This window comes from Pseudonocardia sp. NPDC049154 (assembly GCF_040648315.1).
Taxonomy (GTDB): domain Bacteria; phylum Actinomycetota; class Actinomycetes; order Mycobacteriales; family Pseudonocardiaceae; genus Pseudonocardia.
The window spans coordinates 1-55,934 of record NZ_JBEZDN010000018.1 but is presented as its reverse complement, the minus strand read 5'-3'; the positions used below and the strand labels follow the sequence as shown (position 1 = coordinate 55,934).

Genomic DNA, 55,934 nt, shown 5'->3' with positions numbered 1-55,934 from the left:
CGGCCTCGACCTCCACCACGACCTCGCCCGGCCCCGCGACCGGGTCGGGCACATCCACCGGCCGCAGTACCTCGGGCCCGCCGAACTCGTCCACCCTGATGACCAGCACGTCTCCTCCTCGGGTCGTCGCCGACCCACCCTCGGAGGTGAAGTGCGGTTGAGGTCAAGGGGTCAGACCGCGGTCGCCTTCTCCCGGTCCAGGACCTCGACCGTCGTCTCCTCCGGCGCGAGGTTGGTGAACAGCCCGTAGTGCATCGCGGGGTTGGCGAGCACCGCCTCGTGGATCGGGACCGCGGTGCGCGGGGTCATGGCGCGCAGGTAGTCCACGGCGTCGCCGGCCTTGAGCCAGGGCGCGCCCGTCGGCAGCAGCAGGGTGGCGACGGGGTCGCGGCCCTCGGGCAGCCGGACGTAGGCGTCGCCGGGGTGCAGGAGGGTGTCGTCGACCAGGTAGCCGTTGTTCCGGATGATCGGGATGTCCCGGTGGATCTCCGCGTGGTCGCCGTTCCCGACCACCTCGATCCGAGCACCGGCGACCTCGAGCACCGCGCCCGGGGCGGTGGTCTCGTACTCCGGGCCGTCGAGCTGCTCGGCGGTGCCGTCGTCGACGATCAGCCGGGCGTCCGGGTTGGCGCGCAGGAGCACGGTGAGCCGGTCGGCGTCGAGGTGGTCGAAGTGCTGGTGGGTCACCAGGACGGCGTCGAGGCCGGTCAGGGCCTCGAAGCCGGTCGAGAAGGCGCCCGGGTCGAACAGCAGGCGGGCGGAACCGGTGTCGACGAGCACGCAGGCGTGGCCGTAGTGCGTGAGCTGCATGCCCCCACCCTGCTCCGGTGCGCGGCGCCCGGCACGTGGGGGCCGCGTGTCACCAGCCTCACCCGGGCGGGGCGCCGTCGTCGTCGCAGTTCACCGTACGCTTGACGGCGTGGCGAGAGTGGTCGTGGACGTGATGCCCAAGCCCGAGATCCTGGACGTGCAGGGCCAGGCGGTCTCCCGCGCGCTCACCCGGATCGGCGTGTCCGGCATCGAGGTGCGGCAGGGCAAGCACTTCGAGCTCGAGGTCGACGACTCGGTCGACGACGAGACCCTGCACCGCATCGCCGGCGACCTGCTGGCCAACCCGGTGATCGAGGACTGGACGGTGACGCGGGTATGAGCACGCGCATCGGGGTCATCACCTTCCCCGGCACGCTCGACGACGTCGACGCCTCGCGCGCGGTCCGCTACGCGGGCGCCGAGCCCGTCGCCCTCTGGCACGGCGACCACGACCTGCAGGAGGTCGACGCGGTCGTCGTCCCCGGCGGCTTCTCCTACGGCGACTACCTTCGTGCCGGCGCCATCGCGAGCCTCGCGCCGATCATGCGCGAGGTCGTCGAGGGCGCGGCGAAGGGCCTGCCGGTCCTCGGCATCTGCAACGGCTTCCAGATCCTCTGCGAGGCCGGGCTGCTGCCGGGCGCGCTGACCCGCAACGAGAAGCTGCACTTCGTCTGCCGGGACCAGAAGCTCCGCGTCGAGAACGCCGACACCGCCTGGACCAGCGGTTTCACCCACGGCGAGGAGATCCTCGTCCCGGTGAAGAACGCCGAGGGCCGCTTCGTGGCCGCGCCGGACACACTGAAGGCCCTGGAGGCCGAGGGCCGCGTCGTCTTCCGCTACGTCGGCGGCAACCCCAACGGCTCCGCGGCGGAGATCGCGGGCGTGACCTCCGAGAACGGCCGGGTCGTGGGTCTCATGCCGCACCCGGAGCACGCGATCGACCTGCTCACCGGGCCCTCCGAGCAGGGCCTGGGTCTGTTCACCTCGGTCCTGGGCACGCTCGCGGGTGCTCCCGCAGCCTGAGATCGACTGCGTCCCATTAGGCTGGCGGTCCGCTCCACCGACCGAGAGGCCGTTCGTGACCCGACCCCTGCCCGGTGCGGCCAGCCACCGGGTCCTGCTGGTCGAGGACGACCCGGGCGACGTCTTCCTCGTGCAGGAGCTGCTCGCCGAGGTCGACCCGTCCGTGCGGGTCACCGTCGCCGAGTCGGTGCGCGCGGTCGTCGAGCGGAACCTGCTGCCGGCCACGGACTGCGTGCTCCTGGACCTGAACCTGCCCGGCGTCAGCGGGCTCGACGGGCTGCGCGAGGTGCTGCAGGCAGACCCGTCCGCGGCCGTCTGCGTGCTCACCGGGCTCGACGACGAGCACCTCGGCATCGCCGCGGTCGGGGTCGGCGCCCAGGACTACCTGGTCAAGAACAAGGCCGACGGGGCCGTGCTGATCCGCGCGATCCGCTACGCCGTCGAGCGCCGGCGGGCCGAGGCCAGCATGGTCCGGCTCCGCGAGGAGCAGCTCGTGGCCGCGGAGTCGGTGCGGCTCGAGCGCGGCCTGCTGCCGTCGCTGCTGCTCGACGGCAGCTCCGTGCACGGCCGCTCCTTCTACCGTTCCGGCCGCACCCGCGCGGTGATCGGCGGGGATTTCTTCGACGCCGTCCGCGGGCCGTCGGGCACGGTGCACGCGATCATCGGGGACGTGTCCGGCCACGGTCCGGACGAGGCCGCGCTCGGCGCCCTGCTCCGGGTGTCCTGGCGGGCCCTGGTACTGGCCGGGGTCGACGAGCCGCAGGTCCTGCCCAAGCTGCAGGAGGTGCTGGTCAGCGAGCGGCACGAGCGCACGCTGTTCACCACGGTCTGCACCCTCACGGTCGACCCGGCCCCCGAGGGCGGCGACCGCGTGCTGCTCCGCTCGGCCGGCCATCCGCCGCCCGTGTCCCTGCGCCCCGGCCCGGTCTCGCTGCGGCCGCGCGTCGGCGTGCCGCTCGGCGTGCTGCGGGACGCGAAGTGGGAGCCCGAGATCCTCGAGCTGTCCCCGGGGTGGGCGTTGCTGCTGTTCACGGACGGGCTGATCGAGGGCCGCGGCGCGCGCCCCGACGAGCTGCTCTGGGAGGAGGGCCTGATCGACGTGCTCGGGAAGGAGCGGGACACCCCGATGTCCGAGCTCCCGGGCAGGCTCGTCGAGCACGTCGAGCGGATCAACGGCGGCCCGCTCGCCGACGACGTCGCCATGCTGCTGCTCACGGATCTCGCGGAGGACGAGTGACCGCTCCCGCCGCCCCCCGCCGCCGCGGCCCGGTCCGGTTGCGCCTCGATCCCGCCACGATGGAGGACGCGCAGCAGCGCTGGACGCTGCGCCGGTGGTTCACCGTCGGCGCCACGGTCCTCGGCGTGCTCTCGGTGCTCGCCGTCGTGCTCGGGGCCTGGTCCGTCGTCCGGATCGCCGACGCACGCACCGCGCTCTACGACGAGGTCGCCCCGGCCGTCACGGCGAGCCAGAACCTGTCGTCGGCGGTGCTCGACCAGGAGACCGGGGTGCGCGGGTTCACCATCCTCGCCAGCGACGTGTTCCTCGCGCCGTACGTGAACGGCCGGCAGGCCGAGGCGGCCGCCGTCGCCGCGCTGCAGCCACTGGACCGGTCCTTTCCGGGCGCGCGCCTCGCGGCGAACCTGCAGGAGCTCGAGGCCGCCGCGGACACGTGGCGCCGCGACTACGCCGAGCCCACCGTCGCGGCCGCCCGGGCCGGCACGCCGACGCCGGACGCCGAGGAGGGCCGGTTGCTCTTCGATCGCGTCCGCACGGCCTCGGCCACGCTGATCGACGACCTGCAGACCGAGCGGCTCGCGGCCCGCCAGCGGCTGGACTCGGCGATCACCTTCCTCGCCGTCGTCGGGATCACGATCACAGTGGTGGCCGCGGTCTTCCTGGTGCTCGCCTCGATCGGGCTGCGCGAGGTCATCCTGAGCCCGATCCGCCGGCTCGCGGCGCAGACCCGCCAGGTCGTCGAGGGCTCCGTCGGGACCCGGGTGCTCGGCAGCGGCCCCCGCGAGCTCGTGGAGCTCGGGGCGGACGTCGAGGCGATGCGCTCCCACATCCAGCGCGAGGTCGACGAGCTGCAGGAGGCCAACGCCCAGCTCGACGACCGCACCCGCGACCTCGAGCGCTCCAACCGGGACCTGGAGCAGTTCGCCTACGTCGCCAGCCACGACCTGCAGGAACCGCTGCGCAAGGTCTCGAGCTTCTGCCAGCTGCTGCAGCGGCGCTACGGCGGCAAGCTCGACGAGCGGGCCGACCAGTACATCGAGTTCGCCGTCGACGGTGCGCAGCGCATGCAGCGGCTGATCAACGACCTGCTCGCCTTCTCCCGGGTCGGCCGCACCACCACCGGCTTCGAACCCGTCGACCTGGCCAAGGCCGCCGATGCCGCCGTGGCGCAGCTGGCCTCGGCCGTGGAGGAGACCGGCGGCGAGGTGGTGATCCCCGAGGGGCTGCCGACCGTGCCCGGCGACCCCGGGCTCGTCCAGCAGCTGCTCATGAACCTGATCGGCAACGGGCTCAAGTTCCACCGCGAGAACGTGCCGCCGGTCGTCCGCCTCGGTGCCGTGCGGCGCGGCGAGGAGTGGGAGATCTCGGTGTCGGACAACGGCATCGGCATCGAGCCCGAGTTCGCCGACAAGATCTTCGTGATCTTCCAGCGGCTGCACGGCCGGGACGTCTACGCCGGCACCGGCATCGGGCTGGCCCTCGCCAAGAAGATCGTCGAGTTCCACGGCGGCCGCATCTGGGTCGACCACGGCGAGTCCGACGAGCCCGGCACGACCATCCGCCTGACGCTGCCGGTGTCCCCGGCCACCCCGCCCCCCGCCGACCCGGCCCTCGCCGGCGCGATCCCGAGCAAGGAGTCCTCGTCGTGACCGAAGCCCTCACCGATCCCGCCCGCATCGTCAACGTCCTGCTGGTGGAGGACGACCCGGGCGACGTCCTCATGACCCGCGAGGCGTTCGAGGAGCACCTGCACAACCGGCTCGACGTCGTCACCGACGGCGCCGCAGCGTTGGCCTACCTGCGCAACGAGGCGCCCTACGAGGACAGCCCGCGGCCGGACCTGATCCTGCTCGACCTCAACCTGCCGCGGCGCGACGGGCGGGAGGTGCTCGCCGAGGTCAAGGCGGACGAGCAGCTGCGCTCGATCCCGGTCATCGTGCTCACCACGTCGCAGGCGGAGGAGGACGTGCTGCGCAGCTACCAGCTGCACGCCAACGCCTACGTGACCAAGCCGGTGGACTTCGACGGGTTCATCGAGGCCATCAAGCAGATCGACCACTTCTTCGTCAGCGTGGTCAAGCTGCCGGGCAGCTGACGAAGCCGGTCAGAGCATCGCGTCGATCTCGGCGCGGTGGTACTTGAGCGGCGTGGTCGGGAAGCCGAACTCGTCCTTGTGCAGCGACGCCGAGCCGCACCAGCCGCAGCGGCCTGCGGCGTCGATCACCGCGCGCCCCTCGAGCTCCGCGCGCCGGTCGGTCGCCCCGCTGCTCCGCCCGAGCGTGACCGGCGCGCCGGCGGCCAGCGCCGGCGGCTGCCTGCGGGCCTTCACCTGCTTGTAGATCCAGTACGCCCCCACCGGGATCGCGACGATCAGGGCGATCCCCAGAATCCACTGCACCAGCCCGACGGCCACGCTGATCGCGATCCCCGCCAGCACCAGCACCCCGACGATCTGCGCGACCCGCAGCACGACCTTGGACACGACCGGCCTCCTCCCGCACCCGCCCCCCGTGACCGACGTTACCGGGATCCGGCCGCGGGGGACTGGGCCGAACGGCCGGTGCCCCGGGCCCGGGCTCACCGCGCGAGGGCGGCGGCCCTTGCCTGCTACTCCGCGACCGGACGACGCGCGTTACGGCCGCGGGTGACGGACGGCTCGCGGAAGTGGTCTCCCGCGGCGTTTACGCTGGTACCCGTGACCGAGCTCGACGCCCGTACCGTCACCGACACCGTTTCCCACGCCGCCGACACGCCGGACCAGCCGCAGCCGTGGCGCGAGCTCGGGCTCAAGGAGGACGAGTACGCCCGCATCCGGGAGATCCTGGGCCGCCGGCCCACGGACGCCGAGCTGGCGATGTACTCGGTGATGTGGAGCGAGCACTGCTCCTACAAGTCCTCGAAGGTCCACCTGCGCTACTTCGGCGAGACCACGACGGCCGCCATGAAGGAGAAGATGCTCGCCGGCATCGGCGAGAACGCCGGCGTGGTGGACATCGGGGACGGCTGGGCCGTCACCTTCAAGGTCGAGTCGCACAACCACCCGTCGTACGTCGAGCCCTACCAGGGCGCGGCGACCGGCGTGGGCGGGATCGTCCGGGACATCATGGCGATGGGCGCGCGGCCGATCGCGGTCGGCGACCCGCTGCGCTTCGGCCCGGCCGACGCCCCGGACACCGCGCGGGTGCTGCCCGGTGTGGTCGCCGGCGTCGGCGGCTACGGCAACTGCCTGGGCCTGCCCAACGTCGGCGGCGAGGTCGTCTTCGACGCCAGCTACGCCGGCAACCCGCTGGTCAACGCCCTGTGCGTCGGCGCGATGCGCACCGAGGACCTGCACCTGGCCTTCGCCTCCGGCACCGGCAACAAGATCATCCTGTTCGGGGCGCGGACCGGGCTCGACGGCATCGGCGGCGTCTCGGTGCTGGCCAGCGAGACCTTCGGCGAGGGCACCGGCCGCAAGAAGCTGCCGAGCGTCCAGGTGGGCGACCCGTTCACCGAGAAGGTCCTCATCGAGTGCTGCCTGGAGCTGTTCCACGCCGGCCTGGTCGTGGGCATCCAGGACCTCGGCGGCGCCGGCCTCTCCTGCGCCACCTCCGAGCTGGCCAGCGCGGGCGACGGCGGCATGCACATCGACCTCGACGCCGTCCCGCTGCGCGCCACCGGCATGACCCCCGCCGAGATCCTCTCCAGCGAGTCGCAGGAGCGGATGTGCGCGGTCGTGGCGCCGGAGAACGTCGAGGCGTTCATGGCCGTCTGCCGCAAGTGGGACACGATCGCCACCGTGATCGGCGAGGTCACCGACGGGGACCGGCTGGTCATCGACTTCCACGGCGAGACCGTCGTCGACGTGCCGCCGCGCACCGTCGCGCACGACGGCCCCGTCTACGAGCGGCCGGTCCTGCGGGGCAAGGGCCAGGACGAGCTGGTCGCGAACTCGCCGGCGGCGCTGCCCCGGCCGAGCGCGCCGTCCGAGCTGCGCGCCGAGATCCTGCGCCTGGCCGCGTCGCCGAACCTGTGCAGCCGTGCGTGGGTCACCGACCAGTACGACCGGTACGTCCGCGGCAACACCGCCGCCGCGCAGCCCGCCGACGCCGGTGTGGTCCGGGTCGACGAGTCCACCGGCCGCGGGATCGCGGTCGCCACCGACTGCAACGCCCGGTTCGCGGCCCTGGACCCCTACGCCGGGGCGCAGCTCGCGCTGGCCGAGGCCTACCGGAACGTCGCGACCTCCGGCTCCGTGCCGCTCGCCGTGACCAACTGCCTGAACTTCGGCTCGCCCGAGGACCCGCACGTCATGTGGCAGTTCTCCGAGGCCGTCCGCGGCCTGGCGGACGGGTGCGCGCAGCTCGGCATCCCCGTGACCGGCGGGAACGTGAGCTTCTACAACCAGACCGGCACGCAGGCGATCCTGCCCACCCCGGTCGTCGGCGTGCTCGGCGTGATCGACGACGTGGCCGCCCGCATCCCGTCCGGCTTCCGCCGTGAGGGCGACGTCGTCGTCCTGCTCGGGTCGACGGCGGACGAGCTGGGCGGCAGCGAGTGGGCACACGTGGTGCACGGGCACCTGGGCGGCGAGCCCCCGGCCGTCGACCTCGCGCACGAGCAGCGGCTCGCGCAGCTGCTGGTCGCGCAGGCCGGCGTGCTGACCGGCAGCCACGACCTGTCCGACGGCGGTCTGGCCCAGGCCCTGCTCGAGGCCGCCCTCGTCGGCGGGCACGGCGCGGCCGTCACGCTGCCGGCGGCGCTCGCGGTCGACCCGTTCGTGGCGCTGTTCTCCGAGAGCACCGGGCGGGTGCTGGTCACGGTCGCCCCCGAGGCGGCCGACGCGTTCCTCGCCGCGGCGGCAGAGGCGGGTGTCCCGGCCGAGCGGGTCGGCACGGTCGGCGCGGCCGAGTCGTCGGGGGCCGAGCTCGCGATCGACGGCGTCGCCGCCCTGCCGCTCGCCGAGCTGCGCGCGGCGTGGGAGGGCACCCTGCCGGCGCTGTTCGAGGCCGACTTCGAGGCCCGGGCGGGCGCCGAGACGCTGTGAGCGAGCCGGATCTCCTCGACGCGTGGCTGGCCGGCGGGGCCACCCCGCCACGGAGCGTGATCAAGGAGGCCGTCAAGGAGTCCCTGGCGGCCCTGGCCGAGCGCGCGCCCGGGCGCAGTGTCGAGGTGCGGATCCCGCCCTACGCGGCGGTCCAGTGCATCGAGGGGCCGCGGCACACCCGCGGCACCCCGCCGAACATCGTCGAGACGGACGCCCGGACCTGGCTCGCGCTCGCCACGGGCCGTCTGAACTGGACGGATGCGGTGGGATCGGGCACGGTGAGCGCCTCGGGGTCACGTGCCCCGGAGGTCGGGGCGCTGCTCCCGCTGCGCTGAGGACCACCGTCCGGGGCTCTCGTCGGGTCCCCGGAATGGGCGACGCCTGCACCGTACTGGTGGCGAAACGGCGTCCCGAGGTCGAAGATTGCCCCGATCGGCACACGGACGGACCCGACGGGCGACGGGAGGTGGCTGCGTGGTGGCAGCGAGTAGCCTCCCGGGCCCCGACGATCTGCCGGCCGGACTGTTGCGGACGGCCGCGGCCGGGGCGATCGGCGGGCTCGGCGGGATCCTCGGCGAGCAGCCGGGGCCCGAGGTCCGCTCGCTCGCGGAGCGCTGGGCCGAGCTGTTGCCGAACGCCGGGATCGAGGACGCCGGCGTGCTCGCGTCGTTGCTCACCCGGTTGGGGGCCGCCCTGCGGGCCGAGCCCTTCTGGCCGCTGGCCGTGCGCGGGATCGGGTCGGACCTGGCCGCGTCGGGCTTCTGCGGGGACCGCGCCGGCCTGGTCGGCGCCGCACCGGAGGACGTCCTGCCCGGCACGATCCGGCTGTTGCGCGAGGCCGTGCCGGGCGCGCTGGGCCTGACCTCGCCGGGGGACCGGCAACGGCTGTCCCTGGCGCTCGACGAGCTGGCCGCCGGGTTCGCCGGGGCCCTGCGGTTCCGCGCCCACCAGGCCCAGGAGGACCTGATGCGGGCCACCCTGCGGGCCCGCCGCAACGTCGAGAAGGCGCTCGCGGAGAGCGAGGCGCACTACCGCACGATCTACACCCAGGGCCCGGTCGGCATCGCCATCGCGACCCTCGACGGTGAGGTCGTCGACCTCAACCCGGCCGCCTGCCGGATGATGGGCATGCTGGAGCGCCCCACCCTGCCGCGCCCGGTCTCCGACTTCATCCACCCGGACGACTACGAGGCCTTCGACGCGGCCTACCGCCGCCTGGTGTCCGGCACGCCGGACACGGTGAGCATCGACGTCCGGTTCGCCGGGCCGACCCGGACGTACGTCTGGGGGCACGTCACCGGCTCGCTGATCCGCGACGACACGGGCCGGCCGAGCCACCTCATCGGCGTGATCGAGGACGTCTCCGAGCGGTACCGGCTGCGCACCCGGCTCGTCGAGGCGTCGTCGCGGGACCGGCTCACCCGGCTGCCGAACCGGGACATCACCGAGGAGGCCGTGCGGCAGGCGTTCGCGGGCTCGGCGGCCCGGGTGGGCCTGTGCGCGATCGACGTCGACGACTTCCGCCGGGTCAACGAGATCCACGGGCACGCCGCGGGGGACGAGCTGCTGGCCGCGCTGGCGGCCCGGCTGCGCACCGCCGCGGGCCCGCACCTGGTCACCCGCACCGGCGGCGACGAGTTCGCCGTGCTGCTCACCGACCCCGAGGGCGTCGGCGAGGTGTGCGCGGTCGCCGACCGGCTGCTCGCGGCCCTCGCCGCGCCGTTCCACGTCGCGGGCCGGTGGATCGGGGTCACGGCGAGCATCGGGATCGCCGAGGGCGGCACGCAGTCCGAGTGCCCGGCCGAGCTGCAGCGCGCGGCGGGTGTGGCGCTGTCCTGGGCGAAGGGTCAGGGCGGCGGCACCCGGGCGGTGTTCGACCCCGAGCGCGACGCCGGCGAGGCCGCCCGGTTCGCGCTGGTCGCGGCCCTGCGCGGCGCCGTCGAGCGGGACCAGTTCCGGCTGGCCTACCAGCCGCTCGTGCGGCTCACGGACCGATCCGTGCGCGGCGTCGAGGCGCTGGTCCGCTGGGAGCACCCGGAACAGGGGCTGCTCGGGCCCGGCCGGTTCATCGAGCTCGCCGAACGCAGCGGGGCGATCGTGCCGCTCGGCCGGTGGGTGCTGGGGGAGGCCTGCCGGGAGGCGGCGTCCTGGCAGGAGGAGCTGGGCGTCGACGCGCCGTACGTGAGCGTCAACGTCTCGCCGGTGCAGCTGCCGGAACCGGGGTTCGTCGAGGAGGTCGTCACCCTGCTGACCGAGACCGGGCTCGCCCCGGACCGGCTGCAGCTCGAGATCACCGAGCAGGCGGTGCTGGGGGACGAGCCCGCCACCATGGACGCGCTGTCCGCGCTGCGGGCCGCGGGCGTGCGGCTCGCGCTCGACGACTTCGGCACCGGCTACTCCAGCCTCGCCTGGCTGCGCCGGCTGCCGGTGCACGCGCTGAAGATCGACGGCTCGTTCATCGACGGCCTCCGGCACGAGAGCCCCGACCCCGTGGACGAGAGCATCGTGGGCTCGCTGGTCGCGATGGCCCACGCGCTGGGCCTCGAGGTCACCGCCGAATGGGTGGAGACGGACGTGCAGGCGGAGCGGCTGCGGCGGCTCGGCTGCGACCTCGGGCAGGGCCGGTGGTTCGGTGACGCCGGTCCCGCCGGATGGGTTCCGGGCCTGCGGCGGCGTACCATCGAGTAGTCGCCACCCCGAGTTCCCCGAGGAGCGAGTGCGTTGAGTTCCAGCCGGAACGAGACCCCCGTCCACGCCGACACCCCCTCCGACACCGCGGACCCCGCGGTCGACGACTCCCCCAAGGAGGAGTGCGGCGTCTTCGGCGTCTGGGCTCCCGGGGAGGACGTCGCCAAGCTGACCTACTACGGCCTCTACGCCCTGCAGCACCGCGGGCAGGAGGCCGCCGGCATCGCCGTCTCGGACGGTCGTCGGATGGTCGTCTTCAAGGACCTGGGGCTGGTCAGCCAGGTCTTCGACGAGCAGACGCTCTCGTCGCTGCGCGGGCACCTGGCCGTCGGCCACTGCCGCTACTCCACCACCGGGTCCACGACCTGGGAGAACGCGCAGCCGGTCTTCCGCACCACCGCCACCGGGAGCGGCCTGGCCCTCGGGCACAACGGCAACCTGGTGAACACCGCGGAGCTGCGCGAGGAGGTCGGCAAGCTCCAGGACAAGGGCCGCGACTCCGGGGTGCAGGCCACCACGGACTCGGACCTGGTCGCCGAGCTGCTCGCCGCCACCGCCGCCGACACCGGCGTCGAGGAGGCCGCGATGCGGCTGCTCCCGCGCGTGCGCGGCGCCTTCTCCTTCGTCTTCGCCGACGAGAACACCCTCTACGCCGCCCGCGACCCGCACGGTGTCCGCCCGCTGGTCCTCGGCCGGCTCGAGCGGGGCTGGGTCGTCGCGAGCGAGACGGCCGCGCTGGACATCGTCGGCGCCTCGATGGTCCGCGAGGTCGAGCCGGGCGAGCTGCTCGCGATCGACGCGGACGGCATGCGGAGCTCGCGCTTCGCCGCGCCGGAGCCCAAGGGCTGCGTCTTCGAGTACGTCTACCTGGCCCGCCCGGACACCTCGATCTCCGGGCGTTCGGTGCACGCCGCGCGCGTCGAGATCGGCCGCCGGCTGGCCCTGGAGGCCCCGGTCGAGGCCGACCTGGTGATCCCGGTCCCCGAGTCCGGCACCCCGGCCGCCATCGGCTACGCCCAGGGCTCGGGCATCCCCTACGGCCAGGGCCTGGTCAAGAACGCCTACGTGGGCCGGACCTTCATCCAGCCGTCGCAGACCATCCGCCAGCTCGGCATCCGGCTCAAGCTCAACCCGCTCCGGGACGTCATCCGCGGAAAGCGCCTGGTCGTGGTGGACGACTCGATCGTCCGCGGCAACACCCAGCGCGCGCTCGTCCGGATGCTGCGCGAGGCCGGGGCGCTCGAGGTGCACGTCCGGATCGCCTCGCCGCCCGTGCGCTGGCCCTGCTTCTACGGCATCGACTTCGCCAGCCGTGCGGAGCTCGTCGCGAGCGGGCTGGACACCGAGGGCGTGCGGCGCTCCATCGGGGCGGACACGCTCGCGTACGTGTCGGTGGACAACATGGTGGCCGCCAGCGAGCAGCCCCGCAGCCGGCTGTGCTGCGCCTGCTTCGACGGCGAGTACCCGATCCCGCTGCCCGAGGAGGCCCGGCTGGGCAAGCACCTCCTCGAGGCCCCGGCGCTCGACGCCGCGGGCGCGGCCTCCGGCGACCCCGGACCGCTGCGGGAGAACGCCCGGGACACCCCGGCACCGCTGTCCGTCGGCTACGGTGCTGCGGAAGCCCTGAACAGGCCCTGAGGCCTGTGCGGCCCGGCCCGCCACCGCGGGCCGGGCGGCCGGGGCGGCGCACACCCGCCGACCCGGCGGACGCGGGTGCCCCCGTGTCCGAGACCTCCCTCCAGGAACGAGAGCCCGACCCATGCCGACCTCCCCGTCGACCCCCGAGCAGGACCCGCACGCCAGCTACGCCGCCGCGGGCGTGGACATCGAGGCGGGTGAGGAGGCCGTCGAGCAGCTCCGGCCGTACGCCGAGAAGGCCACGCGACCGGAGGTGCTGGGCGGGATCGGCGGGTTCGCCGGGCTGTTCGCGCCGAAGCTCGGCAAGTACACCGAGCCGGTGCTGGCCGCGTCCACGGACGGCGTGGGGACCAAGGTCGCGATCGCGCAGGCCATGGACAAGCACGACACCATCGGCCTCGACCTGGTCGCGATGGTGGTCGACGACCTGGTGGTCTGCGGTGCGGAACCGCTGTTCCTGCAGGACTACATCGCCGTCGGCAAGCTGGTGCCCACGCAGGTGGCGACGATCGTCAAGGGCATCGCGGAGGGCTGCCAGCAGGCCGGGTGCGCGCTGCTCGGCGGCGAGACGGCCGAGCACCCGGGCCTGATGGAGGCCGGCGGGTACGACCTGTCGGCCACGGGCGTCGGGATCGTCGAGGCCGAGGCCATGCTGCGGCCCGAGCGGGTCCGCCCCGGGGACGTGCTGGTCGCGATGGAGTCCTCCGGCCTGCACTCCAACGGCTACTCGCTGGCCCGGCACGTGCTGCTCGACATCGCGCGGATGCCGCTCGACGGGCACGTCGAGGAGTTCGGTCACACGCTCGGCGAGGAGCTGCTGATCCCCACCCGCATCTACGCCCGGGACTGCCTGGCGCTGGCCGCGGAGACCGGGGTGCGGACGTTCGCGCACATCACCGGCGGCGGGCTGGCCCGCAACCTCGAGCGCGTGCTGCCCGACGGCCTGGCGGCCGTCGCCGACCGCGGGTCCTGGACGCCGGACCAGGTGTTCAAGCTCATCCAGGGCCGCGGCCGGGTCGAGCGCGGCGAGATGGAGAAGACCTTCAACATGGGCGTCGGCATGGTGGCGGTCCTGCCGCCGGACGACGTCGACCGCGCCCTCGCCGTCCTCACCGCCCGGCACGTGCCGGCCTGGGTGCTCGGCGACGTCCGGCGCGCCGAGGGCGGGGCCTCCGGCGAGGTCGGGTCCCGGGTGCAGCTGGTGGGCGAGCACCCCCGCTTCTGACCCGTGCGCACGAACTGCCGCTCTCGCGGCAGTGCGCGCGGACGGCCCCCACTGAGCCGCTGGTTCAGATGGTCGCGTGGGCCAGGGCGACGGGCTCCCGCAGCATCGGCGGGTGCAGCGCGGTGGCCGGGCCGCGGCGGAAGAGCTGCGGCGGCCGGCCGCGGCCCCCGGTGACCCGGGTGGCCGTCGGGATGAGGAAACCGGGCGTGGAGGTCACCTTGCGCTGGAAGTTGCGCGGGTCGATCTCGGTGCGCCACACGGCCTCGTAGACCCGGCGCAGATCGGTCACCGTGAACTCCGCCGGGCAGAAGGCCGCGGCCAGGGTCGTGTACTCCAGCTTCGCCCGCGCGCGCTCCACCCCGTCGGCGAGGATCGTGTCGTGGTCGAAGGCCAGCCCGTAGACGTCCTCGACGGGCAGGAACGCCGCCGTCGGCCCGCCGGCGGGCTCGGGGTCCGGCACGTCCGGCAGCAACGCCAGGTAGCCCATGCTGAGCACCCGTCCGCGCGGGTCCCGGTCCGGTGCCGCGTACCCGCCCAGCTGCTCGAGGTGCCCCTGCACCGCGCCCTGGGTGGCCGCCCCGGTCTGCGCGACCAGCTCCCGGGCGGCGGTGTCACCGAGATCCTCGTCCGCCCGGACGAACCCGCCGGGCAGCGCCCAGTGGCTCTCGTAGGGCCGCTCCCCACGCCGGACGAGCAGCACGTTGAGCTGGTCGTGGCGCACGGTCAGCACCACCAGGTCGACCGCCACCGCGAACAGGTTCCCGCGCATCACTCACCGCCTTCTCGTCGGCGTGAGGCTATCGGGTGAAGATCGGTCGCCGCAGGGCGGGCGGTACGCCCGGTTCCCCGTCGTCGAGCATCTCCGCAGGTGCGCTGACCTGCACCGGAGCCCGACGACGGCGCAGCGTGGCAGACGCCCGGGCGTGTCCACCGCTCGGGAACGGCGGGACGACCGTGGGAAGGCTCACGTCCCCGAAGGGGCGTACGAGAGACGCCGCCGGCTCTGACGGACGCCTCCCACCCGTCCGGAGGCGGGTGGGAGGGAATGCGTCGGTGACGTCCGGTGGTGCCGAACAGCCCGCCCCGGCGGTGGGCGGGAGGACCGCCTAGCGGCGCTCGTCGTCCTCGTCGTCGGCGTACGACCCGTAGCGCTCGGCGTACTCGTCGTACGACTCGTCGTCGTCGGTTACCGCCGTCCCACTGCCGATCTCCCGCTGCAATGCATCGAGATCCATCGTGGGGGAGCTGTACTTGAGCGCTCGGGCCACCTTCGTCTGCTTGGCCTTGGCTCGTCCGCGCCCCATGGCTGGTCCCCCTTACAACAGGGAAGGGGCGGCCGGATGTCTCGGCGGCCCCGTCTGTGTCATCACTGTCCTGGGCTCCACAGTACCGTGCGATACCGCGAGCGTGCGACGTGGCATCGACGGTGTGACCGAACTCGGTACGTGGTCCCGTGCACACTCCGCGGACGGATCACCCGGAGGGCATGTCCGGCGGCCGGGCGGGTGCGGAAGGATCTCGGACCGTGCCGTCGCCGTTCCTCTCCTACCTGCGGGTCTACGAGCCGCTGCGCGCGTTCGACGGCGCGTCGGGCGCCGCGGTGCGGGCGGGGCTCGCGCGCGGGGCCGTGCGGCCGGACCGGGCGGGCCGCCGGGAGCGCGAGCTGTGCCTGCGGGCGATGCTGCACGGGCGGCTCCTGCCGGGCGACGCCGGCGGCGGGGCGGGCGCCCCGGTCGACGTCCTGGTCCTCGGCGGCGAGGGCGGCGAACCGTTCGTCTGCCCGCTCGACACCCGCCCGCGCGCCGGGGCGGCCGTGCTGGGCTTCCTGGCCGAGGAGGACCCGGTGCTGCGGTCGTCGGCCCTCGTGGTGCCCGAGCCCGCGGCCCGGCGCCGGGCGGAGCGTGCGGTGGCCGAGCTCGGCGACTCCGCGGCCCACGTCGTGACGGCGGCGTGGACCGTCCCGCTGCCCTGGTTCGCCCTGGTCGACCCCGAGGAACGGCAGGTCAGGCTGGATGCGCAGCGCCGCGTCTGGTGGCGGGTGCCGATCGCCAAGGCGCTCGGCCGGGCCGGGCAGGCCGAGCGGGTCGTGCGCGGCGCCCTCGGCGACGACGGGCCCGCGGAGGTGCTCGCGGAGACCCGTGGCTGGCTGGAGCGGTTCGACCGGACGTCCATCGTCGAGCTCGACTACGGCGGCCTGGTCGACCTCCTCGACGACGCCGCCCTGCGCGCCGACGACTCGGCCGGCGAGGTCCGCCGCGCGCTGCGGCTGCTGCGCGCGGGGCACCTCGACGAGGCCACCGAGTGCTACGGCCGGCTGCGCGACTTCTGGGGCCGGGTCGCCGCCCGCCAGCGGGACGGTTAGCGAACCCGGAGCTGGGCAGCGCGCCCGGGCGGCGGCGCGCCGTCCTCGGCCGCGTAGGAGTCCGGGTCGATGGCCGCGGGCGACGCCCGCTCGTCGGTCCCCGCGACCAGCTCGGCGTCGGCGGGCACCGACCGCTTGAGGAGCGCCAGCGCCACCGAACCCAGCTCGTGGTGCTGTGTGACACTGCCCACACGCCCGACGGAGCGCCCGTCCTTCAGGACGGGGTCTCCGGTCTCCGGCAGCTCCTCGTCGCCGGCGTCGAGGTGGAGCAGCACCAGCCGGCGCGGCGGGCGCCCGAGGTTCGCGACGCGCGCGACCGTCTCCTGGCCGCGGTAGCAGCCCTTGGTGAGGTGCACGGCCGACGGGATCCAGTCGACCTCGTGCGGGATCGTCCGCGCGTCCGTGTCGAGGTGGACGCGGGGCCGCCGCGACTCGACCCGGAGCGCCTCGAAGGCCATCGTCCCGGCCGGACGGGCACCGGCCGCCGTGAGCCTGGCCCACCACGCGTCGCGCTCGGCGCGGGGGACGAGTACGTCGGCGGCGTCGGGTCCGGGCCAGGGCATGCGCCGGACGAGCCCGCCCCCGGGCAGGGCGGCGCTCGCGTGGGCGCCCTCGGGCACCGGGAGGCCGGCCGCCGCGAGCACCGCGGCGGTGTCCGGGCCCACCACGGACAGCAGGGCGAGCTCGTCGGTCGCGTCGCGGGGCTCGACCTTCGACCAGAACACCATCTTCTGCAGGTACGCCAGCAGCTCGGCCAGGTCGGCCTGCTCGGTGTCGAGCCAGACCGTGTCGCCGACGTGCGAGACGACCGCGTGGTGCAGCACCCGCCCCTGAGCGTCGAGGATCAGCGCCTCCGTGCCCGCGCCCTCCGGCAGCTCGCTGACGTGCTGGCTCAGCAGCAGGTGCAGCCAGCTCAGCCGGTCCTCGCCGGGCACCGCGATCACGCCGCGGTGGGTCCGGTCGACGACCGCGGCCGAGCGGGCCATCGCGCGCTGCTCGGCCAGCGGGTCGCCCCGGTGCGCGGGAACGGCGGCGTCGGGGTCAGGCTGCTCGACGGCCGCCTCGGGTCCCTCGGTCACGCGCGCGCCTCCTTCTCTCCGAGTTCCTCGGACGCCTTCAGATCGGCCTCGCGGCAGGTCGCGCATCGCCCCGAGAGCGCCACGTGCGTGACGTCGAGCTCGAAGTCCTCCCGCTCGCGCAGCCGGTCCGCCAGTTCGTCCATCAGTGCCGTGGGCGCCTCGCTCACCGCGCCGCAGTGGTGGCACACGAGGTGGACGTGCTCGTGCTCCCGCTCCGAGTAGGTCGGGGCGCCATGCCCGAGATGGGTGTGCCGGACGAGCCGCAGCTCCTCGAGCAGGTCGAGCGTGCGGTAGACGGTGGTGATGTTCACCGCCGGCGCCGCACGCTGCACCTGCGTGCAGATCTGCTCGGGTGTGGCGTGGCCCAGCTCGCGGACCGCGTCGAGCACCAGCTGACGCTGGGGTGTCATCCGCAGACCGCGCCGGTGCAGCGTCGACTTGAGCGAGGTGTCCACGGCCCCGATGGTAGGCGCGTCGACGCGCGTGGGACCGTGGCGAGGGTGAGTGCTCCACGGGCTGCTGCCGCAAGTCGACTGGCCGGGTGGAGTCGTGCTCCGTTAGGGTGAACGCTTCTGAACGCGAGTACGGATCTCCCTACCCTCGGCGAAGTGAGTGGTGGGGCGGCGACGGAAAGGGTCGGACATGACGGCTGACGGGGGTGAGCGCTCACTCGGTGCCCCGCGGTTCGACGTCGTGCTCCGCGGCTACGACCGCAGGCAGGTCGACGAGCACGTGGCGCGCCTGCAGCGGGTCCTCGCGCGCATGCGCGCCGATCTCGACGCCGCACGCAGCCATCCCTTCCCGGCCGTGGGGCCGCAGCCCGGCATGGGGCCGGGTCCGCGCCCCATGGGTCCCGCGGGGCCGATGGGTCCGCAGCCGGGACCGCCCCCGGGTGCCCGCCCGCGTCCCGCACCGCGTCCGCGCCCGGGCGGGCCCGAGTCGCCGGACATGATCGGTTCCTTCACCGACCGCATGCAGAGCATCCTGCAGGCCGCCGAGGAGGAGGCCGAGGAGATCCGCACGTCGGCCCGTCGCGAGGCCAAGGCCGAGACCGAGTCGCTGCGCAAGCAGCAGGAGAACACGCGGACCGAGCTCGCCGAGCTGAGCCGCCAGCGCGATGCCGTCGTGGCCGAGCTGACCCGCCTCCGTGGCCAGCTCGAGGGTCTGCTCGGCGCCCCGACCGCGCGGTTCGCCGTCACACCGCCGGCATCCGGCGCGTCCTCGCCGTCGACCGGCGAGGACGCACGCACCGAGCGGCCCGCACGGCCGAGCCCGCGCCCCAAGCCCGCACCTGCGCCCGCCGACGGACCGGCCGCGGGGGCCGCCGCCCAGCCGCTGCCGGGTGCGGCGCCGTCCTCGCCCTCCGGAGCCTCGGCCGGGTCGGCCGGGTCGCAGGGCGCGTCGACGGCTGGGTCGTCCGCCCCGTCGGCGGCCGAGGAGACCACTGCCGTGCGTCGTCCCGAGACCGGGTCCGCGCCCGGCGATCTCTTCCGGCCGGCCTCCGAGAGCCGTTCCGAGGCCCGCCCCGAGAGCCGTCCGGAGCCCGCCGAGGAGGCCGAGCCGGCCACCGCGATGGTGCCGCTCGCGTCGTCCGAAGAGGACGCCGAGAAGCCCGAACCGCCTGCGCGGCAGGTGGAACCGGACCGCACGGTCGCCGTGTCCGCGGTCTCGGCGCTGTCCCCGGTGAAGCGATCCGGGGACACCGGATCGGCTGAAAAGTCGAACGCTGCCAAGCCTGCGAGCGGGTCGGACACGCCGGGTGACACGCCCACGGCGAAGGCCGAGCCGGCGGCGAAGGCCGAGGCCGACGAGGTGTCCGAGACGGTCAAGGTCAGCGCGGTCCGGCCGACGCCGGCGCCCTCCGGCGACTCCGCCAAGGGGCGAAACGGCAGGTCAGGACCTTCCGACGAGCCGCGCGGCGGTGCGTCGACCGGCGAGCGCAACGGCTCGTCGGGGTCGTCGTCCGGCCCCGCGCGCCCGGCCGGGAGCGAGGACGTGGCCCGGTCGGACCGGTCGACCTCGGGGTCACGCTCCGGATAGAACGACTGCGCACCGTGACGTAGATCGGCGTAGCGTGCGCGTCCATGGAGCAGGCGTTCTCGGCTGACGTCCTCGTGCCGCTCGGCGTCGGGGCCGCGGCACTGGTGATCGCGGTCGTGATCGTCGTCGTGCGGGCGTTGCGCGGCAAGGCGAAGTCCCAGCCGGTGGCCGAGCCCACACACTCCGACTGGACCGGTGAGTCCGTCGGCGAGATGCCCGCCCCCCGCCCCGCGCCCGAGCCGGTCCAGGCCGGGGTCGCAGCGGATGGAGCTGCGGCGGGTGGTGCCGCTGCGGGTGATGCCGCGGGTGCCGATGGCGCGGCCGCGCTCGTCGGGCAGGCCCGCCCTCGGACCGTGGCCGACGCCGTGGCGGTCCGCGAGGCCGACACCGCGCCGCTCCCGGTGCAGTCCGACGTCCTGCTCGCCCGCGCCCGTGCCCACCGCGCGGCGGCCGAGCACGCCGCCGCCATCCAGGCCGAGGCCCGCCGCGCCGCCACGGGCGATCCGGACGCGCAGGAGGAGCCGCGGGGCGAGGAGCCGAGCGGCGCCGGGCGCACCGACGGCCGCGCGACCGCCGTCGGGCCCCGTTCGCTCGCCGACCAGGGCGCAGCGGAGGTCGAGGCCGACGCCGCCGGCGAGGGCACCTCCACGGCCCGGCCCACCGGAGGCGCCACGTCGGAGGGAGCGGCATCGCGCCCGGCTCTGGCCGACGGGTCGACGGCCGCACCCCGCGAGGCCGGTGCAGAAGGAGTTGCGGGCGGCGCGGCCTCTGTGGACCAGCCGACGGCCACGCCGACGCCGGGCGAGCGGTCGGCTGCCGCACCGGGCGGTGTCGGCGCAGAGGGCGTTGCAGGCCGCGCCGTCCCGGTGAACCGGCCGGCGGCAGAGGTCGACGACGCAGCGGCCCGCTCTGCTGCTGCCGACCGGCAGGAGGCCGACGTCGTGTCGCTGCGCCCCGCGACGACTGCGGACGCCGACGCATCCGGGCCCCGCTCCGTCCCCGCCGACCGGCAGGCTCCCGACGCCGACCAGCCCGAGCTCACGCCCGCGACCCGCGCTGCGCGGCTCATGGCGGCGGCGAAGGGTGCACCCACCCCCTACGCGCGCTCCCGCGACGCGACGCAGGAGAGCGGGCAGGAGCCGGCCGTGGCCGCGGGCGACGCCGTGGCTCCCACCGACGAGCGCCCCACCGCCGCCCAGCTCGCGGCCCTCGGGGTGGTCGGGCTCGGGGCCGCCGCACTCGGTCGTCAGGGGCGGGGCGGCGAGAAGGCGGCCGCCGACCCGCCAGGCCGGCACATCGCTGCCCCTACGGCCGCCGATCCCTCGCCCGCGAGCGGCGACCCGGCCGCGGTCGCACACAGCGAGGCCGGTCCCACGACTCGGGATGCAGCGTCCACGGACACCGCGGAGCCGCCGCAGAGCACCGCGCCGGTGGTGAGCGCGGCCGCCACCGGCCCTGATGCCCCGGCGCCCGACCGGTCCGCAGACGAGGCGGCGACCGAGGGCGGGACCGGGACCGGGACCGCCGAGCAGACCTCGCCCGAGCAGACCTCGCCCGAGCAGACCTCGCCCGAGCAGACCTCGCCCGAGCAGACCTCGCCCGAGCAGACCTCGGCCGACCGCGCTGCACAGGCGGAAGCGGCGGGGAACGGGCCGAACTCCGGATCGCAGGCCGCTGACCAGCAGGAAACTGCGAGGCAGGGCGGGCCCGAGCCGATGAGCGCCGAGCAGCCGGGCGGGCTCGAACCCCTCAGTGCCGAGCAGCCGGGCATCGAGCAGCCGGGGCCGGAGGAGGCGGGGTCCAGCCGGACCGTCGCCGCGGCCGTCCAGCACGCCCTGGCCGCACGGGCCCGCGCCGCCCAGCCGAACGGCGTGGTCGATCCCCGTCGCGGCGACGCCCGCGACCGGCTCCTCGCCGTGCTGCTCGACGACCCGGTGCGCGCGGTCGGCGCGACGGTCGAGCTGCAGAGCCAGCAGGAGGAGCTCAGCCGGCTCGCGGAGGAGATGCGTACCCGCCGCGACGAGCTCGGCGCCGTCGTCCGCCGGCTGGCTGCCGCCGGCCTCGGCCCGGACCAGGTCGCGAAGCTCGCCGGCCTCGACCGCGCCGAGGTCGACCGCATGCTGAACCAGCCGCGCCGCTCCTGAGCCGCCCGCCCCACACGATCACTCCGAGCGGGACAGGAGCGCTGGTCGGGCCGCGCTGACGTGACCGCCGGAACGATCACCCACCGCAAGATCGCTCCGAGTGCGACTCCACCGCTGCTGCGCCAACGGTGGTGTGCCTGTCGAAACGATCACTCGTGATCGTTGCCGGTGTGACTCCAGCGCCCTACCGTCTCGCGCCGGCGTCACACTAGGAACGATCACCGCCGCGACGGCCGCGACCGCCGCGACCGCCGCGACCGCCGCGACCGCCCCGATCGCCGGGCAGCCCAGCGCCCTCAGCCCACCACCCGGTGCAGTAGGGCGGACATGTGCGGCTGCATCGGCTGCCCCTCCATCGCCCGCTCGTCGACGTAGGCGAGGTCGCCCTGGTTGACCAGGCCGTAGAGCCGCTTGGCCGCGACGACGTCCTTGGCGGACGGGGTGCGCACCACCGCGTCGGTCTCGATCTGCCAGGAGCGCAGATCACCCTTCTCGCCGTACCAGGCCTCGATGATCCCGGTGGCGTGGGCGATGAGGACCTCGAGCGAGCCGTCGGGCTGCGGGCGCCAGAACCCGGTCTCGCGCGCGGCGGGCCGGATGACCTTCCCGTCCTCGTCGAGCAGCCAGGCCCGGGCCTCGTACGAGACGAACGGGCGGCCGTCGTGGGCGAACACGAGCTGCTGGCCGAAGTGGAACGGCCCGTCGATGGTCGGGTAGACGACCTCGCCGGTCCCGCGCCACACACCGATCAGCGGGAGCAGGCCGACGCACTGCTCGTGCAGGTCCGGGCCCTGCCGGAGGTTGGCGGTGTCGTCGGGGACCGGCAGGTCGTCCCACTGCGGGCGGTTGCGCTGCGGTGAGTCCGGCGCGGCGTTGACGGGGCCGGTGATCGTGGTGGGGACGTCGTTGCCGTCGGGCTGCGTCATGCGGAGGGCTCCTCCGGGACTTCCTCTGTCGGCCGGGCCGCGAGCGCGGCGGCGGCGTCGGGCGCCGTCGTGAAGAGGCGCCGCAGCAGGAAGCCGGTGAAGGCGACCGTGCCGGCGCTCGCCGCGATCAGCAGCACGGTGAAGAACCAGTGCACGGCGGGCGAGCATAGTCCCGCCGACCCCCCGTTCGCCCGACCCGGGTGAGGGCGGCGCGCCTCCGTACGGACCACGCTGCGGGCGGGAGGGCGGAATGGGTGGGCTCGCGGCCGAGCCGGCGACGACCCCGGTCGTCCGGCTGATGGACGGTGCGGCGGTGGCCTTCGAGGTCCTCGGCGCCGCCGTGCTGGTGATCGGCCTGGTCTGGTCGGTCGTGCTGTCGGCCCGGGTGTGGCTCGCCACCCGGCGCGGCCGCGACGGGTACCAGACCTTGCGCGAGACCTTCGGCGGCACACTGCTGCTCGCGATCGAGGTCCTGGTCGCCGCGGACCTGCTGCGCACGATCGCGGTCGAGCCGACCCTGCAGAACGTCGGGATCCTCGGCCTGATCGTCGTGATCCGCACGTTCCTGAGCTTCTCGCTGGAGATCGAGATCGACGGCGTCCCGCCGTGGCGGCGGGCCCTGGTGAGCGGCCCGGAGCGCATGGCCGCCGCGGCCGGGCGGGCCCGTGACCGGGCGGACGGCGCGCGCGGCTGAGTCACCCGCTCCGGGCGGTGCCGCCCGTGCTCCCGGACGCGAGGGTGGACGACCGGCGCGACGACAGGAGACCGGTGATGGCCCAGGCGGACGAGGCCGCGAGGGCCGGGACGAGGACGGGCACCGCGGCACCGCAGTCCCCCGAGGACGTCCTGCGCTCGGCCGGCTACACCCGGCTGCTGCTCCTCGCGGCGATCGTCGGCGCGCCGATCTCGGCGGCCGCGTACTTCTTCCTCCAGCTGGTCTCCGGGCTCCAGGAGTGGACGTACACCGACCTGCCACGGGTCCTGGGCTTCTCCGCCACGCCGCTGTGGTGGCCCTTCCCGCTCCTCGCCGTCGCGGGCCTCGCCGTCGGGGCCGTCATCCGCTACCTGCCCGGACGTGGCGGGCACTCGCCCGCCGACGGCTTCCACACCGGCGCGGTGCCCGTCCCGCGCGACCTGCCCGGGATCCTGCTGGCCGCGCTCGCCGGGCTCGGGCTCGGGGTCGTGCTGGGGCCCGAGGCGCCGTTGATCGCCCTGGGCGGCGGCCTCGGCGTGCTGGCCCTGCACGCGGTCCGCAGGGGCGCCGACGGACGGACGGCGGCCGTGCTCGCCGCGACCGGCAGTTTCGCGGCGATCAGTGCCCTGCTGGGCTCGCCGATCCTGGGCGCCTTCCTGCTGATGGAGGCGTCGCTGGCCGCGGGTGCGGCGCTCGGCGTGATCCTGCTGCCCGGCCTGCTCGCGGCCGGGATCGGCTCGCTGATCTTCCTCGGGCTCGACTCGCTGACCGGGCTCGGCACGGCGTCGCTGACCCTGCCCGGCCTCCCGGCGTTCGGCAGGACCGACATCGTGGAGTTCGGGTGGGCGGTGCTGGCGGGTCTGCTGGCGGCGCTGGTCGGCGTCGTGATCCACCGGTTGACGGCGGTGGTGCGCCGGCAGGTCGAGCCCCGCATCGTCGTGGCGGGCCCGGTGGTCGGGGTGGTCGTGGCCGGGCTGGCGGTGCTGGCGGCGGTCCTGAGCGGGCACGACGTGTCGTTCGTGCTGTTCTCCGGGCAGGAGGCCCTGGGACCGCTGTTGCTCGGCAGCGCGGGGTGGGCGGTGCCGTCGCTGGTGATCGTGCTCGTGGCCAAGGTGCTGACCTACGCGCTGTGCCTCGCGACGTTCCGCGGCGGGCCGATCTTCCCGGCGCTGTTCATCGGGGCGGCGGGCGGTGTGCTGCTGTCGCACCTGCCCGGGCTGCCGCTCGTGGCCGGGGCGGCCATCGGCATCGGCGCCATGTCCGTGGTGATGCTGCGGCTGCCGATCACCTCGGTGCTGCTGGCGACGCTGCTGCTCGGCGCCGACGGGCTGGCCGTGATGCCGCTGGTCATCGTCGCGGTCGTCGTCGCGCACGTGACGGCCGCCCGCCTCGCCCCCGCGGCCCCGACGGTCTGACCGCGACCCACGAGGGCCACAGCGCGACTCGCGGAGCGGGGCCGCACAGCACACCGCCCCGGCCACCACGAGGGTGACCGGGGCGGCGCGGGCTCCGCGGCCGTCAGGCGACGGCGATCTCCGTGCGGTGCAGGCCCGGCGCCTCCGGCGAGAGCGTGGCCTCGCCGTTGCCGCTGCGGGACAGCGCCCGGACGGTCCAGGTGCCGGGCGCGGCGAAGAACCGGAAGTCGCCGGAGGCCGAGGACACGACCTCCGCCGTGAACTCGCCGGTCCCGTCGAGCAGCCGCACGAACGCGCCGCCGACCGGCTTGTCGCCGGACACGACGCGCCCGGCCAGGACGGTCTCCTTGGTCAGGTCGGTACCGGCGGGCAGCTGCGCCGCCTGGTCAGGTGCTCCACACATAGGTCACTTGCTCCCCAGCTCGATCGGCACGCCGATGAGCGAGCCGTACTCGGTCCAGCTGCCGTCGTAGTTCTTGACGTCCGAGTGCCCCAGCAGCTCGCGCAGCACGAACCACGTGTGGCTGGAACGCTCGCCGATGCGGCAGTAGGCGATGGTCGACTTGCCGGCGTCGAAGCCCGCCTCGCCGTAGAGGGCGGTGAGCTCCTCGTCCGACTTGAAGGTGCCGTCCTCGTTGGCCGCCTTCGACCACGGGATGTTGATCGCCGACGGGATGTGGCCCGGCCGCTGCGACTGCTCCTGCGGCAGGTGGGCCGGGGCGAGGATCTTGCCGGAGAACTCGTCGGGCGAGCGGACGTCGACCAGGTTCTTGGTCCCGATCGCCGCGACGACCTCGTCGCGCAGGGCGCGGATCGAGGAGTCGGCCGCCTTGGCGGTGTAGGTGGTGCCGCTGCGCTCCGGCACGTCCGTGGTCAGCGTGCGGCCGTCGAGCTCCCACTTCTTGCGGCCGCCGTCGAGCAGCACGACCTTCTCGTGCCCGTAGAGCTTGAACTCCCAGTACGCGTACGCGGCGAACCAGTTGTTGTTGCCGCCGTAGAGGACCACCAGGTCGTCGTTCGCGACGCCCTTGCTCGACAGCAGCTCGGCGAACTGCTCCTGCGACACGATGTCGCGCCGGACCGGGTCCTGCAGCTCGGTCGTCCAGTTGATCTTGACGGCACCCGGGAGGTGGCCGCCGTCGTAGGCGGTGGTGTCCTCGTCGACCTCGAGGAACACGACGCCCTCGGTGCCCAGGTTCTTCTCCGCCCAGTCGGCGGTGACCAGGACGTCCTCGCGGCTCATGGTGATGTCACTCCTGTGTGTCGGTGTCGGTGGTGAACGAACGTGGGTCAGGCGCGTGCGGCGCGCGCCCGTGCGAGCAGGCCGTACATCTCGCAGCCCAGGCAGAAGCCGAAGGCCGCGTTGAGGAAGGCCGCCACCAGCGCGAACGCGGTGGCGACGATCCCGAGCACGGTCAGCCCGGAGAGGTAACCGAGCGCGCCGACCGCGGCGAAGACGAAGCCGACGGTCTGGGAGAAGCGGACGGGGGCCGCCTCCTCACGCTCGGCGGGCGGGCCCAGGCGAGGGGCGACCGCCAGCCGGTAGAGCACGCCGTAGGGCGCGAACCGCATGCCGGCGAACGCGCCCAGCGCGAACACCAGCGCCTGCGCGGCGGCGAGCCAGCCGCTGCCGCTGACGAGGACCAGCGCCAGGACGACGGTGGTCAGTCCGGCGGCGAACCGCACGCCGCGCGGGTCCAGGGGCGGGTCGGCCGAGCGCGCGGGCGCGCCGGACCCGTCCGGTGCGGACATGGGGGAACTCCTGAGGGTTCTCGACGAAGGGGTCGGGGTCAGGAGGGCCGACACAGGCAGCCGGCCACGCGGCACAGATCGACTGCGCGGCGTCGGGTCAGCGGCCAGTTCACGGCAGCGAGGGTAACCGAAAGGTCCGGTCGGCGGGAGCGGCGTCCCGGAAGATGGACGCCCGTCACGCCGGACGTCCGCGCAGCTCGGGGGCCAGCGCCGCGTCGAGCTCCGCGCGACGGGGCACGCCGGACACCCGCAGCAGCTCACGACCGGTGCGGTCGAAGCCGATCGTGGTGGGGGTCCGCATCACGGACAGCGCGCGGGCCACGTCCGGCCGGTCGGCGACGTCGATCTCGACGTGCCGCACACCGGGCTCGCCCGCGGCCAGCTCGCCGAGCACGCCCGCCGTCTGCCGGCAGGGGGTGCAGACCGGTGACGAGAGCTGCAGCAGGAGCACCTGCTCCGCACCCTCGGGGGCGGATCCGGTGAGGGCCCAGCCGTCCGGCGAGCCGGAGCCGGACGGGGTCCGCACCCGGCCGTTGCGGGCGCGCAGGACCAGCCCCAGCGCGGTGCCCACCACCAGCGCCGCGATCAGGACCACGAGTCCCGTGCCGCTCATGTCCCGGGCCAACCCGGCCGGCCGGCGCGATGTTCCCGGGTCAGCCCGTGGCACCCGATCCGGGGAGGGCCCCGACGACGACGTCGCGCGCCTCGCCGGAGATCTCCAGCGTGCCGTCGCGGGCCTGGAGCTTCGTGGGCACCACGCCGAAGGGCAGGCCGCCCGGGTCGATGCGCAGCGCGAAGGTCTGTCGCACGAGCTCGGTGATCGCGTCGGGCAGCGGGTCGCCGTCGCTGCCGCGGACGTCCCGCGGCACGATCCGCATGACCCCGTCGGCCACCTGCAGCTCGGCGAGCACGACGGGCTGGTACTCCTCGCCGGCGATCGTCACGGTGCCGGAGAGCCGCGCGACGGAGTCCGGGTCGAGCTGGCGCATGGTCGGGTCGCCGCCCTCGTCGACGACGTCGGCGATCGCGTTGGCGTCGACGTTGCCGAGGCTGAACCGCTCGACGCCCGGGAGCATCCGCTGCAGGTCGTCCGCGCCGACGCGGGCCGCGCCCTCGGCCGTGGTCACCCGCAGGCCGGGCGTGCCGCCGCCGAGCAGGCCGGACAGCGGCGCCTCGACGTCCCGCAGGTCGGCGCGCAGCTGCACGTTGTGCAGATCGCCGACCTGGAGCCGGTCCGCGCGGACCTCGACCGAGCGGTACTCGCCCGAGACCGCCTGGGTGAGGAAGGGGAACCCGTTGATCCGCACCGAGGGGTCGTCGGCCAGGCCGAGCCGGTCCCGCAGCTCGCGGGACACCACCGACTCCGCGGCCGCGGCCGCGGCGTAGTCCGCGGCGACCAGTACCCCGGCGAGCACCAGCACCGCGACGATCAGGCGTTTCACTCTCGACCTCCGGCTCCCACACGTCGCGCGGGCCCAACCTAGAGACCCCCGGCGCCGGCCCGTACGGCGGGCCCGCCACCCGGCATCCGTAACAGTGCCCTGACGTCTGCGTAACGCGCCCGAAACCGCAGCGGGCTCCATCCGAGGGAAATCGTCACGCACAGGTATTTCTGCAGCGCACGGGCTCGTCGAACGGGGTGAGCTGCCTCGCGGAACTCGTGTCCGCGGCAACCGCTTGTCTATTCTTGACCGATCCGCGTGACGGACCCGCCGGGTCGCGCGGTGCGGAACGGTAGGTCGGCGTCGCCCACCGTGACCCGAACGAGGACGCCGGGCGTGGCGTCCACCGTCATTCTCCGGTGGAGAGGAGGCAGCAGTGGAACTGCTACTGCTGACAGCGGACACGGATCCCGGTTCGGTGCTCCCCGCGCTGACCCTGCTCCCGCACGGCGTCCGGACGGCGGCGCCCGAGGTGGCCGCGCTGCTCGACGCCGGGCCCCACGACGCGGTCCTCGTCGACGCACGGTCCGACCTGGTCGCCGCGCGGAGCCTCTGCCGGCTGCTCGGCAGCACCGGCACGGACGTGCCCGTCATCGCCGTGCTCAACGAAGGCGGACTCGTGGCCGTCTCCGGTGAGTGGGTGGTCGACGAGATCCTGCTCCCGTCCGCGGGACCCGCGGAGGTCGACGCGCGGCTGCGGCTGCTGAAGTCCCGTCCGGGCGCGGACTCCGCGAGCGCGGGCGGCGCGCTGGTGCTGGGCGAGCTGGTGATCGACGAGGCGACCTACGCGGCGCGGCTGCGCGGGCGCCTGCTCGAGCTGACGTACAAGGAGTTCGAGCTGCTCAAGTACCTCGCGCAGCACGCGGGCCGGGTGTTCACCCGGGCCCAGCTGCTGCAGGAGGTCTGGGGCTACGACTTCTTCGGTGGCACCCGCACCGTCGACGTCCACGTGCGGCGGCTGCGCGCGAAGCTCGGCCCCGAGCACGAGCAGATGATCGGCACCGTGCGCAACGTCGGCTACAAGTTCGTCCGCCCCGGCCGTGCCGGGCTGGGCGTGCCGGCCGGCGGGATCCCCGAGGAGAGCGACACCGACACGGACGACGACGGCGACCGAGCCGCCTTCCGTGGCCTGCACCAGATGCACTGATCGACCGATCACGGCTCACCGGGTCGGCCCGCGGGTAGGGTCGTCCCGGTGAGCGCCGTCCGGGTCCTGTCCGAGATCGACCCCGCCACCACGGCCGGTGTCCGCGCCCTGGCCGAGGCGGCCGAGCGGGCCGACGGGCGCGAACCCTTCTCCGAGCAGTTCCTGCTCAACCTGCGTGGCGGGCCCCGCGAGGGCGTCACGCACCTCGTGGCGGACGGCACCGACGGGGCCGTTCTCGGGTACGCCCAGCTCGACGGCACCTCGGCCGAGCTGGCCGTGCACCCCGACCACCGCCGCCGCGGGCTCGGGGCCGCGCTGCTCGCCGGGCTGACCGGCCGAGCCCCGAAGATCGACGTCTGGGCCCACGGCGACCTCCCGGCGGCCGCGGCCCTCGCGCAGTCCCACCGCCTGGAACGAGCCCGGGTGCTGTGGCAGATGCGCCGCACCCCCGACGCCGGTCCGTTGCCCACGCTGACCGTGCCCGAGGGCGTCACGATCCGCCCCTTCGTGGTGGGCGAGGACGAGGCCGAGTTCCTGCGCGTCAACAACGCCGCCTTCGACTGGCACCCGGAGCAGGGCGGCTGGGCGGTCGAGCAGGTCCGCGAGCGCGAGGCCGAGGACTGGTTCGACCCGGAGGGCTTCCTGCTCGCCGTCGACGGTGCCGGCACGCTGCTCGGCTACCACTGGACCAAGGTGCACCCGCCGACGGCGACCGAGCCGTCCATGGGCGAGGTCTACGTCCTCGGTGTCGACCCCGCCGCGCACGGCCGCGGCCTGGGCCGCGTGCTGACCCTGGCCGGCCTGCACCACCTGGCCGGGCGCGGGCTCGACACCGTGCTGCTCTACGTCGAGGCGGACAACGCGCCGGCCGTGCGCGTCTACGAGAAGCTCGGCTTCGCCGTTCACACCTCGGACGTCATGTACTCCTCGTGATCCGGCGCTAGCCGGTCGTCACCGGTCCGTGTGGCCGCTCACGCCGCAGATCACGGGCTGGTCACGCGCGGTCGGGCGCGCGATGAAGGCCGTGCCGTTCGGGTTACGTGTTCATCCGCCGTTCATCCGCAGTGGGTCGAGCGTCCACCGGGCGCACTTAGCGTTCCTCGCCGTGCGGCCCTCCCGGGCCGCGTGTGCGGCCGGTTCCGAGCCGGCTACCCGAACACGGAGGAACCAGCAGTGAAGACCATGCGCCCGAAGCGCGGCCGGATCGCCGCGGTCGGACTGGTGGCCGGCGGAGCCATCGTGCTCGCGGGCTGCGGCGCGGCCAACGAGGGCTCGTCGGCCGGCAGCTCGTCCACCGCTCCCTCGGCGAACGTGTCGGGCACGATCTCCGGCGCCGGCGCGAGCACCCAGCAGGCCGCCACCCAGGCCTGGGTCGCGGGCTTCACCGGCAGCAACCCCGACGCCACCGTCAACTACGACCCGAGCGGTTCGGGCGCGGGCCGCACCCAGTTCATCGCCGGGGGCGTGGACTGGGCGGGCAGCGACGCCTACATCAAGGGCGACGAGCTGAGCAAGGCGCAGGAGCGGTGCGGCGGCGACATCGTCGAGGTCCCCGTCTACGTCTCGCCGATCGCGGTGGTCTACAACCTGCCGGGTGTCGACAACCTGCAGCTTTCGCCGTCGACCCTGGCGAAGATCTTCGACAAGAAGATCACCACGTGGAACGACCCGGCCATCGCCGCGGACAACCCGGGCGCGAACCTGCCGTCGACCGCGATCGCGCCGGTCAACCGGTCGGACAAGTCCGGGACCACCCAGAACTTCGCCGACTACCTGAAGGCAACGGCCGGTGCCGAATGGCCGTACGACGTCAGCGACAGCTGGCCGGTCCAGGGCGGCGAGGCCGCGCAGGGCACGTCGGGTGTCGTCGGCGCCGTCAAGGCGGGCCAGGGCACGATCGGCTACGCGGACGAGAGCCAGGCTCAGGGCCTCGGCCAGGCGAAGATCAAGGTCGGCGACCAGTACGTCGGCCCGACCCCGGCCGGGGCGGCCAAGCTCCTCGAGTCCTCCGAGCGTGTCTCGGACGGCGGGCCGAACGCCTTCGCCTACAAGCTCAACCGCACCGTGACCGACTCGAGCGCCTACCCGATCTCGCTCGTCTCGTACGCGATCGCGTGCAGCAAGTACACGGACGCCGCCAAGTCGGGGCTGGTCAAGGCGTACCTGAGCTACGTGGTCAGCCCGGAGGGGCAGCAGGCGGCGCAGCAGGCGGCCGGCTCGGCTCCGCTGACCGACACGATCAGCCAGCAGATCACGCCGGCGGTCAGCTCCATCGCCTGATGAGCACGTGAGCCGGCGGGGCCGGGTGGTCGCGCAGCGACCGCCCGGCCCCGTCCGGTGCCGCCCACCCCGTACGCAGAGAGGACGCCGTGAGCGCCCCAACCACGACCCCCACGACGGCGACCCCGTCGACCAAGCCCGTCCGTCAACTCGGCGACCGGATCTTCGCCGGGTCCGCCACGGGCGCCGGCGTCCTGATCCTGATCGTGCTCGCCGGCGTGGCGGTGTTCCTGATCGCCCAGGCGATCCCGGCGTTCACCGCCTCTCCCGAGGAGCTGCCGGGCGGCCGCAACCTCGCCGTGTACATCGGCCCGCTCGTCTTCGGCACGCTGCTGTCCGCGCTGATCGCGCTGGTGATCGCGACACCGCTGGCTGTCGCCGTCGCCCTCTTCATCACCCACTACGCACCGCGCCGCCTCGCCCAGGGGCTCGGTTACGTGGTCGACCTGCTCGCCGCGGTGCCCAGCATCGTCTACGGCCTGTGGGGCGTTGCCGTCCTCGCGCCCGCCGCGCTGCCGTTCATGACCTGGCTGCAGGGCTACCTCGGGTGGATCCCGCTCTTCGCCGGGCCGGTGTCGGCCACCGGTCGCACAATGCTCGTTGTGGGCGTCACGCTCGCGGTGATGATCCTGCCGATCATCACTGCTGTCTCCCGCGAGGTCTTCCTGCAGACGCCGAAGCTGCACGAAGAGGCCGCCCTGGCCCTCGGCGCCACGCGCTGGGAGATGATCCGCATGGCCGTTCTGCCGTTCGGGCGCTCCGGCATCATCTCAGGGGCAATGCTCGGCCTCGGCCGCGCGCTCGGCGAGACGATGGCCGTCGCGATCATCCTGTCGGGCTCGGGCATCGTCACCTTCAACCTGATCAGCTCGAGCAACCCGTCGTCGATCGCGGCGAACATCGCCCTGCAGTTCCCCGACTCGACCGGCGTCGCGGTGAACACTCTGATCGCGTCCGGCCTGGTGCTCTTCGTGATCACCCTGCTCGTCAACTCTATCGCGCGCTGGATCATCAACCGGCGGCGCGAGTTCTCGGGGGCGAACTGATGACCAGCAGCGACACTCGCACCGACACCGACCACGCTTGGACGGACAGCGAGCTCGCCGAGCAGGCCGTCGTCCCGATGCCGCTCGTGCACGGCGAGCTCCCCCGCTGGGCGCCGTGGGGCATTCTCGCCGCCTCGCTGGTCGTGGTCGGGGGCATCCTCGCCGCCACCGGCAACTTCGGCATCGGGCTCACCCTGGTGCTGGGGGCGATCCTCTTCGCCGTCGCCACGTACGTGATCTCGCGCGTCGTCGAGGGCGGCCGCAAAGCCACCGACCGCGTCGTCACCATCGTGGTCACCGTCGCGTTCCTGATCGCTCTGATTCCGCTGATCTCGGTGGTCGTCACCGTGATCCAGAACGGGCTGGCCCGCTTCGACGCGGCGTTCTTCACCAACTCGATGCGCGGCGTCGTCGGCGAGGGCGGCGGCGGCTACCACGCGATCATGGGCACTTTGATCATCACGGCGCTGGCCGCCCTGATGTCCATCCCGATCGGCATCCTGACCGCCGTCTACCTGGTGGAGTACGGCAAGGGTCGGCTGGCTCGGGCCATCACCTTCTTCGTCGACGTCATGACGGGTATCCCGTCGATCGTTGCGGGCCTGTTCGCCTTCGCCTTCTTCGCGCTCTTCGCCGGCCCGGGCATCCGTATCGGCTTCGGCGGCGCGGTCGCCCTGTCGATCTTGATGACTCCCGTCGTCGTGCGCTCCACCGAGGAGATGCTCAAGATCGTCCCGAACGAGCTGCGCGAGGCCGCCTACGCGCTCGGGACGCCGAAGTGGCGCACGATCGTCAAGGTCGTCATCCCGACGTCGATCGCCGGCATCGCCTCCGGCGTGACCCTCGCGATCGCACGCGTCATCGGCGAGACGGCGCCTCTGCTGATCATTGCCGGCCTGACGACCGGGGTGAACCTCAATCCGTTCAGCGGCCGCATGACCACGCTGCCGGTGTTCGCGTACAACTCCTACGCGGCCCCTGGCGTGCCCCGCGAGCCCTTCATCGACCGTGCGTGGACCTCCGCCCTGGTGCTGATCATCATCGTGCTCGTCCTCAACCTGCTGGCGCGCCTCGTCGCCAAGCTGTTCGCCCCCAAGACCCGATAAGGCGAGGATCCGACGTGAGCAAAGCCGTCACCGCCAAGAACCTGAACATCTACTACGGCTCGTTCCTCGCCGTCGAGGGCGTCGACATGGAGATCAAGCCGAAGACGGTCACGGCCCTGATCGGGCCGTCCGGCTGCGGCAAGTCGACATTCCTGCGGTCGATCAACCGGATGCACGAGGTCATCCCGGGCGCCCGGGTCGAGGGCAAGCTCGAGCTCGACGGTCGTGACCTCTACGGTCACGGCGTCGACCCCGTCAGCGTGCGCCGTCAGATCGGCATGGTCTTCCAACGTCCCAACCCGTTCCCGACGATGTCGATCTACGAGAACGTGATCGCCGGCCAGCGCCTGAACAACAAGCGTGCGGGCAAGAAGGCCACCGACGATCTCGTCGAGCGCTCCCTGCGTGGGGCCAACCTCTGGAACGAGGTCAAGGACCGGCTCGACAAGCCCGGCTCCGGCCTCTCCGGCGGCCAGCAGCAGCGGCTGTGCATCGCCCGCGCGATCGCGGTGCAGCCCGATGTGCTGCTCATGGACGAGCCCTGCTCGGCGCTCGACCCGATCTCCACGCTCGCGATCGAGGACCTGATCAACGAGCTGAAGACGGACTACACGATCGTCATCGTGACCCACAACATGCAGCAGGCGGCGCGGGTCAGCGACTTCACGGGCTTCTTCAACATCGAGGGCACCGGCAAGCCCGGCAAGCTCGTCGAGATGGACGAGACCAAGACGATCTTCTCGCAGCCGAAGCAGAAGGCGACCGAGGACTACGTCTCCGGCCGGTTCGGCTGAGCCGGGGACCTGCGGGAACGGACGCCGGCGGTGCGCGATGCCGCCGGCGTTCGGCGTTCTCGGGGCTCCTAGATCTGCAGGGCCTCGGGGTGGTGCCCGGTCACGACGTAGACGGTGCGCTCGGCCAGGGCCACGGCGTGGTCGGCGATGCGCTCGTAGAAGCGGGCGAGCAGCGTGAGGTCGACGGCGGCGGGGATGCCGCAGGTCCAGCGCTCGCCGAACATCAGGGTGAACAGGTCGCGGTGCAGGGCGTCGACCCGGTCGTCGTCGGACTCGAGCTCGAGGGCGAGGAGGACGTTGCGGGTCCGCAGCACCGTGACCGCCTTGGCCACCATCGCGGTGACCTGGGCGCTGAGCTCCACGACGAGCTCGCGGGCGACGTCCGGCACGGCCGGCAGCGGGTCCCGCCGGTGCGCCGCCTCCGCGATGTGCCGGGCGAGGTCACCGACCCGCTCGAGCTCGTGAGCGGACTGGATGGCGGCCACGACCACCCGCATGTCCGGACCGACCGGCGCGAAGATGGTGATGGTCTCGGTCGCGAGGACCTCGATCCGCGCGCGCAGGTCGTCGATGGCCGGGTCGCCCTCGATCACGCGCTCGGCGAGGCGGGGGTGCCGGTCGAGCAGCGCGGCGCAGGCCGCCCGGAAGGCGGACACGACGGCGTCGCCCATCTCGCCGAGCAGCGACTGCAGCCGCGCGGTGTTGCCGTCCAGCGTCTCTCGGGGCACCGGGCCAGCCTAGGAAACCGCACGGACGCTCATGGCCGGGTCCGAATGAACGGTCGATGAACGGCGGGGTCCGCTACGGGTCGAGGCGGAAGCCCACCTTGAGCCCGACCTGGAAGTACTCCACGTGACCTTCCCGCAGGTTCCCGCGGATCTGCGTGACTTCGAACCAGTCCAGCTGGCGGAGCGTCTCGCTGGCGCGGCTGACACCGTTGCGGATCGCGGCGTCGACGCTGTCGGGCGAGGTGCCGACGATCTCGGTGACGCGGTACACGTGATCGGACATGCACCGGGTGTATCCCGACCGGCGGGTAGCCCAAACGTCGGAACGGCGCTCAGACGGCGAGCGGTCCCGGCATCTGCCCGGTGACGACGTAGACGATCCGCCGTGCCACGGCGACGGCGTGGTCCGCGTAACGCTCGTAGAACCGGGCGAGCAGCGTGACGTCGACCGCCGCCTCCACGCCGTGGTCCCAGTTCCGGTCCATCAGCACCGTGAACATGTGCTTGTGCAGGTCGTCCATCGCGTCGTCGTCCGACTCGAGCTCGGCGGCCGCCGTGAGGTCACGGCTGCGGATCACCGCGCCGGCCTTGCGGGCCAGCGCGACGCCGACCCGGCCCATCTCGGCGAAGTACGGGGCGATCTCGTCGGGCAGCACCGGCTGGGGGTGGCGGCGCCGCGCGGCCTGCGCCACGTGCAGCGCCAGGTCACCCATCCGCTCGATGTCCCCGGCGCCATGGATGGCGGAGACGACGATCCGCAGGTCCGTCGCGACCGGTGCCTGCAGCACGAGCAGCGCGAAGGCCTTCTCCTCGGCCGAGTGCCTGATCTCGTCGATCCGGATGTCCTCGTCGATCACCTCCTCGGCGAGCCGCAGGTCCGCCTCGAGGAGTGCGCGGGTCGCCTTCGCCATCGCCTCCGCGACGCCCTCGCACATCACCGCGAGGGCGTCGGCGAGCTCGTCGAGCTGGTCCGTGTAGGCGTCGCGCATGGTCCGAGGGTAAAGGGGTGCGATCCGGTGCACAGCAGCAGGACGTGAACCGGCGATGAACGCTCGGGGTCGCCGTCAGCCGCAAGAGGCGGTCGGGGCGACCTGCGCCGCCGGGGCGGCCGCGTCGGTCACGGGCGCCCGGACGGTGCCGTCGAACGAGGTGCCGAGCACCAGCTGGAGGGTGCCCGTGCGGCCCGGATCCTGGACGAGCCGGGCGCCGGGGACGACCTCGCGGAGCAGCTCGGCGGCGTCGGCCCGGTCGGGGGAGAAGCGCAGGACCGTCTCGGCGGAGGGCTGTGCGGCGTTGCCGACCTCGCCCACGCCGAACCCGAGCGACCGCAGCGCGTCGCCGACCTGGCGGCCCAGCCCGTCGCGGGCGGCCGCGTTGACCACGTTGACCGTGACATCGGAGGGCTTCGGGCCCTCGGCCGACGCCACCGGCGTCGTGGTGGTGGGGAGCGGCTGACCCTTCCGCAGCGCGGAGAACAGCCGGGAGGACTCGGTGTCGCGCAGCTCCAGGTTGCCGCGGGTGTTCGGCACGGCCGAGACGGGCAGCGGCAGGAAGGTCACGCCGTCCGCGGACGGTCGGTCGAGCGCGGAGGTCAACCGGACCATCTCGTGGACGCCGACGTCGTCGGCCAGCATGCTGCGGCCCAGGGCGGCGGCGAAGTCCCGGGTCGTGCTCGGGGAGAGCAGGGTCGAGGCGGACAGGGCCTCGCGGAAGGTGGCCGCGAGCAGCTGTTGCTGGCGTTGCAGCTGGCCCAGCGCGGGGGAGGGATCGCTCGGCACCGCGGCCGCCTCGGCGAACCGGACGGCCTGCGCGCCGTCGAGCCGGGTGGGGCCGGCCTGCGGGACCACCGTGCCGAGCGTGCGGTCCTCGACGGGCTGCCCGACGCACACGTCGACGCCGCCGATCGCGTCGACCATGCCGGCGATGCCGGGCAGGTCCAGCGCGACGAACCGCGTCACGGACATGCCCGTGAGCTGCTGGACGGTGCGGACCAGGCACCGCGGCCCGCCCACCGTGTAGGCCGACGACAGCGCGGTGCGGGTCTCGGCGGGGACGGTCTCGTCGAGGTAGGTGGCGGCCGCGGGGTCCCAGCGCGGGCAGGGCGGCCGGTTGATCTCCAGGTCCATCGGGAAGGAGACGCCGACGACCCGGTCCCCGTCCGCCGCGACGTGCGCGAGCATCAACGTGTCCGTCCGCTCGCCCGTGGCCGCCGGGGTGCCCGAGCTGCCGGAGGCGGTGCCGAGGACCAGGACGTTGTCGTCGCCGGACTGGCCCGCGGCGTCGATCACCCCGGACTCGGGGTCGAGCGCGGCGACCGAGCGGATCGTCGAGTCCATCCAGCGGGTGGCGCCCCAGCTCAGCGCGACGCCGAGGAACGTCAGGACGGCCAGCGCGGCCGCGGTGATCCGGCCGGCCAGGGCCAGGCGGGACGGCGCCTTCGGCGGGGTGTCCGTGGTGGCCCGCCGGTCGGCGCGACGGGAGCGGGGGGCCTCCTCCTCGTCGTGCTCCTCGTCCTCGTCGAGGCTGACGCCGGCGTGGGCGGCGGTCAGGCGCGTGAGGCTCGCGTCGATCGCGCGGGTGCGGTCGGCGAGGGCGTCGCCGTCGTCTGCGGCCTCGTCTCCCACAGGGGGAACGAGCGCGGTGTCGTCGCCGCGGGGGGTGCGCAGGGCGCGACCGGGGGTGTCCGGGGAGCCCGTGCGGGCGCGGAGGCGGGTGGTGGGGGAGGCGGTCGTCGCCTCGCCCGGCTGCGGGGGTGCCGCGGCGCCGGGTCGGCGCGCAGCGCTCTTCTGAGGTGCCGGGTCCTGCGCCGGCGCGCGGCCGACGGCGGGCACACCGTTCGGGCCGCGGGGCGGTGCACCGGCAGGCCCGGTCGGGAGACCGACGGTGCTCGCCGCGGGGTCGGAAGGGCGGCGCGGCCCGCCTGGGCGGATCCCCGTCGTCGCTGCGGCGTCGGAGGCGTCGGGGCGGCGCGGGGCCGCGCTCCGCGGGTCGGCGCTCGACGGGCCTGGTCGGACTGGGAACTCCGGCCGGTGGTCGCCGGGGTTCCCGACCGCCGGTGCCGCGGGACCGGTCGGTCCGCCGTCACCTCGACCGCCGCGCGGGCGGCCGTGGCCCCCCTCCTGCCCAGGGGTGTTCCGGGCGGCGCCGTTCTGCCCGAACCCGTTCTGCCCGGTGCCGTTCGTCCCGGCGTTCTGCGCATACGGTGTGGCGGTGTTCTGCGAGGCGGGCGGCCCGTACCCGCCCTGTCCTGTGCCGTTCCGGCCGAAGCCGTTCGGCCCGGGAGTGCTCGGATCACCGCCGTGGTGTGCCGGACCGCCCTGTCCTGTGCCGCTGCGTCCGTAGCCGTCCCGGTCCCGCCCGGCCGGGCCGTAGCCGGTCCGGTCGTCGGCGGCCCGGCGTCCGGCCTGCCCGTACCCGCCGGCCTGCTCGGGCCAGGACGGGCTCGGGGCCGTGCCGTTCCGCGGTCGGCCGTTCGTCGAGGCGGGGGCGTACCCGTCGGACCCCGGTCCTCCGGGGGCGCGGCGCTCGCGCCGGGGCGTGTCGTCCTGCTCCACCGACGCGGCGGGATCGGGTCCTTCGGTGGCGCGGATCCCGAGCCGGGCGAGGACGTCGTCCGCAGGGGGAGGCCCGTCCCCCCGGGCACGCCGGCCCGCGCGGGAACCCCGCGACCGCCGGTCGTCCTCGTCCTGCACGTCACCTCCGGCCCACCGACAGCGGGAAGGGCGGAGTAGCCGTCACCGGCAGTGTCCGCCCCGGCCGTCGAGTTTACGGAGCCGCAATGCTCCGACCGGCGGAGGGTCAGCCGGTCGTGCGAACCGGCTGGGGTATGGACCGGCGCGCCCCGGCCGGCCCGGCGAGCCGCACCCGGCCGCCGCGCGCGGTCCGGTAGGCCACGGCGTTGCGGCCCGCCTCCTTGGCCGTGTAGAGGAGCATGTCGGCCTCGCCGATCAGGCGCTCGACCTCGGCGATCCGCCCCGCGGCGTGCGCCACCCCGATGCTCACGGTGACCCGCAGGTCGGGGTGCAGGTCCGACCAGTCGTGCCGCGCGATGCGGTCCCGCGCCTGTTCGCTGATCTCCACCGCCTGGGCCAGGTCGCGGCCGGGGAGGACCAGGGCGAACTCCTCGCCGCCGTAGCGGGCGCAGAAGCCGCCGTCGGGCAGCGCGGCGTCGAGCTCGGTCACCATGCGCTGCAGGACGCGGTCGCCGAACAGGTGCCCGTGGGTGTCGTTGACCAGCTTGAAGTGGTCGATGTCGACCAGCGCGAGGCAGAGCCCGGTGGTCCGGAAGGGGGTGCCGTCGAGGTCGGCCAGCAGGGCGGCGAGCCGCTCGTCGAGGTAGCGGCGGTTGTAGCTCGCGGTGAGGCTGTCCCGGCGGCTCTGCTCGCGGGCCTCGGCGTGCTCGCGGCGGAGGCGGTCGAGCTCGTCGTGGGCGTCGGGCAGGGGCTCGTCGCCGTGCAGGAGGCGCAGCGCCGCGTGGAGGTGGCCGTAGGCCTGCTCCCAGGCGCCCTCGGCGGCGAGGCGCTCGGCGGCGGCGGTGTGCAGGGCCGCGCGGTTGCGCGGGGACGCCGGCGGGGTGTCCGTGATCGTCGGCGCGTCGTGCACCAACGTCCGCACCGTCGCCCTGCCGTCCATCGCGATCACCCCCCTGCTGCCCCTATCGTCGTCGTGACGCGTGTGGTTCTTGAGACGGACGGGACGTTCCTACCCGTTCGCGTCCCACTCCACCCGTCCGGGCGAAAGGTGATCCACAGGGCGTCGGCGCGCGAGGTCACCCGCCGGAGTGCTCCAGCTCCGCGCCGAAGGGCACGGAGGGGTCGTCGGCGTCGTCGAGCCAGTGCTCGGGCAGGACGACCTTGCCCGGCGAGCCCTGCCGCCCGCGCGGGCCCTCGGCGTCGGCGGGGAACTCCTGGTCGAGGTCGAGCTGCGCGAGGAGCTCGTCGAGCTGGTCGATGCTCTCGACCATGCCGAGGCTGCGCCGCAGGCCGCCGCCGACCGCGAAGCCCTTGAGGTACCAGGCGATGTGCTTGCGGACGTCCCGGATGCCCTTGTGATCACCCATGTGCTCGCACAGCAGCACGGCGTGCCGGCGCAACGTGGCCGCGACCTGCCGCAGGTTCGGCGGGGTGGGCAGAGGGCGCCCGGCGAAGGCGGCCTCGAGGTCGCCGAACAGCCACGGCCTGCCGAGGCACCCCCGCCCGACGACGACGCCGTCGCACCCGGTCTCGCGGACCATGGCGAGCGCGTCGTCGGCGCTGAAGATGTCGCCGTTGCCCAGCACGGGGAGCCCGGCCGGCAGGTGGTCACGCAGGCGCGAGATCGCCGACCAGTCGGCGTGCCCCGAGTAGCGCTGCGCCGCGGTCCGGGCGTGCAGCGCGACGGCCGCGGCCCCGGCGTCGGCCGCGATCCGCCCGGCCTCGAGGTAGGTGTGGTGCCCGTCGTCGATGCCGATCCGCATCTTGACGGTCACGGGCAGGGCGCCGGCGTTGTCGACGGCCGCCTTCACGATCCGCTCGAACAGCCGCCGCTTGAACGGCAGCGCCGCGCCGCCGCCGCGTCGCGTGACCTTCGGGACCGGGCAGCCGAAGTTCATGTCGATGTGGTCGGCGAGATCGCGCTCGACGATCATCCGCACGGCCTGCCCCATCGCCGCCGGGTCCACGCCGTAGAGCTGCATGGAGCGCGGCTGCTCGTCCGGGTCGAACGCGATCATGCGGAAGGTCAGCGGGTTCTTCTCGACCAACCCGCGCGAGGTGATCATCTCGCAGACGTAGAAGCCCGCCCCCTGCTCGCGGCACAGCCGCCGGAACCCCGGGTTCGTGATGCCCGCCATGGGCGCCAGCACGACCGGCGTCGCCACCTCGTGGCGGCCGATGCGCAACGGCGGCAGCACCGGGCGGGCGGTGCTCTCGGGGGTGCCCAGCAGTGTCACGGGATCCCATTGTCCACGTCGTCGACATGCGGGGTGGAGCAGGCACCGGTCGGCCTCGCCGCTCGCTAGGGTCGAACCCTCGCCGACCGAGGAAGGCCACACACGCAGGTCGACAGGTTGCGTCTCCTCCTCAAGCGGGATCTCACGATCCCCGAGCTGATGGAGGCCGCGACCTTCGTCTACGAGGCGCGCATGGATCCGTACGTAGACCTGAAGGTGTCCGAGCGGATCCTGCGCGAGCTCCGCGACCGGATGGGGCTGTCGTTCGCCGAGATCGCCGCGCTGACCCGGCTCCCGCTCGGGCTGGTCGTCAGCGTGACGCGCAAGGCAGACCGCGCCTGACGGCTCGACCCGGCCAGGTGGGGCCGTGGTCCAGTAGGCTCGTGCCGCGGTCGACCTGGGCAGCAGCCTGGGGTCCGGCCAGGGCCTCTAGCTCAATCGGCAGAGCAGCGGACTTTTAATCCGCGGGTTCAGGGTTCGATCCCCTGGGGGCCCACCCCGTCTGAACTGCTGATATGTAGGATCAGGGGCGTAGTGCAATCCTGTAATGACTGCGAGTTCGAGCGGCCGCTGTAGGTTGCACGGCTCGTTCGACGTTGTGTCTTGGTTGGTTGCGTGGGTCGTGGCTGCACGTCGATGGCCCTGATTCGTCCTACGCGGGGCTGAGCTCAGTGAGTACGAGCTCGCGAAGGAGCCAGTCGACGCACAGACCTTTCGAGACGCCGACGGCGTGTTAACCGACTCCTCGATCAGACCCACCGGCCGGGCCCTGGCCTCACCCGTGTCTGGGACCAGGCTCTCGGCTCCGACGAGGGCGGCGATGATCTCCAGGGCCGGCCGGAACAGGTCCGCGGCGACCCGCTGGCGTGGCGCAGCGCAGGGGCCTGCTCGACCACCGTCACCTCGAAGCCGTAGCGGTGCAGCCAGTAGGTCAGCACCGGTCCCGCGCCGCTCGCGTCGGACACGAGTACCCGCACCACCCACACACCCAAGCAGAACCGCGGCCAGTCAAGGTGGGCAGCAAGCACGCCGGCTGCACTCGTCCAGGACCCCGTCGCCGGCTGGCCGCCCGCGAGGACGGTCTGTGCGACGGGTCCCGCCCGTACTCGGCGAGATATTGGCCAAGATGTTCGTCGCGCCGATCGACCAGGATGTTCTTTCTCGTTCAGGAACGCGTTGTCGGAGCGAGCCTTGGTCCCGAACGGCGAGCTCCGGCTACTGCACTCGCTCGTCAGCCGCTTCGGCCTCTTCGGATTCGAGCAGTCTTACCTGCAGGAGGTCGACGACAACCTCAGCGAGGTGCCGTGAGCCAAGGCCTGAATCGGCATCTGTCATGGATCCTCTGCCCTGTTGCCGATGTCGACGCAAATCGATCTGGAGCGCACGGATCGAAGAGCAAAAAGTTCTGCATAGCGGGTGGGGGAAGAAGGCTTCCGTCCGTAGGTCAGACCGGGTATAGGTGTTGGTTGCCACGGTCACTTGACTGGTCCAGTCTGGGGTGCGCGGCTTGGCGAAGACGGCAGGCCGAGCTGCTGGCGGCGGACGCACGGCAGGAGGATGAGATGACGCGGACACCAAAAGAGATCTTCGAGCACCATGCCGGTGCGCTGGTCGCGGGGGATCTTGACGAGATCGTGGCTGACTACACCGACGACTCCGTCTTCATCACTCCGCGTGGTGTGTGGCGCGGCAAGGATGGTGTACGCACGGCGTTCGGCCAGCTGCTCGCCGACCTACCGAACGCGGAATGGGATGTTCCGACACAGATCTTCGAAGGGGATGTCCTGTTTATCGAGTGGAAGGCGGTCTCGGAGTCGGCGCGGGTGAGCGACGGTATCGATACGTTTGTCTTCACCGACGAAGGGATCCGTGCGCAGACCGTGCGGTACACGCTGGAGACGAGGAAGTAGGCCGCGCTACCGCGCGGCACAGGGGCGCGTCGGCAGGAGGTCGGCCCGCGTCGTGAGGCGCTCCTGGGGTCGAAGTCGCGGACGTCCTGCACACGTGGCGGCTGGGGCCGACGGGTCGATCGGGCGGGGCGGCCGTCGACCCGCGATCGCGGGGTGCGCGCCGCGGCGCGAGCCGTGGGCTGACGCTGTGCTCACGCTCCCCGCTGCACCCGGCGATGTCGGCAGGCAGGTAAGGAGGGGACGGGGTCCGCGGGCGACATGCCCACCCACACTGCGCGCTGACCACCCGCATCGGGTGGCCCCACTCCTCGACACCAGCGGCAGGCTGCGGCGCACGGCACATGCTGCTTAGGCGACCGCGGGTGGTGAGGACTGCGATGACGCAGGCACAGGTCAGCGAGACGAGGACGGATCCGAGGACCGAGGTGGACGCGGTCGTTGTGGGAGCCGGCTTCTCGGGGCTGTACATGCTCCGCCGGCTGCGCGATCTGGGACTCTCGACCCGAGCGTTCGAAGCCGGGGACGACGTCGGCGGGACCTGGTACTGGAACCGCTACCCCGGGGCGCGCAGCGACTCCGACAGCCACGTCTACTGCTTCTCCGACCGGTTCGACGAGAAGATGCTGGCCGAGTGGGAGTGGACCGAGCGCTACCCCGCGCAGCCGGAGATCCTGCGCTACCTGCAGTGGGTCTCGGAGAAGCAGGACCTGCGCGGGAACATCACGTTCCAGACGCGGGTGACCGCAGCGCGCTACGACGAGGCGCGCAACCGCTGGGACATCACCACCGACGGCGGCGAGACCGTCTCCGCCCGCTATTTCATCCCGGCGGTGGGGCTGCTGTCCAAACCCAACATCCCGAAGTTCCCCGGGCTGGACCGCTTCGAAGGACAGTGGTTCCACACCGCGCAGACCCCGCACGAGGGCGTGAACGTCCAAGGCAAACGCGTTGCTGTCATCGGCAACGGTGCGACCGCAGTCCAGGTGGTCCCGGTCGTCGCCCAACAGGCGGAGCACATCTACGCCTTCACCCGGAACCCGTACCACAGCCTGCCGGCGCGCAACCACCGCCTCGACGCCGAGGACTGGTCGGAGATCCACGCCCACCACAAGGAGATCTGGGCCAGGGCCAGGGACAACTTCGGCGGGTTCCCCTACGCGGACTTCAAGGGCATGGGCACAGACTTCACCGACAACGAGCGCCAGCAGATCTTCGAGGAGGGCTGGCGCAAGGGCGGGTTCCCACTGGCCTTCTCCACCTTCGCCGACGTCCTGGCCAGCCGCGACACCAACGACAAGTTCATGGACTTCCTCCGGTCCAAGATCAGTACGCTGGTTCGCGACCCGCAGGTGGCCGAACAGCTGACCCCGACCGACCCGTTCTGCACCAAGCGGCCGCCCCTCGAGCACGGCTACTACTCCGCCTTCAACCGGGGCAACATCAGCCTGGTCAACATGAAGAACTCGCCCATCGCCGAGATCACGTCCACCGGCATCCGGACCGCCGACGCGGAGTACGAGGTGGATGTGATCATCTTGGCCACCGGCTTCGACGCCTTCACCGGCTCGATGCTCGACCTGGACATCCAGGGCCGGGGAGGCCTGGGCTTGAGGGAGAAGTGGGCCGACGGCCCGCGGGACTATCTGGCTCTGATGGTTCACGGGTTCCCGAACATGTTCATGCTCTACTGCGGGCCCTTCAACCCGGCGATCCTCACGAATGCCCCGACGCTGATCGAGCAGCAGGGCGAGTGGCTGGCCGCCTGCCTGCAGCACATGCGCGAGCACGGCTACGACTTCATCGAGCCCCGCCAGGACGCCGAGGACGCGTTCGTTCAGCTCCACCAGGACACAGCGAACGCCACCCTCATTCCTGAGACCGAGTCCTGGTGGACCGGCACGAACATCGAGGGCAAGCCGCGCATGCTGCTGTCGTGGTGCGGCGGTTTTCCCGCCTACCGCCAGCTCTGCGATGAGGCGGCTGAGCGCTACGACGGCTTCGAGCTGCACGCGAGCTGAGCACCCTCCCACGACCCGAGACGAGGAAGATCATGGTGCTGGACGCCCAGGCCGAGACCTGGCTCAAGGGGCTCGCCGACTCCGGACTGCCACCACTCAATGAGATGCCCGTGGACCAGGCGCGGGCGACCTACGAGGCCGTGGTCGCCGACTGCGGGCTCAAGCCCGAGCCGGTCGCCGACATCGTGGACAAGACCATTCCCGGTCCGGCCGGGGACATCCCGGTCCGCGTCTACACCCCGGACGGCCATGGCCTGTTCCCGATCGTCGTCTACTTCCACGGCGGGGGCTGGGTCCTGGGCAGCCTGGAGGTCGTGCACGGCCCGTGCACGGTCATCGCGAACCGGGCACATGCCGTCGTCGTCTCTGTCGACTATAGGCTCGCGCCCGAGCACCCGTTCCCGGCCGCGGTCGAGGACTGCTACGTCGCGACGAGGTGGGTCGCGGACAACGCCGCACTGCTCAACGGGGACGTGGAGCGCATCGCGGTTGCGGGCGACAGCGCCGGGGGCACCCTCGCGGCCGTGGTCGCGCTGATGGCGCGCGACCAAGGCTACCCATCCCTCGCATACCAGCTGTTGATCTATCCCGGGACCGACGTCCGCTACGACACGGCGTCCTATGCGGCGAACGGGGAGGACTACTTCCTCACCATCGACCTGATGAAGTGGTTCCACCGGCACTACCTGCCCAGCGAGGACCAGGCCGAGGACTGGCGGGCCTCGCCGTTGCGGGCTGCCGACCTGTCGGGGCTTCCCCCGGCGCACGTCATCACTGCCGAGTTCGATGTGCTGCGTGACGAGGGCGAGGCCTACGCCGCCCGGCTGCAGGAGGCGGGTGTGCCGGCGACCGTCCACCGCTACCAGGGCCAGATCCACGCGTTCGCCGCGAACCTGGCCGGGGTCATGGACAACGGCCGCCAGTCGATCGAGGACGGGGCGCACGAGCTACGCCGGGCGTTGCGGTTGGGCTGGCAACCACGGGTCTGGCTGCAACAGTAAGTCTCCGCTTGCTCAGAGATGACGATCACGGCCGGCCGGCCGTGAGGGGTCCCTGTGGCAGCACCGAAGACGTCCCCGTGCGAGCAGGGGCGGGCCGACCTTTAGTTGTCGACTACCTGCGGACACTCCGGCTCATGCCCCTTCAGGCCGACTTCGGTCCGACCGTATGCCATCTGCTCACTCGCACCGCCAGCGTGGGCTCCTAGCGGCGACGCTCCGACCGGTCTCTGCGTGCCGGCCCAGATCGGCTTGCTCGCCTCCCGTCAGTCGGCGGAGTGCAGTGCCGCCCTCACCTCGCGCGCAATCTCCGCGTGCAGGTCGCGCGATCGGTCGAGGACACCCTGCATCCAATAGAAGCCGTGGATCATGCCCTGGTACTCGCTGTAAGTGACCTTCACTCCGTCCGCTCGGAGTCGGTCGGCATAGAGGCGCCCGTCGTCGCGAAGGGGGTCGAATTCGGCGGTGACGACGAGTGCGGGCGGCAAGTCCGCGAGGGTCTCCGCGCGCAGCGGCGAGGCCCGCCAGTCGGGCTCGTCGGTCGCGCCGTCCAGGTAGTGGCCCCAGAACCAGCGCATGGACTCCCGCTGCAGCATGTAGCCCTCGGCGTTCTGAATGGCTGAGGGCTTGTCGACATCATGCTCGGTGGCGGGGTAGATGAGCAGCTGGTACGCCAGCGGTGGACCGCCCTCGTCACGGGCCTTGAGCGCCACTGCGGCCGCGAGGTTCCCGCCCGCACTGTCCCCGCCGACGGCGATCCGGGCGGGGTCGATCCCGAGCTCCTCGGCGTGCTCGGCCACCCAGCAGGTCGCTGCCCAGGCGTCGTTGAACGGCACCGGGAACTTGTGCTCCGGAGCCTTCTGGTAGTTCACGGCGACGACGATGCAGTCGGTGTCGTTGGCGAGCGCGCGCATGCTCGGATCGCAGATCTCGATGTTGAGGATGACCCAGCCGCTGCCGTGGAAGTACACGATGGCGGGCCGGGGCCGGTCGCCGGCGGGCCGGTAGATCCGGGCCGGAAGATCGGCGGTCGGCCCGGGGATGAAGCGGTGCTGGACTTCCGCGACATCGGGCGGCGGGCCCTGCAGGTCAGCGAACGCCCACGCGGCCTCGCGCGCCTGCGGCACACTCATGTGCTCGAACGGAGGCTGCCCGGCTTCGGCCATCTGATCCAGCAGCGCCTTGACCTGTGGATCCAACACCCTGTCCGTCATGACGTCCTCTCAAGGGCAAATCGGTGATCATCGATCCAGCGGTGTCGAGCGTTCCAGCTGTGGGAAGTGGCCAGCCCCGGGCAGCACTTCGATCCGCGCCATGGATGCCTGCACCGAACTCGGCGGCGTACTCGCGGGACACGACCCGCCCTTGAGCCCGCTGGTAGCGAGGTTCGCGCCGGTGTAGGTCAGGGAGCCAGCGGGGCGCTTGGGCGCGAGCGGATCAGGCCGGGATGACGCCGAGTTGACGGAGCGCCGTCAACCCGTCCTCCTCGCCCCACTCCTTGACGACTTTTCCGTTAGCCACCTGTACGACGCTGATGCCGGTCCACCGCACCTCACGGCCCGTGGGCGGGATCCCGAGCAGCTCGCCCTTGTGCGTCCCTGTGGCGTCCCAGCGGAAGACCGCGGTGTCACCCTGGGTAGCCAGGTGCTGCAACGCAAAGTGACCATCCGGCATCCCGGTCCGGAACTCGGCCAGGAACTCGTTGAAGTCCGCCGCCCCCTTGATAGGTGTCGGCATCAGTGGGTAGTAGACCTCGAACTCCGGGTCCGCGAGCTCATCGACGGTCGCGAAGTCAGCGCGGTTCCACGCCGCTTCGATGAACCGCTCGGCGAGGGCAGTCGTCTCGTCGGTCACGGTGGACCTCCTCAGATCGGCGTGCGCCGTGTATGCACCCGGGCTGGCTACGTGTCAAGGGAAGAGCGCTCAGTGCATCCAGCCGGCCGTCACCCTGCTCTGCCACGTCGAGTGCCTATTTCGGCCTCCCGTCGCAGCGCGTCGAGCACGGCCTCGGGGCGCTCTCGCCCGGAGCTACGACCTGCCTTCGGCCTGGCGGTGGGCCGGGTAGTCGGGTCGGCCGGCCGCGCGCGCCGGAGGCAGGAGCGCACCCAGCCGAGCTGGGCCGGCCCCAGCCGAGCTAAGGGCCTCCGCAGCAGCGGGACCGGAGACTCGCCCCGCCAGGGCGCTGGCCTGAGGGGTGGGCCGGGCCTCGGCGAGCGTCCCCGCGGCTGTCCGGGGAACGGTTCAGGTCGATCATGGGCGAGGTGTGTGCGCAGGTCACCGTGGTGACCACGGCTACTGAAGCTGGCGCACATGGGACGACTGTGACCGCGTTCTGCTCGCTGTCCTTGGACCCGCCGATGGTCTGCGTGGCCCTCGACCGTGGCTCGCGACTGTTGGCGGCAGTGCACGACAGCCGTCGCATCGGGATCAACCTGCTCGCCCAGGACCATGACGCCCTGGCCATGCGCTTTGCCAGCAAGGGCGACGACAAGTTCGCCGGCACGGCGTGGGCCCTCGCCGAGGGTCTGCCCAGGCTCGACGGGAACGCCGGGTGGATCGTCGGTGAGGTACTGGACTTCGTCGATGGCGGAGATCATGTGGTGTTGTTCTGCCTGGTCACCGCCGTCGACACGGCAGGATTGCGGCCGCTGGTCTACAGCCGGCGGACCTTCGGCACCCACTCCGGGCTCCTGCCGGCCTGACCGTTCCATCGGGCGGAGATCACCCGTGCCACGCCCTACCGCTCGCGGCGCCACCGCCGCTCGTGTTCTGGAGTCCCGATGATCGTGCCCGCCGCGACAGCGGACGGCCCCATCCCGTATCCCCGACCGCGGCGCGGTCCCAGCGCCCACGGGGTGCCCGCCGTCCTAGCCAGGCGGGCCCTCTCGAGGTTGCGCCGGTTCGGCCCGGGGCTGCTGCTGGCCATGGCCGTGGCCGGCGTGGCCACGCTCGTCGGCCGGGTGCTTCCCGTTGTCGGAGGACCAGTCGTCGCGATCGTCCTCGGGGCCGCTGTTGGCGCGCTCGTGAAACCGGGCACTCGGCTCGACCCGGGCCTGGCCGTCGCCTCCGCCCCCGTCCTCCAGTTGTCCATCGTCGTTTACGGCACCGGACTCTCACTGGCCCAAGTCGCCCACGTCGGATTGAGCTCGCTACCCGTCATGCTCGGCAATCGCCGCCACCTCGGCAGTCATCCAACCGAAGCGCGCCGACGTCGCCTACTCCGTAGGTGTCATCTTCACCTTCAATGTCGTCGCCGTCCTGCTCTTCCCTCCCCTCGGCCATATATGTTCGGGCTCGATCAACAAGCCTTCGGCCTCTGGGCCGGGACCGCGATCAACGACACCTCGTCCGTGGTTGCCGCGTCAGTCGCCTACGGCAACGAGGCAGGACAACACGGCATCGTCGTAAAGCTCACCCGCACCCTCACGCTGATACCAGTCGTGATCGCGCTCGGTGCCATCAAGGCCCGACCACGGACCGAAGGACGAAGGCTGCGCAGCATTCCCTGGAGGCGGGTAGTCCCGTTGTTCCTGTTGGGGTTCCTCGGCACCGCCGCGATCCAGAGCCTCGGCGTGATTCCCCCGGGTTGGCACGAACCCCTATCGCTGCTCGGCACGTTCCTCCTCACCACGGCTCTGGCCGGAATCGGGCTGAGCCTGCGATTCTCTGACATGCGCGCGGCGGGAGCCCGCCCGCTACTCTTCGGCGGCCTGCTCTGGGCCGCGGTCGCGGCCACCGGACTTGGGATGCAAGCCGCGTTCGGCCTGCTGTGACCGAGTCAGTTCGGCGCTGTGTCGGCGACCCAGAAGCCGTAGCTCGGCAAATCCGTTGGGATCGCCGAACAGGTCCTCATGCTTTGAGCCAGAATGGCCGCTGCCACCGCTTACGGATGTCATAGGGAACGTCGGCCGACACGCCCGTCCGCCCTCATCCGGAGCTTGGCCAAGTGGTGACGGGCAGGGCATCGGCAAGTACTCGCCACCCGCGCCGGGCGGCTGGCATGATCGACGAATTGACCGAGCGGGCACGGGCGTCCCGTCATGATCGAGACGTAGGGCTCACGATCACTGTCGGTTCCGTGCCCGCCGTGGTACGACCATCCGCGTTCACCGCAGCTCAGCGCGCGCTCGCCACGACCTCCTGGCCGGGACCCTGGGGTTGACCAGTGGTCAGGCCTGCGCTGCCGCCTTCGGTGCGACGTCGAGGTTGACAGTGCTTGTGGGGAGTTCAGGCGAGCCGCCGCACTCCCGGCGCAGCACCGGCATGATCTCCTCGGCGAAGTAGCTCATCTGGGCCTCGATCTCGTCGCCATGGAAGCCGCCGAGCTCGAACCAGGCGTTGAACATGAAGTCGTCGTAGCCGCACTGCTCCTTGACCTCCATGATCGAGTCGATCACGTATTGCTTCGACCCATGGATTGCGACCTTCTTCTCGCGGAGCAGGTCGGCGGTGACCTTCATGTTCAGGTCGTAGAACGGCTCGTCGGCCTCGGCCAGCACGGCGGCGAAGCCGAACGGGCCGTAGTAGTCCCATTGCAGCTCCATGGCCCGCGCGGCTCGGTCCAGGTCCCCGAGGCCCTTCTCGGCAACGTGGATGTATCGACAAGTCACCACTCCGCGATGCTTATCCGCGTCCCATCCGCGCTTGAACTGACCACGATTCTGGCGATCGGGCCACCCGGCTGCCTCGGCGGCCTCGTAATAGAGGTCGATGTTCTTGCGGAGTCGGGAGTTGGGTTCGACGATGAAGTAGCCGTTGATGCCGCGCTCGGCCGCCCACTTCACAGATCGGGGACTGGTCAACGGCTCCCACATCTGTGGGTACGGCTTCTGCAACGGCTGCGGATACACGGAGAACTCCAGCAGCTTGGTGGTGGTCGCCTGCACCGGGTTCCCCCCGGAGTACATGTCCGGCCCGCCGACCTTGAGCACCTCGTCGAGCTCGCGACCGACGCCTTTCTGGCTGAAGTAGGCCAGGGTCTGCTTGTGGTTCCACTTCGTGTACGACGGCGGGAGTGACATGAACTCGCCGTGATGGGAGAACGAGTCCTGGGTCCAGGCCTTGATGATGATCTCGTAGGCTTCCTCGTAGTAGGCGCGGTTGCGTTCCTGGTCCTGGATGGTGGAGCCATAGGGCCAGCCGAACGTTTCGTTCTCGCGCGGCTGGTAGCCGCGGCCGATGCCGAATTCGAGTCGTCCGCCGCTGATCACATCGAGCATGGCGGCTTGTTCGGCGATCCGGATCGGGTGCCACCAGGTGATGATGTTGGCTGCCTGGGCCAGCCTGATCCTCTTGGTCCGCGCGGCAATCGCGGCCTCCCCGAGCAGGGGATTGGGGCTGAGCTCGGCGCCTTCGGGCTGGAAGTGGTGCTCGGTCTGGAACCAGTAGTCGAAACCCAGCTGATCGGCGAGGACGCCCTGCCGGACCTGGTTGACGATGGTGCGCTGGGCCGACTCGTGCGTGGCGGGTAGGTCGCCGTCGTTGACGACCACGCCCGTGCCGTTCCACGGCACCTCCTTCGCGGGCAAGTCGGATGCCCCGTTGTGGAATACCCCGATCTCGATCACCGGATTCTCCTTATCCGTCGGCGCCGCTAGGCGTAGGTGTAGCCCTCGTCGAACCGGATCGTCTTCAGCTCCTTGCGGCCGTTGAAGTGTTGAATTCCTGTTTCGTCGTGCCCGGGGAACAGCCAGGCGTCGTTCTCGCGTGCCATCTGGCCGAGCGAGGCCAGCGAGGTGCGCCATTTCTCGATGTCCCAGTAGATCTGGGGTTCGCCGGTGGGCTCGACGTAGTTCTCGTGGTGGTAGAGCGCATCGGAGGTCAGCAGCACCGTGCCGGTGGTCTCCAAGTTCACCTCCATGGCCATCTGGCCCGGGGTGTGGCCCGGCAGGTGAACCAGGCGCACCCCGTCGGCGAGCTCTGTCGAGCCTCCCGAGATCAGGGTCGGCTTCTTTTTGCCGAGAAAGGCCCAGTCCACGCGGGCAAAGAAGTCCTTGTCCATGTCCAGGCTCATGACGTGGGCATACTCGTCCTCGTGCACGACGATCTCGGCGCCGGCGTCCTCGAAGAGACGCAGGCCCCCGGCGTGGTCGGTGTGCAGGTGCCCCTGAACGACGAAGCGGAAGTCATCCGGTCCCAGGCCCAGCTGCTTGAGCCGCAGCTCCAGGCACGCCTCAGGCGTGACCGCGCCGAGATCCACCACCTCCTGCCACTCGGCGAGCCACTCCTCCGAGCACCGCGCGGACAGACCGGTCTCCCACAGAACCCGTCCCTGCGGAGTCTCCAGGATGTAGGCGATGGCCGGGCACTGATAGGTCGCCCCGACATGTTCCGCCTTATTGACCAGCAGGGACTTGTCGAGTCCCATGTGCCCCAGGTTGACGCCGCGAAGCGTGACGCTCATGGCTCCTCCCGATGTCGGCGCGCTGTCCATCCGGCCTCACGCAGCTGTGAGCAGCATCATAGGTACCCGACTTGACACGTGCTTGGGTTCATGAGGAATCGACTGCAGTCGGAGTGCGCGGGGCACCGTCTGCTGATCGAGCCAGCACTGCCTCCGCCAGTGTGGATGTTGCCGATAGCGCCGAACGGGTGACAAGGTCGGTCCCGCTTCCAAGCCAGGACAGCCGGAGGAGCCGCCTGCCGGCGGCCGCAAGGGTGTTTGACCCGACGGGGTGCTCTAAGCGGCGTGTTCAACTTCGGCGACGGCTACGCGGCGCTCCGCAACACCTGCCGCCGGTCGCTCCGAGAAGACGAAGATCATCGGCTGACTGCGGCGATGACTGCGAAAGCTCCTGTAGATATTCCAACCAATGCAGCGAGGACAGCAACGACGCTGCACTGACCTGCAGGATCCAGGTAAGTGGCCGCCACGCCTCGCTCTTTTTTAATCCGCGGGTTGTGAGTTCGATCCTCACGGGGCCCACCCCCTTCTACCTGGGGAGATCGTACCTCGGGGTGATCGTCTTCGGGCGAGTGTGTGCGTGGTCTGTGCGTGACGGATCCGGCTCGGGCTCGTGGAATCAACGCGGCGACCGCCTCGGCCGCGCTCGCTGCCACGTCGTGGCAGACCGAGGTGTAGGTGTCGGCGGTGAGCGTTACCGAGCTGTGTCCGAGGGTCTCTTGGACGACCTTCATCGGCACTCCCGCCGCGAGCATCAGCGAGGCAGCGCCGTGACGCAGGTCGTGTAGCCGCACGGGCGGCAGGCCGATCTCCTCGGCGAGGTGGTGGAAGCGCGTCGTGACCGAGGCTGGGTGTAGGGCCTCGCCGTTCTCCTTGGTGAAGACGCGGCCGGACTCCTGATAGGCCTCGCCCCAGACGGCCCGCTCTCGGTCTTGCTGCTCTTTGTGCGCCTGCAGCGTGGCCACCGTGCCGGCATCGAGGGCGATGAATCTGTTGCCGGCCTCCGACTTCGGCTTGCTCTCGATGACTTCCCACCCGTTCTGGACCAGCTGCCGTCGGATCGCCATGAGGCCTGTCGACAGGTCTACGTCCTCCCAGGCGACGCCGCACGCCTCACCGCGGCGGAGGCCGCGGTGAGCGACGACGTGCCAGAGGGCGTAGAGGCGGTCGTGGTGGGCACGGTCGAGGAACGCGCCGAGCTGTGTTGGTGTCCAGACCATCACCGGCGAGGGCGGTTGGCACGCTTCCTCGAGCCGTTCTCGGTCAGGATCTTCAAGGTCGCAGGCAGCGAGCGCGGCGCACGCAGCAGACCAGCGGGAGACGCGCTCCTCGGTCCAGATGAGTGCCTTCGGGCGCTTCCCGCTCGGGAGTCGAACCAACGCGGCGGGATTGGTGGGGATCAGGCTCTCGCGCATTGCGTCGTTGAGAGCTGCTCGCAAGGTGGCGCGGACGCGTTGTCGAGTCGAATCGCTCACGGGGATTTCAGCGAAGGCCTCGGCTACGTGTGCGACTCGTAGATCGTCGAGCTTGATGTGTCCGAGCCGTGGCGCGAGATGGTTTCGGATGTGGCCGGCGTAACTTCGGCGGGACGTATCCGCAAGGTCGGTCCTGCCTGCGATCCACTCGGAGAGATATGTGCCGAGCTGGAGCCCGATTCGGCCTACCCCATTCCGATAGCGCGTCCTTGCGGCATCGAGCGCGGCTTCGCGTCGATGGATCGTGACACCGAGCTCCCGTTGTCCGAGGACGTGCCCGACGTGGCCCAGGACGAGCGCGATCGGCCCTTCGGGGTCGCGGCCCCAGCCCATCCAGCCGCGGTGCGCGATCTCGCGCCAGGACGCCGTGGCCCCGTCGGGCGCGTAGAAGTCGCTGCCGTCGAAGGTGACCGACTCCGGGTCGGCCTTCAGGTAGGACAGAGACGCTCTGCGCCACGGCCCTGGTCACGATGCGGAACTTCACGGTCACGAACGTGGACTGAGCGGCGCACCCGCACACGCGCGGACAAGTTGGGTGGGCACCGTGTGCCGAAGGCAACACACGGTCAGCGGTAGTGGAGCGAGTCTGGGCAGACCCGTGCCGTTGCGGCTCCTCTGCGCCCGCAGTGTAGGGGGACGGATCGTGCGTCAGATTCGATGAATCGAGGGCGCGACACCGGCGCCTCGTGCGTGGGAGTGTTGCTCGGGCGAAACGGACCAAGATCCCGCTTTGAGCTTGGCCCCCTGCGCCGGACACTGACGGTGTGGGGTCAGTGATCGTGGTCAGGCGGGGTGTGGGCTGCTTCGTAGTCCACGGGGGACAGCATTCCGATGCTGGAATGGCGCCGCAGCGGGTTGTACCAGCACTAATGGCAACCGAGCGGACGCCTATACCAGCCGACGGCCTTCGAGCCTGGTGATCGAGAGCGGCGCCCCTCGCTGGCGGTGTCGCTGCCGGTCCGGATGCCTGTAGAAGCCGCCGGGCCCGACCCGGGTGATCGAGAGGAGCACGGCGCTCGGCGGCGGCACCGCGCAGGCGAGGATGGCCCTGTTCGTGATCGTCAGGGTCGAGCCCGTTGTCATCGACAGACTCCGAGTCTTCATGCGAGCTGGGGCGCCTGCCGATCCGCGGGGCGGGACGGCTCGTGAGATGTCGTGCCCAGAGCACTGTCCATTAGGGCGCCGGTGCCCCGCAGCCGACCGGGACGAGAGGACTGTGCATGGCAGCGGTGAGCTGTGGGATCGACTGGGCGCAAGACCACCACGACGTCGCCGTCGTCGACGAGCACGGCGCGGTGATCTGCGCCGAGCGCATCGGCAACGACGCCGCAGGTCTGGCCCGACTGTCGGAGATCCTCGCCGAACACGACGCCGACGAAGAGCACCGGCTGGAGGTGGCGATCGAGACCAGCCGCGGCCTGCTGGTGGCCGGTCTACTTGCCGCCGGCCGGACGGTGTTCGCGATCAATCCGCTGGCCGTGTCGCGCTACCGAGACCGTTACCGTTCCTCGCGCGGCAAGTCCGACGCCTTCGACGCCATGGTGCTGGCCAACATCCTGCGCACCGACCGCGACGCGCACCGCCCGCTGCCTAACGACAGCGAACAGGTCCGCGCGCTGCAGGTGCTCTGCCGCGCCCAACAGGACGCGGTATGGGACAAGATCACCATCACCAACCGGATCCGTGCCCTGCTCAAGGCCTACTTCCCCGCGGCGGTCGCCGCGTTCGAGCGCGGCGGGAAACACCGTCTGGAGTCGCCGAGCTGCCGCACCATCCTCGCCACGGCGTCCACGCCGGGTGAGGCGGCGGCGCTGACCGAGCGACAGCTGGCCGTTCTGCTGCGCAAGGCCGGCCGCAAGCGAGGTATCGACGCCGAGGCCACCCGGCTGCACGACTACTTCCACACCGAGCAGATGCACCAGCCCGAGGCAGTCGAGCAGGCCATGGGCGTGGCACTGCGCGGCCTGGTCCGCCAGCTCGACGCGATCTGCCAGGCCCTCACCGAGCTCGAGACCCTGATCGACGCGGCGTTCCTGGCTCACCCCGACGGCAGGATCGTCAGCAGCGTTCCGGGGCTCGGTGTCGCACTCGGCGCCCGGCTGCTCGCCGAGATCGGCGACGACCACACCCGCTTCGCCGACGGGCGAGCCCTCAAGGCATTCGCCGGTGCCGCCCCGGTCACCCGAGCGTCAGGCCGCTCGACCTTCGTGCACGCGCGCCGCGCGAAGAACAACCGGATGGCCGCGGTCGGCTACGTCTGGGCGCTGGCCGCGGTGCGTCACGACCCACAGTGGGAAGCCCGCTACCGCGCCCGCCGTGCTGCTGGGGACCGCCACGTCACCGCGCTGCGGAAGATGTTCAACAGCATGCTCGGCAAGCTCCACCACTGTCTGATCACCGGCGAGCTCTACCAACCCGACGAAGCCTTCCGGGCCCAGCTCCCCTCGCCGGACGCACCAGCTGCTTGACAGCTTGGGTTGGTGAGATGTCTCTATCCATTCGAGGATCGCGGTGGCAAGTTCGGCGCGAGTCTTCCAGATTTTCGAGTCGAGGAGTTCGAGTTGCATGGTGCCCCAGAACGACTCCACCAAGGAATTGT

At 72.3% G+C, this 55,934-nt stretch carries 52 protein-coding genes, 1 tRNA gene and 5 pseudogenes (1 of these 58 running past the window's edge); 30 read left to right on the top strand and 28 right to left on the bottom strand.

What is annotated here, in order from left to right; translation table 11 throughout:
* Positions 1-109, bottom strand: partial view of a zinc-binding dehydrogenase gene (locus AB0B41_RS12485; protein WP_358202096.1) — the start only. Its footprint begins 854 nt before the window's first position; 109 of the gene's 963 nt are visible here — the first part of the coding sequence; the start codon lies at positions 107-109; its stop codon lies beyond the left edge, outside the window.
* A 62-nt stretch (positions 110-171) separates the two neighbouring features.
* On the bottom strand, positions 172-810 hold the full coding sequence (locus tag AB0B41_RS12480) for an MBL fold metallo-hydrolase (RefSeq protein ID WP_358202094.1): 639 nt from the start codon (positions 808-810) through the stop codon (positions 172-174).
* Between the two features lie 109 nt (positions 811-919).
* Between AB0B41_RS12480 and purS the strand changes: the two genes are divergently transcribed.
* The 5 genes from purS to AB0B41_RS12455 are packed head-to-tail and all read left to right on the top strand — an operon-like array spanning position 920 to position 5,165.
* Positions 920-1,150 (top strand): phosphoribosylformylglycinamidine synthase subunit PurS, encoded by a 231-nt coding sequence (purS, locus tag AB0B41_RS12475; protein ID WP_037049488.1) that lies wholly within the window; start codon positions 920-922, stop codon positions 1,148-1,150.
* Positions 1,147-1,833: a phosphoribosylformylglycinamidine synthase subunit PurQ gene (purQ, locus tag AB0B41_RS12470; RefSeq protein WP_358202092.1), complete on the top strand. Its 687-nt coding sequence runs from the start codon at positions 1,147-1,149 to the stop codon at positions 1,831-1,833. The genes purS and purQ overlap by 4 nt, the downstream gene beginning before the upstream one ends.
* A 55-nt stretch (positions 1,834-1,888) precedes the next feature.
* Positions 1,889-3,070 (top strand): SpoIIE family protein phosphatase, encoded by a 1,182-nt coding sequence (locus AB0B41_RS12465; RefSeq protein ID WP_358202090.1) that lies wholly within the window; start codon positions 1,889-1,891, stop codon positions 3,068-3,070.
* Positions 3,067-4,719, top strand: a complete 1,653-nt coding sequence (locus AB0B41_RS12460; RefSeq protein ID WP_358202088.1) for an ATP-binding protein — start codon at positions 3,067-3,069, stop codon at positions 4,717-4,719. The genes AB0B41_RS12465 and AB0B41_RS12460 overlap by 4 nt, the downstream gene beginning before the upstream one ends.
* Positions 4,716-5,165, top strand: a complete 450-nt coding sequence (locus AB0B41_RS12455; RefSeq protein WP_358202086.1) for a response regulator — start codon at positions 4,716-4,718, stop codon at positions 5,163-5,165. The genes AB0B41_RS12460 and AB0B41_RS12455 overlap by 4 nt, the downstream gene beginning before the upstream one ends.
* Before the next feature lie 9 nt (positions 5,166-5,174).
* On the opposite strand, the gene AB0B41_RS12450 is transcribed toward AB0B41_RS12455, so the two are convergent.
* Positions 5,175-5,552 carry a hypothetical protein gene (locus AB0B41_RS12450; RefSeq protein WP_358202084.1) on the bottom strand — a complete coding sequence of 126 codons (378 nt, stop codon included), beginning with the start codon at positions 5,550-5,552 and terminating at the stop codon, positions 5,175-5,177.
* 213 nt (positions 5,553-5,765) lie between these two features.
* Between AB0B41_RS12450 and purL the strand changes: the two genes are divergently transcribed.
* The 5 genes from purL to purM all read left to right on the top strand — a co-directional run bounded on the left by purL (position 5,766) and on the right by purM (position 13,647).
* Positions 5,766-8,096, top strand: coding sequence for a phosphoribosylformylglycinamidine synthase subunit PurL (gene purL / locus AB0B41_RS12445; protein ID WP_358202082.1), 2,331 nt, complete (start codon positions 5,766-5,768; stop codon positions 8,094-8,096).
* Positions 8,093-8,431, top strand: coding sequence for a sterol carrier family protein (locus AB0B41_RS12440; RefSeq protein WP_358202080.1), 339 nt, complete (start codon positions 8,093-8,095; stop codon positions 8,429-8,431). Before purL ends, AB0B41_RS12440 begins: the two co-directional genes overlap by 4 nt.
* A 142-nt stretch (positions 8,432-8,573) precedes the next feature.
* Entirely contained in the window at positions 8,574-10,784 is a 2,211-nt protein-coding gene (locus tag AB0B41_RS12435; protein ID WP_358202078.1) for an EAL domain-containing protein, read from the top strand.
* Positions 10,785-10,817: 33 nt separating this feature from the next.
* Positions 10,818-12,422, top strand: coding sequence for an amidophosphoribosyltransferase (gene purF, locus AB0B41_RS12430; protein WP_358202076.1), 1,605 nt, complete (start codon positions 10,818-10,820; stop codon positions 12,420-12,422).
* A 121-nt stretch (positions 12,423-12,543) separates the two neighbouring features.
* The gene (purM, locus tag AB0B41_RS12425) at positions 12,544-13,647 is read left to right on the top strand and encodes a phosphoribosylformylglycinamidine cyclo-ligase (protein WP_358202074.1); all 1,104 of its coding nucleotides are present in this window, start codon (positions 12,544-12,546) and stop codon (positions 13,645-13,647) included.
* A gap of 64 nt (positions 13,648-13,711) precedes the next feature.
* Here the strand turns inward: purM and AB0B41_RS12420 are convergent, their stop codons facing one another.
* Together AB0B41_RS12420 and AB0B41_RS12415 are read right to left on the bottom strand one after the other, a co-directional pair.
* Positions 13,712-14,416 carry an NUDIX domain-containing protein gene (locus AB0B41_RS12420; RefSeq protein WP_358202072.1) on the bottom strand — a complete coding sequence of 235 codons (705 nt, stop codon included), beginning with the start codon at positions 14,414-14,416 and terminating at the stop codon, positions 13,712-13,714.
* Positions 14,417-14,753: 337 nt separating this feature from the next.
* Complete coding sequence (locus AB0B41_RS12415; RefSeq protein WP_037049508.1) at positions 14,754-14,951, bottom strand: DUF3073 domain-containing protein; 198 nt, start codon at positions 14,949-14,951, stop codon at positions 14,754-14,756.
* Between the two features lie 221 nt (positions 14,952-15,172).
* Here AB0B41_RS12415 and AB0B41_RS12410 point away from each other — a divergent pair, with 221 nt between their 5' ends.
* Entirely contained in the window at positions 15,173-16,009 is an 837-nt protein-coding gene (locus AB0B41_RS12410; protein WP_358202070.1) for a hypothetical protein, read from the top strand.
* Here the strand turns inward: AB0B41_RS12410 and AB0B41_RS12405 are convergent.
* Both AB0B41_RS12405 and AB0B41_RS12400 read right to left on the bottom strand, forming a co-directional pair.
* Complete coding sequence (locus AB0B41_RS12405) at positions 16,006-17,088, bottom strand: glycine cleavage T C-terminal barrel domain-containing protein (RefSeq protein WP_358202067.1); 1,083 nt, start codon at positions 17,086-17,088, stop codon at positions 16,006-16,008. The two genes, AB0B41_RS12410 and AB0B41_RS12405, sit on opposite strands and share 4 nt — an antisense overlap.
* Positions 17,085-17,498, bottom strand: a complete 414-nt coding sequence (locus AB0B41_RS12400) for a transcriptional repressor (protein WP_358202163.1) — start codon at positions 17,496-17,498, stop codon at positions 17,085-17,087. Before AB0B41_RS12400 ends, AB0B41_RS12405 begins: the two co-directional genes overlap by 4 nt.
* A 232-nt stretch (positions 17,499-17,730) precedes the next feature.
* On the opposite strand from AB0B41_RS12400, the gene AB0B41_RS12395 reads away from it, so the two are divergent.
* Together AB0B41_RS12395 and AB0B41_RS12390 are read left to right on the top strand one after the other, a co-directional pair.
* Complete coding sequence (locus tag AB0B41_RS12395; RefSeq protein ID WP_358202065.1) at positions 17,731-19,128, top strand: hypothetical protein; 1,398 nt, start codon at positions 17,731-17,733, stop codon at positions 19,126-19,128.
* A 1,564-nt stretch (positions 19,129-20,692) separates the two neighbouring features.
* Positions 20,693-20,806: pseudogene (locus AB0B41_RS12390) on the top strand (hypothetical protein); the annotation flags it as partial.
* A 762-nt stretch (positions 20,807-21,568) separates the two neighbouring features.
* On the opposite strand, the gene AB0B41_RS12385 reads toward AB0B41_RS12390, so the two are convergent.
* Complete coding sequence (locus AB0B41_RS12385) at positions 21,569-22,198, bottom strand: FABP family protein (protein ID WP_358202062.1); 630 nt, start codon at positions 22,196-22,198, stop codon at positions 21,569-21,571.
* Complete coding sequence (locus AB0B41_RS12380; RefSeq protein WP_156067801.1) at positions 22,195-22,353, bottom strand: hypothetical protein; 159 nt, start codon at positions 22,351-22,353, stop codon at positions 22,195-22,197. The genes AB0B41_RS12385 and AB0B41_RS12380 overlap by 4 nt, the downstream gene beginning before the upstream one ends.
* A gap of 95 nt (positions 22,354-22,448) precedes the next feature.
* Between AB0B41_RS12380 and AB0B41_RS12375 the strand changes: the two genes are divergently transcribed.
* Both AB0B41_RS12375 and AB0B41_RS12370 read left to right on the top strand, forming a co-directional pair.
* Complete coding sequence (locus AB0B41_RS12375; RefSeq protein ID WP_358202059.1) at positions 22,449-22,892, top strand: DUF1622 domain-containing protein; 444 nt, start codon at positions 22,449-22,451, stop codon at positions 22,890-22,892.
* A gap of 77 nt (positions 22,893-22,969) precedes the next feature.
* On the top strand, positions 22,970-24,307 hold the full coding sequence (locus AB0B41_RS12370) for a chloride channel protein (RefSeq protein WP_358202057.1): 1,338 nt from the start codon (positions 22,970-22,972) through the stop codon (positions 24,305-24,307).
* Between the two features lie 103 nt (positions 24,308-24,410).
* Here the strand turns inward: AB0B41_RS12370 and AB0B41_RS12365 are convergent, their stop codons facing one another.
* The 6 genes from AB0B41_RS12365 to AB0B41_RS12340 all read right to left on the bottom strand — a co-directional run bounded on the left by AB0B41_RS12365 (position 24,411) and on the right by AB0B41_RS12340 (position 27,501).
* Complete coding sequence (locus AB0B41_RS12365; protein ID WP_358202056.1) at positions 24,411-24,710, bottom strand: DUF1416 domain-containing protein; 300 nt, start codon at positions 24,708-24,710, stop codon at positions 24,411-24,413.
* A gap of 3 nt (positions 24,711-24,713) precedes the next feature.
* Positions 24,714-25,550, bottom strand: a complete 837-nt coding sequence (locus tag AB0B41_RS12360) for a sulfurtransferase (protein ID WP_358202054.1) — start codon at positions 25,548-25,550, stop codon at positions 24,714-24,716.
* Positions 25,551-25,597: 47 nt separating this feature from the next.
* On the bottom strand, positions 25,598-26,059 hold the full coding sequence (locus AB0B41_RS12355) for a DUF4395 domain-containing protein (RefSeq protein ID WP_358202052.1): 462 nt from the start codon (positions 26,057-26,059) through the stop codon (positions 25,598-25,600).
* A gap of 38 nt (positions 26,060-26,097) precedes the next feature.
* Positions 26,098-26,172, bottom strand: a complete 75-nt coding sequence (locus tag AB0B41_RS12350; protein WP_358202161.1) for an Ms5788A family Cys-rich leader peptide — start codon at positions 26,170-26,172, stop codon at positions 26,098-26,100.
* 62 nt (positions 26,173-26,234) lie between these two features.
* Positions 26,235-26,672 (bottom strand): thioredoxin family protein, encoded by a 438-nt coding sequence (locus tag AB0B41_RS12345; protein WP_358202050.1) that lies wholly within the window; start codon positions 26,670-26,672, stop codon positions 26,235-26,237.
* A gap of 40 nt (positions 26,673-26,712) precedes the next feature.
* Positions 26,713-27,501, bottom strand: coding sequence for a DUF2993 domain-containing protein (locus AB0B41_RS12340; RefSeq protein WP_358202048.1), 789 nt, complete (start codon positions 27,499-27,501; stop codon positions 26,713-26,715).
* A gap of 376 nt (positions 27,502-27,877) precedes the next feature.
* Between AB0B41_RS12340 and AB0B41_RS12335 the strand changes: the two genes are divergently transcribed.
* From AB0B41_RS12335 to pstB, 6 genes are all read left to right on the top strand, one after another.
* Complete coding sequence (locus tag AB0B41_RS12335; RefSeq protein ID WP_358202046.1) at positions 27,878-28,648, top strand: response regulator transcription factor; 771 nt, start codon at positions 27,878-27,880, stop codon at positions 28,646-28,648.
* A gap of 48 nt (positions 28,649-28,696) precedes the next feature.
* Positions 28,697-29,581: a mycothiol synthase gene (gene mshD / locus AB0B41_RS12330; RefSeq protein WP_358202044.1), complete on the top strand. Its 885-nt coding sequence runs from the start codon at positions 28,697-28,699 to the stop codon at positions 29,579-29,581.
* Positions 29,582-29,830: 249 nt separating this feature from the next.
* Positions 29,831-30,928 (top strand): phosphate ABC transporter substrate-binding protein PstS, encoded by a 1,098-nt coding sequence (pstS, locus tag AB0B41_RS12325; RefSeq protein ID WP_358202159.1) that lies wholly within the window; start codon positions 29,831-29,833, stop codon positions 30,926-30,928.
* Positions 30,929-31,017: 89 nt separating this feature from the next.
* Positions 31,018-31,974, top strand: coding sequence for a phosphate ABC transporter permease subunit PstC (gene pstC / locus AB0B41_RS12320; protein ID WP_358202042.1), 957 nt, complete (start codon positions 31,018-31,020; stop codon positions 31,972-31,974).
* A gap of 77 nt (positions 31,975-32,051) precedes the next feature.
* Entirely contained in the window at positions 32,052-33,080 is a 1,029-nt protein-coding gene (pstA, locus tag AB0B41_RS12315) for a phosphate ABC transporter permease PstA (RefSeq protein WP_358202157.1), read from the top strand.
* Positions 33,081-33,094: 14 nt separating this feature from the next.
* A complete protein-coding gene (gene pstB, locus AB0B41_RS12310) occupies positions 33,095-33,874 on the top strand; it encodes a phosphate ABC transporter ATP-binding protein PstB (RefSeq protein WP_358202040.1) in 780 nt (259 codons plus the stop codon).
* Positions 33,875-33,942: 68 nt separating this feature from the next.
* Here the strand turns inward: pstB and phoU (AB0B41_RS12305) are convergent, their stop codons facing one another.
* The 6 genes from phoU (AB0B41_RS12305) to dusB form a co-directional block, all read right to left on the bottom strand.
* A complete protein-coding gene (gene phoU, locus AB0B41_RS12305; RefSeq protein WP_358202038.1) occupies positions 33,943-34,602 on the bottom strand; it encodes a phosphate signaling complex protein PhoU in 660 nt (219 codons plus the stop codon).
* A gap of 73 nt (positions 34,603-34,675) precedes the next feature.
* Positions 34,676-34,885, bottom strand: coding sequence for a dodecin (locus AB0B41_RS12300; RefSeq protein WP_358202036.1), 210 nt, complete (start codon positions 34,883-34,885; stop codon positions 34,676-34,678).
* Positions 34,886-34,934: 49 nt separating this feature from the next.
* Entirely contained in the window at positions 34,935-35,591 is a 657-nt protein-coding gene (gene phoU, locus AB0B41_RS12295) for a phosphate signaling complex protein PhoU (protein ID WP_358202033.1), read from the bottom strand.
* A 75-nt stretch (positions 35,592-35,666) separates the two neighbouring features.
* Positions 35,667-37,226, bottom strand: coding sequence for an LCP family protein (locus AB0B41_RS12290; protein WP_358202031.1), 1,560 nt, complete (start codon positions 37,224-37,226; stop codon positions 35,667-35,669).
* A gap of 1,174 nt (positions 37,227-38,400) precedes the next feature.
* Entirely contained in the window at positions 38,401-39,234 is an 834-nt protein-coding gene (locus AB0B41_RS12285) for a GGDEF domain-containing protein (RefSeq protein ID WP_358202028.1), read from the bottom strand.
* 136 nt (positions 39,235-39,370) lie between these two features.
* Positions 39,371-40,531, bottom strand: a complete 1,161-nt coding sequence (gene dusB / locus AB0B41_RS12280) for a tRNA dihydrouridine synthase DusB (protein WP_358202026.1) — start codon at positions 40,529-40,531, stop codon at positions 39,371-39,373.
* Positions 40,532-40,648: 117 nt separating this feature from the next.
* On the opposite strand from dusB, the gene AB0B41_RS12275 reads away from it, so the two are divergent.
* Positions 40,649-40,873, top strand: a complete 225-nt coding sequence (locus tag AB0B41_RS12275) for a hypothetical protein (RefSeq protein ID WP_358202024.1) — start codon at positions 40,649-40,651, stop codon at positions 40,871-40,873.
* Between the two features lie 81 nt (positions 40,874-40,954).
* A tRNA-Lys gene (locus AB0B41_RS12270) sits at positions 40,955-41,027 on the top strand.
* A 326-nt stretch (positions 41,028-41,353) separates the two neighbouring features.
* Here the strand turns inward: AB0B41_RS12270 and AB0B41_RS12265 are convergent.
* A pseudogene (locus tag AB0B41_RS12265) lies at positions 41,354-41,508 on the bottom strand (FAD-dependent oxidoreductase); the annotation flags it as partial.
* 585 nt (positions 41,509-42,093) lie between these two features.
* Here AB0B41_RS12265 and AB0B41_RS12260 point away from each other — a divergent pair.
* The 3 genes from AB0B41_RS12260 to AB0B41_RS12250 all read left to right on the top strand — a co-directional run bounded on the left by AB0B41_RS12260 (position 42,094) and on the right by AB0B41_RS12250 (position 45,460).
* Positions 42,094-42,441: a nuclear transport factor 2 family protein gene (locus tag AB0B41_RS12260; protein ID WP_358202022.1), complete on the top strand. Its 348-nt coding sequence runs from the start codon at positions 42,094-42,096 to the stop codon at positions 42,439-42,441.
* 425 nt (positions 42,442-42,866) lie between these two features.
* A complete protein-coding gene (locus AB0B41_RS12255; RefSeq protein WP_358202020.1) occupies positions 42,867-44,459 on the top strand; it encodes an NAD(P)/FAD-dependent oxidoreductase in 1,593 nt (530 codons plus the stop codon).
* 32 nt (positions 44,460-44,491) lie between these two features.
* The gene (locus AB0B41_RS12250) at positions 44,492-45,460 is read left to right on the top strand and encodes an alpha/beta hydrolase (protein WP_358202018.1); all 969 of its coding nucleotides are present in this window, start codon (positions 44,492-44,494) and stop codon (positions 45,458-45,460) included.
* 263 nt (positions 45,461-45,723) lie between these two features.
* Here AB0B41_RS12250 and AB0B41_RS12245 read toward each other — a convergent pair whose 3' ends face one another.
* The gene (locus tag AB0B41_RS12245; RefSeq protein ID WP_358202016.1) at positions 45,724-46,671 is read right to left on the bottom strand and encodes an alpha/beta hydrolase; all 948 of its coding nucleotides are present in this window, start codon (positions 46,669-46,671) and stop codon (positions 45,724-45,726) included.
* Positions 46,672-46,894: 223 nt separating this feature from the next.
* Positions 46,895-47,311, bottom strand: coding sequence for an ester cyclase (locus tag AB0B41_RS12240; protein WP_358202013.1), 417 nt, complete (start codon positions 47,309-47,311; stop codon positions 46,895-46,897).
* A 398-nt stretch (positions 47,312-47,709) separates the two neighbouring features.
* Between AB0B41_RS12240 and AB0B41_RS12235 the strand changes: the two genes are divergently transcribed.
* The 3 genes and pseudogenes from AB0B41_RS12235 (at position 47,710) to AB0B41_RS12225 (ending at position 49,230) form a co-directional block, all read left to right on the top strand.
* Positions 47,710-48,159: a flavin reductase family protein gene (locus AB0B41_RS12235; RefSeq protein ID WP_358202011.1), complete on the top strand. Its 450-nt coding sequence runs from the start codon at positions 47,710-47,712 to the stop codon at positions 48,157-48,159.
* Positions 48,160-48,237: 78 nt separating this feature from the next.
* Positions 48,238-48,597, top strand: a pseudogene (locus AB0B41_RS12230) (putative sulfate exporter family transporter); the annotation flags it as partial.
* A gap of 28 nt (positions 48,598-48,625) precedes the next feature.
* Positions 48,626-49,230, top strand: a pseudogene (locus AB0B41_RS12225) (putative sulfate exporter family transporter).
* Between the two features lie 396 nt (positions 49,231-49,626).
* On the opposite strand, the gene AB0B41_RS12220 reads toward AB0B41_RS12225, so the two are convergent.
* From AB0B41_RS12220 to AB0B41_RS12210, 3 genes are all read right to left on the bottom strand, one after another.
* Positions 49,627-51,024: an LLM class flavin-dependent oxidoreductase gene (locus AB0B41_RS12220; protein WP_358202008.1), complete on the bottom strand. Its 1,398-nt coding sequence runs from the start codon at positions 51,022-51,024 to the stop codon at positions 49,627-49,629.
* A 26-nt stretch (positions 51,025-51,050) separates the two neighbouring features.
* The gene (locus AB0B41_RS12215; protein WP_358202006.1) at positions 51,051-51,860 is read right to left on the bottom strand and encodes an N-acyl homoserine lactonase family protein; all 810 of its coding nucleotides are present in this window, start codon (positions 51,858-51,860) and stop codon (positions 51,051-51,053) included.
* A gap of 356 nt (positions 51,861-52,216) precedes the next feature.
* Positions 52,217-53,668: a tyrosine-type recombinase/integrase gene (locus AB0B41_RS12210; RefSeq protein ID WP_358202003.1), complete on the bottom strand. Its 1,452-nt coding sequence runs from the start codon at positions 53,666-53,668 to the stop codon at positions 52,217-52,219.
* An 887-nt stretch (positions 53,669-54,555) separates the two neighbouring features.
* Here AB0B41_RS12210 and AB0B41_RS12205 point away from each other — a divergent pair.
* A complete protein-coding gene (locus AB0B41_RS12205) occupies positions 54,556-55,803 on the top strand; it encodes an IS110 family transposase (RefSeq protein WP_358202001.1) in 1,248 nt (415 codons plus the stop codon).
* A 21-nt stretch (positions 55,804-55,824) separates the two neighbouring features.
* On the opposite strand, the pseudogene AB0B41_RS12200 reads toward AB0B41_RS12205, so the two are convergent.
* Positions 55,825-55,934, bottom strand: a pseudogene (locus AB0B41_RS12200) (integrase core domain-containing protein); the annotation flags it as partial.

Excerpts from the sequence above, each read along its gene's own strand:
- AB0B41_RS12415 (WP_037049508.1), bottom strand. The coding sequence starts at position 14,951 with ATGGGGCGCGGACGAGCCAAGGCCAAGCAGACGAAGGTGGCCCGAGCG.
- AB0B41_RS12360 (WP_358202054.1), bottom strand. The coding sequence starts at position 25,550 with ATGAGCCGCGAGGACGTCCTGGTCACCGCCGACTGGGCGGAGAAGAAC.
- AB0B41_RS12285 (WP_358202028.1), bottom strand. The coding sequence starts at position 39,234 with ATGGACGGCAGGGCGACGGTGCGGACGTTGGTGCACGACGCGCCGACG.
- pstA (WP_358202157.1), top strand. The coding sequence starts at position 32,052 with ATGCCGCTCGTGCACGGCGAGCTCCCCCGCTGGGCGCCGTGGGGCATT.
- AB0B41_RS12245 (WP_358202016.1), bottom strand. The coding sequence starts at position 46,671 with ATGACGGACAGGGTGTTGGATCCACAGGTCAAGGCGCTGCTGGATCAG.
- AB0B41_RS12210 (WP_358202003.1), bottom strand. The coding sequence starts at position 53,668 with ATGGGCTGGGGCCGCGACCCCGAAGGGCCGATCGCGCTCGTCCTGGGC.
- AB0B41_RS12420 (WP_358202072.1), bottom strand. The coding sequence starts at position 14,416 with ATGCGCGGGAACCTGTTCGCGGTGGCGGTCGACCTGGTGGTGCTGACC.
- AB0B41_RS12300 (WP_358202036.1), bottom strand. The coding sequence starts at position 34,885 with ATGTCCGATCACGTGTACCGCGTCACCGAGATCGTCGGCACCTCGCCC.
- AB0B41_RS12345 (WP_358202050.1), bottom strand. The coding sequence starts at position 26,672 with ATGAGCGGCACGGGACTCGTGGTCCTGATCGCGGCGCTGGTGGTGGGC.
- AB0B41_RS12250 (WP_358202018.1), top strand. The coding sequence starts at position 44,492 with ATGGTGCTGGACGCCCAGGCCGAGACCTGGCTCAAGGGGCTCGCCGAC.
- phoU (WP_358202033.1), bottom strand. The coding sequence starts at position 35,591 with ATGCGCGACGCCTACACGGACCAGCTCGACGAGCTCGCCGACGCCCTC.
- AB0B41_RS12480 (WP_358202094.1), bottom strand. The coding sequence starts at position 810 with ATGCAGCTCACGCACTACGGCCACGCCTGCGTGCTCGTCGACACCGGT.
- purM (WP_358202074.1), top strand. The coding sequence starts at position 12,544 with ATGCCGACCTCCCCGTCGACCCCCGAGCAGGACCCGCACGCCAGCTAC.
- AB0B41_RS12260 (WP_358202022.1), top strand. The coding sequence starts at position 42,094 with ATGACGCGGACACCAAAAGAGATCTTCGAGCACCATGCCGGTGCGCTG.
- AB0B41_RS12235 (WP_358202011.1), top strand. The coding sequence starts at position 47,710 with ATGGGCGAGGTGTGTGCGCAGGTCACCGTGGTGACCACGGCTACTGAA.
- AB0B41_RS12400 (WP_358202163.1), bottom strand. The coding sequence starts at position 17,498 with ATGACACCCCAGCGTCAGCTGGTGCTCGACGCGGTCCGCGAGCTGGGC.
- AB0B41_RS12375 (WP_358202059.1), top strand. The coding sequence starts at position 22,449 with ATGGGTGGGCTCGCGGCCGAGCCGGCGACGACCCCGGTCGTCCGGCTG.
- AB0B41_RS12370 (WP_358202057.1), top strand. The coding sequence starts at position 22,970 with ATGGCCCAGGCGGACGAGGCCGCGAGGGCCGGGACGAGGACGGGCACC.
- AB0B41_RS12215 (WP_358202006.1), bottom strand. The coding sequence starts at position 51,860 with ATGAGCGTCACGCTTCGCGGCGTCAACCTGGGGCACATGGGACTCGAC.
- pstS (WP_358202159.1), top strand. The coding sequence starts at position 29,831 with ATGCGCCCGAAGCGCGGCCGGATCGCCGCGGTCGGACTGGTGGCCGGC.
- AB0B41_RS12355 (WP_358202052.1), bottom strand. The coding sequence starts at position 26,059 with ATGTCCGCACCGGACGGGTCCGGCGCGCCCGCGCGCTCGGCCGACCCG.
- AB0B41_RS12385 (WP_358202062.1), bottom strand. The coding sequence starts at position 22,198 with ATGACGCAGCCCGACGGCAACGACGTCCCCACCACGATCACCGGCCCC.
- AB0B41_RS12205 (WP_358202001.1), top strand. The coding sequence starts at position 54,556 with ATGGCAGCGGTGAGCTGTGGGATCGACTGGGCGCAAGACCACCACGAC.
- purQ (WP_358202092.1), top strand. The coding sequence starts at position 1,147 with ATGAGCACGCGCATCGGGGTCATCACCTTCCCCGGCACGCTCGACGAC.
- AB0B41_RS12365 (WP_358202056.1), bottom strand. The coding sequence starts at position 24,710 with ATGTGTGGAGCACCTGACCAGGCGGCGCAGCTGCCCGCCGGTACCGAC.
- AB0B41_RS12395 (WP_358202065.1), top strand. The coding sequence starts at position 17,731 with ATGACGGCTGACGGGGGTGAGCGCTCACTCGGTGCCCCGCGGTTCGAC.